The sequence below is a fragment of the Streptomyces sp. NPDC056361 genome, from assembly GCF_042262805.1.
Taxonomy (GTDB): Bacteria; Actinomycetota; Actinomycetes; order Streptomycetales; family Streptomycetaceae; genus Streptomyces.
The window spans coordinates 1-57671 of the sequence record NZ_JBHJQI010000017.1 but is presented as its reverse complement, the minus strand read 5'-3'; the positions used below and the strand labels follow the sequence as shown (position 1 = coordinate 57671).

At 69.2% G+C, this 57671-nt stretch carries 44 protein-coding genes and 2 pseudogenes (1 of these 46 running past the window's edge); 18 read left to right on the top strand and 28 right to left on the bottom strand.

The annotated features are described in order from the left end of the window. Positions 1–833, bottom strand: the 5' portion of a protein-coding gene (locus ACFCY7_RS08275; protein ID WP_376482458.1) for a PucR family transcriptional regulator. The gene continues 274 nt to the left of window position 1, outside the view; only the first 833 of its 1107 coding nucleotides appear in the window; it begins with the start codon at positions 831–833; the stop codon falls past the left edge of the window. Between the two features lie 205 nt (positions 834–1038). Here ACFCY7_RS08275 and ACFCY7_RS08270 point away from each other — a divergent pair, with 205 nt between their 5' ends. After that, the gene (locus ACFCY7_RS08270) at positions 1039–2526 is read left to right on the top strand and encodes a long-chain fatty acid--CoA ligase (protein ID WP_376482456.1); all 1488 of its coding nucleotides are present in this window, start codon (positions 1039–1041) and stop codon (positions 2524–2526) included. 117 nt (positions 2527–2643) lie between these two features. Then, a complete protein-coding gene (locus ACFCY7_RS08265) occupies positions 2644–3255 on the top strand; it encodes a TetR/AcrR family transcriptional regulator (protein WP_376482454.1) in 612 nt (203 codons plus the stop codon). 95 nt (positions 3256–3350) lie between these two features. Here the strand turns inward: ACFCY7_RS08265 and ACFCY7_RS08260 are convergent, their stop codons facing one another. Beyond that, positions 3351–4811: a catalase gene (locus tag ACFCY7_RS08260; RefSeq protein ID WP_376482452.1), complete on the bottom strand. Its 1461-nt coding sequence runs from the start codon at positions 4809–4811 to the stop codon at positions 3351–3353. A gap of 317 nt (positions 4812–5128) precedes the next feature. After that, positions 5129–6061 (bottom strand): LysR family transcriptional regulator, encoded by a 933-nt coding sequence (locus tag ACFCY7_RS08255; protein WP_376482450.1) that lies wholly within the window; start codon positions 6059–6061, stop codon positions 5129–5131. Between the two features lie 542 nt (positions 6062–6603). Here ACFCY7_RS08255 and ACFCY7_RS08250 point away from each other — a divergent pair. From ACFCY7_RS08250 to ACFCY7_RS08230, 5 genes are all read left to right on the top strand, one after another. Next, entirely contained in the window at positions 6604–7515 is a 912-nt protein-coding gene (locus tag ACFCY7_RS08250) for a helix-turn-helix domain-containing protein (protein WP_376482449.1), read from the top strand. Between the two features lie 380 nt (positions 7516–7895). Further along, positions 7896–9251, top strand: a complete 1356-nt coding sequence (locus tag ACFCY7_RS08245) for an MFS transporter (protein ID WP_376482447.1) — start codon at positions 7896–7898, stop codon at positions 9249–9251. Between the two features lie 900 nt (positions 9252–10151). Further along, positions 10152–11288, top strand: coding sequence for a tyrosine-type recombinase/integrase (locus tag ACFCY7_RS08240; RefSeq protein WP_376482445.1), 1137 nt, complete (start codon positions 10152–10154; stop codon positions 11286–11288). A 552-nt stretch (positions 11289–11840) separates the two neighbouring features. Then, a complete protein-coding gene (locus ACFCY7_RS08235; protein ID WP_376482443.1) occupies positions 11841–18128 on the top strand; it encodes a hypothetical protein in 6288 nt (2095 codons plus the stop codon). Then, entirely contained in the window at positions 18100–18810 is a 711-nt protein-coding gene (locus tag ACFCY7_RS08230; RefSeq protein ID WP_376482441.1) for a hypothetical protein, read from the top strand. Before ACFCY7_RS08235 ends, ACFCY7_RS08230 begins: the two co-directional genes overlap by 29 nt. Positions 18811–18870: 60 nt before the next feature. On the opposite strand, the gene ACFCY7_RS08225 is transcribed toward ACFCY7_RS08230, so the two are convergent. The 4 genes and pseudogenes from ACFCY7_RS08225 to ACFCY7_RS08210 all read right to left on the bottom strand — a co-directional run. Beyond that, positions 18871–20001, bottom strand: a complete 1131-nt coding sequence (locus tag ACFCY7_RS08225; RefSeq protein WP_376482439.1) for a hypothetical protein — start codon at positions 19999–20001, stop codon at positions 18871–18873. A gap of 1 nt (position 20002) precedes the next feature. Next, positions 20003–20638 carry a DUF4365 domain-containing protein gene (locus ACFCY7_RS08220; protein WP_376482437.1) on the bottom strand — a complete coding sequence of 212 codons (636 nt, stop codon included), beginning with the start codon at positions 20636–20638 and terminating at the stop codon, positions 20003–20005. A 68-nt stretch (positions 20639–20706) separates the two neighbouring features. Then, the gene (locus ACFCY7_RS08215) at positions 20707–21750 is read right to left on the bottom strand and encodes a serine hydrolase domain-containing protein (RefSeq protein WP_376482435.1); all 1044 of its coding nucleotides are present in this window, start codon (positions 21748–21750) and stop codon (positions 20707–20709) included. Between the two features lie 112 nt (positions 21751–21862). Beyond that, a pseudogene (locus tag ACFCY7_RS08210) lies at positions 21863–22189 on the bottom strand (glycosyltransferase); the annotation flags it as partial. 145 nt (positions 22190–22334) lie between these two features. Between ACFCY7_RS08210 and ACFCY7_RS08205 the strand changes: the two are divergent. Beyond that, on the top strand, positions 22335–23423 hold the full coding sequence (locus ACFCY7_RS08205; protein ID WP_376482433.1) for an NAD/NADP octopine/nopaline dehydrogenase family protein: 1089 nt from the start codon (positions 22335–22337) through the stop codon (positions 23421–23423). 92 nt (positions 23424–23515) lie between these two features. Here ACFCY7_RS08205 and ACFCY7_RS08200 read toward each other — a convergent pair whose 3' ends face one another. The 4 genes from ACFCY7_RS08200 to ACFCY7_RS08185 form a co-directional block, all read right to left on the bottom strand. Next, positions 23516–24427 carry a phosphotransferase enzyme family protein gene (locus ACFCY7_RS08200; RefSeq protein WP_376482431.1) on the bottom strand — a complete coding sequence of 304 codons (912 nt, stop codon included), beginning with the start codon at positions 24425–24427 and terminating at the stop codon, positions 23516–23518. Then, positions 24424–24681 carry a carbamoyltransferase C-terminal domain-containing protein gene (locus ACFCY7_RS08195; RefSeq protein WP_376482507.1) on the bottom strand — a complete coding sequence of 86 codons (258 nt, stop codon included), beginning with the start codon at positions 24679–24681 and terminating at the stop codon, positions 24424–24426. The genes ACFCY7_RS08200 and ACFCY7_RS08195 overlap by 4 nt, the downstream gene beginning before the upstream one ends. Before the next feature lie 130 nt (positions 24682–24811). Next, on the bottom strand, positions 24812–26044 hold the full coding sequence (locus ACFCY7_RS08190) for an MFS transporter (protein ID WP_376482429.1): 1233 nt from the start codon (positions 26042–26044) through the stop codon (positions 24812–24814). Between the two features lie 250 nt (positions 26045–26294). Further along, positions 26295–27095 carry a hypothetical protein gene (locus tag ACFCY7_RS08185; protein WP_376482426.1) on the bottom strand — a complete coding sequence of 267 codons (801 nt, stop codon included), beginning with the start codon at positions 27093–27095 and terminating at the stop codon, positions 26295–26297. Positions 27096–27342: 247 nt separating this feature from the next. Between ACFCY7_RS08185 and ACFCY7_RS08180 the strand changes: the two genes are divergently transcribed. From ACFCY7_RS08180 to ACFCY7_RS08170, 3 genes are all read left to right on the top strand, one after another. Continuing rightward, positions 27343–28575 (top strand): MFS transporter, encoded by a 1233-nt coding sequence (locus tag ACFCY7_RS08180; protein WP_376482424.1) that lies wholly within the window; start codon positions 27343–27345, stop codon positions 28573–28575. Positions 28576–28763: 188 nt separating this feature from the next. After that, positions 28764–30170 carry an MFS transporter gene (locus ACFCY7_RS08175; protein ID WP_376482422.1) on the top strand — a complete coding sequence of 469 codons (1407 nt, stop codon included), beginning with the start codon at positions 28764–28766 and terminating at the stop codon, positions 30168–30170. Then, positions 30170–30580, top strand: a complete 411-nt coding sequence (locus ACFCY7_RS08170) for a PPOX class F420-dependent oxidoreductase (RefSeq protein WP_376482420.1) — start codon at positions 30170–30172, stop codon at positions 30578–30580. The genes ACFCY7_RS08175 and ACFCY7_RS08170 overlap by 1 nt, the downstream gene beginning before the upstream one ends. Here the strand turns inward: ACFCY7_RS08170 and ACFCY7_RS08165 are convergent. The 7 genes from ACFCY7_RS08165 to ACFCY7_RS08135 form a co-directional block, all read right to left on the bottom strand. Further along, positions 30552–31568 carry a Gfo/Idh/MocA family protein gene (locus ACFCY7_RS08165; RefSeq protein WP_376482418.1) on the bottom strand — a complete coding sequence of 339 codons (1017 nt, stop codon included), beginning with the start codon at positions 31566–31568 and terminating at the stop codon, positions 30552–30554. The two genes, ACFCY7_RS08170 and ACFCY7_RS08165, sit on opposite strands and share 29 nt — an antisense overlap. Next, the gene (locus ACFCY7_RS08160; protein WP_376482416.1) at positions 31565–32569 is read right to left on the bottom strand and encodes a hypothetical protein; all 1005 of its coding nucleotides are present in this window, start codon (positions 32567–32569) and stop codon (positions 31565–31567) included. Before ACFCY7_RS08160 ends, ACFCY7_RS08165 begins: the two co-directional genes overlap by 4 nt. Continuing rightward, positions 32566–34254, bottom strand: a complete 1689-nt coding sequence (locus ACFCY7_RS08155; protein WP_376482414.1) for a thiamine pyrophosphate-binding protein — start codon at positions 34252–34254, stop codon at positions 32566–32568. Before ACFCY7_RS08155 ends, ACFCY7_RS08160 begins: the two co-directional genes overlap by 4 nt. After that, on the bottom strand, positions 34251–35144 hold the full coding sequence (locus ACFCY7_RS08150) for a hypothetical protein (protein WP_376482412.1): 894 nt from the start codon (positions 35142–35144) through the stop codon (positions 34251–34253). Before ACFCY7_RS08150 ends, ACFCY7_RS08155 begins: the two co-directional genes overlap by 4 nt. Next, positions 35137–36297 (bottom strand): pyridoxal-phosphate dependent enzyme, encoded by a 1161-nt coding sequence (locus ACFCY7_RS08145; RefSeq protein ID WP_376482410.1) that lies wholly within the window; start codon positions 36295–36297, stop codon positions 35137–35139. The genes ACFCY7_RS08150 and ACFCY7_RS08145 overlap by 8 nt, the downstream gene beginning before the upstream one ends. Continuing rightward, positions 36294–37880: a DUF6917 domain-containing protein gene (locus ACFCY7_RS08140; protein ID WP_376482408.1), complete on the bottom strand. Its 1587-nt coding sequence runs from the start codon at positions 37878–37880 to the stop codon at positions 36294–36296. The genes ACFCY7_RS08145 and ACFCY7_RS08140 overlap by 4 nt, the downstream gene beginning before the upstream one ends. A gap of 263 nt (positions 37881–38143) precedes the next feature. Further along, the gene (locus tag ACFCY7_RS08135) at positions 38144–39178 is read right to left on the bottom strand and encodes a mandelate racemase/muconate lactonizing enzyme family protein (RefSeq protein WP_376482505.1); all 1035 of its coding nucleotides are present in this window, start codon (positions 39176–39178) and stop codon (positions 38144–38146) included. Positions 39179–39379: 201 nt separating this feature from the next. Here ACFCY7_RS08135 and ACFCY7_RS08130 point away from each other — a divergent pair, with 201 nt between their 5' ends. Next, entirely contained in the window at positions 39380–41020 is a 1641-nt protein-coding gene (locus tag ACFCY7_RS08130) for a carbamoyltransferase (RefSeq protein WP_376482406.1), read from the top strand. A 180-nt stretch (positions 41021–41200) separates the two neighbouring features. Here the strand turns inward: ACFCY7_RS08130 and ACFCY7_RS08125 are convergent, their stop codons facing one another. Beyond that, entirely contained in the window at positions 41201–41563 is a 363-nt protein-coding gene (locus ACFCY7_RS08125) for a tyrosine-type recombinase/integrase (RefSeq protein ID WP_376482404.1), read from the bottom strand. A gap of 134 nt (positions 41564–41697) precedes the next feature. On the opposite strand from ACFCY7_RS08125, the gene ACFCY7_RS08120 reads away from it, so the two are divergent. Beyond that, a complete protein-coding gene (locus tag ACFCY7_RS08120) occupies positions 41698–41820 on the top strand; it encodes a hypothetical protein (RefSeq protein ID WP_376482402.1) in 123 nt (40 codons plus the stop codon). A 730-nt stretch (positions 41821–42550) separates the two neighbouring features. Here ACFCY7_RS08120 and ACFCY7_RS08115 read toward each other — a convergent pair. The 8 genes from ACFCY7_RS08115 to ACFCY7_RS08080 form a co-directional block, all read right to left on the bottom strand. Further along, entirely contained in the window at positions 42551–43624 is a 1074-nt protein-coding gene (locus ACFCY7_RS08115) for a glycerate kinase (RefSeq protein WP_376482401.1), read from the bottom strand. Then, positions 43621–44457, bottom strand: coding sequence for a sugar phosphate isomerase/epimerase family protein (locus ACFCY7_RS08110; RefSeq protein ID WP_376482399.1), 837 nt, complete (start codon positions 44455–44457; stop codon positions 43621–43623). The genes ACFCY7_RS08115 and ACFCY7_RS08110 overlap by 4 nt, the downstream gene beginning before the upstream one ends. Before the next feature lie 88 nt (positions 44458–44545). After that, positions 44546–45700 carry a dihydrodipicolinate synthase family protein gene (locus ACFCY7_RS08105; RefSeq protein WP_376482398.1) on the bottom strand — a complete coding sequence of 385 codons (1155 nt, stop codon included), beginning with the start codon at positions 45698–45700 and terminating at the stop codon, positions 44546–44548. Then, entirely contained in the window at positions 45700–46851 is a 1152-nt protein-coding gene (locus ACFCY7_RS08100; protein ID WP_376482396.1) for a Gfo/Idh/MocA family protein, read from the bottom strand. The genes ACFCY7_RS08105 and ACFCY7_RS08100 overlap by 1 nt, the downstream gene beginning before the upstream one ends. 37 nt (positions 46852–46888) lie before the next feature. Next, a complete protein-coding gene (locus tag ACFCY7_RS08095) occupies positions 46889–47869 on the bottom strand; it encodes a hydroxyacid dehydrogenase (protein ID WP_376482503.1) in 981 nt (326 codons plus the stop codon). A gap of 101 nt (positions 47870–47970) precedes the next feature. Then, positions 47971–48822, bottom strand: a complete 852-nt coding sequence (locus ACFCY7_RS08090) for a carbohydrate ABC transporter permease (protein WP_376482394.1) — start codon at positions 48820–48822, stop codon at positions 47971–47973. Then, complete coding sequence (locus ACFCY7_RS08085; protein WP_376482392.1) at positions 48819–49763, bottom strand: carbohydrate ABC transporter permease; 945 nt, start codon at positions 49761–49763, stop codon at positions 48819–48821. Before ACFCY7_RS08085 ends, ACFCY7_RS08090 begins: the two co-directional genes overlap by 4 nt. Continuing rightward, complete coding sequence (locus ACFCY7_RS08080) at positions 49760–51103, bottom strand: ABC transporter substrate-binding protein (protein WP_376482390.1); 1344 nt, start codon at positions 51101–51103, stop codon at positions 49760–49762. The genes ACFCY7_RS08085 and ACFCY7_RS08080 overlap by 4 nt, the downstream gene beginning before the upstream one ends. A 341-nt stretch (positions 51104–51444) precedes the next feature. On the opposite strand from ACFCY7_RS08080, the gene ACFCY7_RS08075 reads away from it, so the two are divergent. Together ACFCY7_RS08075 and ACFCY7_RS08070 are read left to right on the top strand one after the other, a co-directional pair. Beyond that, positions 51445–53352, top strand: coding sequence for a DUF2264 domain-containing protein (locus ACFCY7_RS08075; RefSeq protein ID WP_376482388.1), 1908 nt, complete (start codon positions 51445–51447; stop codon positions 53350–53352). A gap of 8 nt (positions 53353–53360) precedes the next feature. Continuing rightward, a complete protein-coding gene (locus ACFCY7_RS08070; RefSeq protein ID WP_376482386.1) occupies positions 53361–54143 on the top strand; it encodes a sugar phosphate isomerase/epimerase family protein in 783 nt (260 codons plus the stop codon). A 66-nt stretch (positions 54144–54209) separates the two neighbouring features. Here the strand turns inward: ACFCY7_RS08070 and ACFCY7_RS08065 are convergent, their stop codons facing one another. After that, positions 54210–55250 carry a substrate-binding domain-containing protein gene (locus ACFCY7_RS08065; RefSeq protein WP_376482384.1) on the bottom strand — a complete coding sequence of 347 codons (1041 nt, stop codon included), beginning with the start codon at positions 55248–55250 and terminating at the stop codon, positions 54210–54212. Between the two features lie 310 nt (positions 55251–55560). Here ACFCY7_RS08065 and ACFCY7_RS08060 point away from each other — a divergent pair, with 310 nt between their 5' ends. From ACFCY7_RS08060 to ACFCY7_RS08050, 3 genes and pseudogenes are all read left to right on the top strand, one after another. Then, positions 55561–56619 (top strand): substrate-binding domain-containing protein, encoded by a 1059-nt coding sequence (locus ACFCY7_RS08060; protein WP_376482382.1) that lies wholly within the window; start codon positions 55561–55563, stop codon positions 56617–56619. Positions 56620–56809: 190 nt separating this feature from the next. Then, complete coding sequence (locus ACFCY7_RS08055; protein ID WP_376482380.1) at positions 56810–57316, top strand: ATP-binding protein; 507 nt, start codon at positions 56810–56812, stop codon at positions 57314–57316. Between the two features lie 126 nt (positions 57317–57442). Beyond that, a pseudogene (locus tag ACFCY7_RS08050) lies at positions 57443–57671 on the top strand (hypothetical protein); the annotation flags it as partial.

The window sequence follows — 57671 nt, the reverse complement described above, 5'->3', positions numbered from 1 at the left end:
TCGGCCGGGGCCGCGGCGACGACCATGGCCAGCGGATTGTCGTCGAATCGTGCGACACCAGTACGGCCACTTCGCAGCCCCGCCAGAGCCAGACGGGCGAAGCGCAGTGCCTGCGGAGTGTCCTGCAGGGCTTGGAAGCGCGGGCTGAATCCGACGCGGGCATGAGCGCGGCGCAGGACGCGCAAACACGCGGTCTCCGCCGTTGCGGTCGGCAGGGCGATCAAGGCGAGTTGCTGGTCGGGCAGCAAGCGCCAGACGGAAGGCAGCTCTTCCTGACGCAGAGCGGTCTCCGCTCCGGAGAGAGGCTCTTCGCCCGGAGCGCCGGCCTCCGCCACGGCGACCGCGTAGGGACCGTGCTCGGGTAGCCCCAGTTCGCGAGCCGCTTCCCACAAGGTGCGATCCGTGATGATTCCGGAGAACAGGGCCTCGACCAGTGTGGAACGCCTTGCCTGCCCCCTCGAGGTCAGCTCCGCGGCCTTCTCTCGGTAGGCCTCCGCGGTGGCCTCCGCGTACAGGCCGAACGACGCCCAGAACCGAGTCGACTCCGAGAGCAGAACGTCAGCGGAGACCTCGGTGCGTGCCTCCTCGAGGATCTCCGCCCACAAGAGCTCGGCACCGATGCGATACGCATGCAGCGTGTCCGCCAGCGGAACCCCCTGCTGTGCGCGTGCCCGGCCGGTCTCGCGCGCCGAACTCGCATCCGGGGCGCCTCCGTGGCGGAGGCTGGTCAGGATGAGGTCCGCGTTGGCGACGCAGGAACGTCGCAGCGAGTCGAAGGGGATCAGCGACTCGTCCTTGTAGGTGTCGACGTCCGAGCGGATGCGCTGCGCCATCCGCTCACCCAGTTCCGGAAGCCTCGCCTGAAGCGCTGAAGCGACGCCCGAGAGTCTCATTCCAGCAGCTTAACGCGCCTGTTTTGTTCCCGGCGACAATCTGGAGAGCCGGTCTTTGTCGCGTTGCCTATAGGACAGGAGTCCGGACACCTTCAAGATGTCTGTGGTGTAAACATTCGATGATGTCGTGTAACGGAGGCGGGTCATGGCCAATCTGGCGGGGTTCCTCGTGGAGACAGCACGACGGCAGCCCGAGCGCCCCGCGCTGCGTCTGGGCGAGCGGGTCGTCAGCTATGCGGAGCTGGACGAACACAGCGCGCGCTTCGCCGGGCTGTTGAGGGCTGAGGGCGTCCAGCCGGGAGACCGGGTCGCGCTGATGCTGCCCAACGTTCCGGAGTTCGTCGTGCTGTACTACGGCGTTCTGCGTGCCGGAGCGGTCGTCGTTCCGATGAACCCACTCCTGAAGACCCGGGAGACCGAGTATCACCTTGCCGACTCCGGCGCGGTGTGGCTCTTCGAATGGCATCAGGCGCCGGGTGAAGGCGCGAAGGGGGCCGCTGCCGCTGGAGTACGCCACACGGCCGTCGAACCCACCGAGCTCGCGGCCACGCTGGCCGCGCATGAGCCGCTGCCCGAGGTGGCCGGCACGGACGGCGAGGACATGGCCGTCCTGCTGTACACCTCAGGCACCACCGGCCGCCCCAAGGGGGCTGTTCTGACTCACGCGGGGCTGCGCCACAACACCGAGGTCAACAGCATCCAGATCCAGCGGATGACACCCGAGGACGTGGTGGTGGGTTGCCTTCCGCTGTTCCACATCTTCGGGCAGATCTGCACCATGAGCGCGGCCGTCCGCAGCGGCGCCTCGCTCGTGCTCATCCCGCGCTTCGACCCGCAGACCGTCCTAGACGCCATCACCCGCGAGCGGGCCACCGTCTTCGAGGGCGTACCGACGATGTACGCGGCGTTGCTCCAGCACCCGTCGGACACGGACGTGTCGACGCTGCGGATGTGTATCTCGGGCGGCGCTTCGCTGCCGGTAGGAATCCTGCACGGCTTTGAGCAACGCTTCGGCTGCCCTGTCCTCGAGGGATTCGGCATGTCCGAGACCAGCCCGGTGGTCTCCTTCAACCACCCCGACCGGCCGCGCAAGGCCGGATCCATCGGCACCCCCATTCGGGACGTCGAGGTACGTCTGCTCGACGACAAGGGCCAGGACGTGGCCCCCGGAGAGATCGGCGAACTGGCCGTCCGGGGACCCAACGTCATGAAGGGGTACTGGAACCGCCCCGAGGAGACGGCGGCGGCCATCCCCGATGGCTGGCTGCGCAGCGGAGACCTCGCCCAGGTGGACGAGGACGGCTACCTCTACATCGTCGACCGCAAGAAGGACATGATCATCCGGGGCGGCTACAACGTCTACCCGCGCGAGATCGAGGAGGTCCTCCACGAGCACCCGGCCGTCGCCCTCGCCGCGGTCTTGGGAATCCCGCATCCCGAACTGGGCGAGCAGGTCGCGGCCATGGTCGTGCTGCGCCCCGCCGCGCAGGCCACACCCTACGAACTGCGGCAGTACGTCAAGGAGCGCGTCGCGGCCTACAAGTACCCGCGTCACGTGCTGGTCGTGGACAAGCTGCCGCTGGGGCCGAGCGGCAAGATCTTGAAGAGGGAAATCATCCTGCCGACGGTCTGAGGCCGTATCTCAACCTGACAGCGTTGCTCCAGGACGATCGGTCCATCCTGCCTGCCACCACCCCGGAAGGCAGGCGGAAAGCTCGGTGGCACATGGGCATCAGCAGGAAAGGCAGAGATGACGATGCTGGTCCCGGACGGTTCGGCAGCCGGCGCGTCGACACGTCCACTGCGCAAGCATCAGGCAAGAGGTGAGCGCCGGATCGACCAGATCGTGGACGCGGCAGAAGAACTCATCGCAGACCTGGGAGTGGAGGCTGTCGGCATGAACGCCATCGCGCGTCACGCCGGTATCTCTCCTGGAAGCCTGTACCAGTACTTTCCGGGAAAGAGCGCCATCGTGGAGGAGTTGTGCCGACGTCTCGTCGGCCAACTTCAGCACATGGCAGGGCGAGCGTCACACCCCGGCTCTCGGCCTGCCCCGCAGGCGCCCGCGACCGCGCTCGACCACCTCCTCGAAGCGGCCGTGCTCCTCGCAGGGGAGCATCCCGCTCTTCTCCCCTTGCTCACGACAACAGAGCGCAGAGAGCAGAACGTGCTGCTCGAAGCCATCTCGCGAAGCCTGCCCGCGGGCGGGGCGCTGCCCGATGAGGACGTGGCCCGCGACTTGGCCACACGCATCTTCTGTTCAGGTGTCAGCCTGGCCGCGCAGCAGGCTGACCCCGGTGCACTTCTTGTACTCACCCGGCAAGCGGTTCTGAGCAGTCTCCGGGTGACCGCAGACCTGTAGTTCCCGCTTCACCGCCGGCGACGGGTGCGGCCGGCCTGTGAGCCTCGGCCCACGACCGATTTCTCACCCGCAGAGCGCGGACCATCTCCTGAGTCCTATGAGGCCTGCTTGGCGCGGACGCCTTCGGAGATGCGTTTGCCAAGGGGCGCGTCGATGTTCGTCCAGTACGTGAAGGCACGCTCCAGGACCGGCTCGCTCACGCCGTCGAGGAGGTGACCGACGACGTTGTTCACGAGCCGGTCGCGGGCCGCGTCGTCCAAGACCTCGCGCACGAGGGTGCCGGCCTGCCCCCAGTCGTCGTCCTCAGGATGTGAGACGTAGGCCGTCCGGGTGATCTCGCCGTCAGCGGTCCAGCTCGGCGGGCTCCCGTACCGCTCGGTGTCGGCGGCGGGCCCGCCCTTGGAGTTCGGCGCGTACACCGGGTCGGAGGTCTTCCGGTACGCCATCGCCCCGTCCTTCGAGTACGTGTGGACGTCGGCGACGGGCGCGTTGACCGGAAGCTGCTGGTAGTTGGTGCCGATGCGGGCCCGATGGGCGTCCGCGTACGAGAAGAGCCGGGCCAGCAGCATCCGGTCGGGGCTGGGCCCGATGCCGGGGACGAAGTTGTTCGGCTGGAAGGCCGCCTGCTCGATCTCGGCGTGGTTGTCGGTCGGGTTGCGGTCCAGCGTCATCCGGCCCACGGGGATGAGCGGGTAGTCGCCGTGCGGCCAGACCTTGGTGAGGTCGAACGGGTTGAACCGGTACCCGGCCGCGTCCTCGTACGGCATGACCTGCACGTGCAGGGTCCACGACGGGAAGTCCCCGTCCCGGATGTGCTCGAACAGGTCCCGCATGTGGAAGTCCGAGTCGACGCCGGCCATCCGGTCGGCCTCGTCCTGCGTCAGGAACTCGACGCCCTGGTCGGTCTTGAAGTGGTACTTCACCCAGAACCGCTCACCGGACGCGTTGATCCACATGTACGTGTGCGAGGTGTACCCGTTCATATGACGCCAGCTGCGCGGGATGCCGCGGTCGCCCATCAGCCAGGTGACCTGGTGCGCGGACTCGGGCGAGAGGGTCCAGAAGTCCCACTGCATGTCGTGGTCGCGCAGGTTGCTGTCCGCGCGGCGCTTCTGGGACCGGATGAAGTGCTGGAACTTCATCGGGTCCTTCACGAAGAACACCGGCGTGTTGTTGCCGACCATGTCGTAGTTGCCCTCGGACGTGTAGAACTTCACCGCGAAGCCCCGCGGGTCCCGCCACGTGTCCGGGCTCCCGCGCTCCCCGGCCACGGTGGAGAAGCGGGCGACCAGCTCGGTGCGCGTACCCGGCTGGAACAGGGCCGCCTTCGTATAGCGGCTGACGTCGTGCGTGACCTCGAAACGGCCGAAGGCGCCGCTGCCCTTGGCGTGCGGCTGGCGCTCCGGGATCCGCTCCCGGTTGAACTGCGCCATCTGCTCGATCAGGTAGGCGTCCTGGAGGAGGATCGGCCCCCCGGGGCCCACGGTGAGCGAGTGCTCGTCGCTCTCCACCGGGGCCCCGGAGTCGGTCGTCGTCCCAGGTCGGCTCTCGGTCATGGGTCTGCCTTTCGTCGTTGCGCACGCCTACCTTCCGTCCACTCGGCAGAGGCCGCTACCTGAGGCGCGGTGCCCCGTCGTCAACCGGGTGTGCCGTCGGCCGAGTCCGATGGTCCGACGACCCGCGTCACGGCGCCGGGGAACCCCGGGCAGGTCGGCTTGCCGGTGGGCGGGGATCCGGAGATCAACCCTCGATTGTTTGCAGCGCGTACTTCACCCGCCGGCAGCTGCGCCGAATCCGCGAGCCGCATGCCTGAGGGGCGAGGGCCGGCGATCCCGGTGCACGCCCTGATGTCCTCGTCGTGCCGCTGAAACGGTCAGCTGGGCTTGGGGGAGCCCTGGATCATCCGAACGATCCCGGATTCGCGGTCCCGTACTGATTCCGCAGCGCCGACGAATGACGCGATGAGCGGAGTCAGCTGGTTGGACCGGTGGGCCACGGCAACGGTCGAGCCGGGGTAGTCGTCGATGGGGACGAACCTGACACCAGGGTGGGGGGAGTAGCGGCGCGCTGCCGATGGCGTGATGTTGCAGGCCATCCCGGCGGCGACGACCTCCACTTCCTCGCTCTGGGAATGCGTCTCGACGAGGTGATGTACGGACCCGCTGCCGCGGTGGTTCGCCAGGGTCCAGAAGTCGTGCCAGACGGTGTCATCAGTACGACCGATGGCGATCGGCTCATCAAGAAGGTCCTGCACGCAGACGCGTTCGCGTGAGCCCAGCGGATGGGCTGTGCTCACGCCGGCCACGCACGGTTCGGTGAACAGGGGAGTGGTCACAAGGCCTTGCGTAGAGCTCGGCAGCCGGATGAACGCGACGTCCGTGGTCGCACTGGCCAAGCCGGCGGACGGGTCGGCGAAGGCGAACTCGTGCAATTCGACTCGGGCTTCAGGACGGCGTCTGGTGAACTCATTCAGGATGTGCGTGGTCAGTTCGAGAGCGGCGCCGACGATGAAGCCCACCCGCAACGTGGCCTGTTCCCCACGGCCTATGCTTCGGGCTTCGGCCACGCCCTGGTCGAAGCGGGTAAGCACTTCGCGGGCCGTCGTCAGAAATGCTTGGCCTGCGGGGGTGAGCTCCACCTTGCGGGAGGAGCGCTGCAGCAACGCCGTCCCGAGGTGGGCCTCCAACTGGGAGATCTGTTTGCTCAGCGACTGCTGTGCGACGAAGAGCTTCCCAGCGGCGCGGGTGAAGTGCAGTTCCTCGGCGACCGTGACGAAAGAGCGCAGTCGGCGCAAGTTCAGATCCACAACCCCAGGATTGTGGGAACTGCCGGCATTCTGCAATGGCAAGTACATCTCCGGTCTCACGATCGAGGCAGTGCCGACTTCGCTACCAACCGTCCTCGACGGTGCCGCCTACAGTGTGGGAGCCCCCGGTCCGCACCTCAATGGGCCTGTCCTGGCTTTTACTTGACCGAAACACGATGGGTCGTTTTACCCTGAAGGGAAACCTTCAAGGCATTCCGCCCGCAACACCGCCGCGCGCCGTTGGTGCCGTGATGGCCGGCCGTGCCGCATCGGGAGTGCCGGGTGCACGCGCGCGGGGAGGAGTGGGCAGGGAAAGCGTCGGGTCGGGCGTGGGGAACTCCCGGGTCATCAGTACTCCGGCGAGTGCCGTGACGGGATGCATGAGCACCCCGTGTTCCGGCAAGCCTGAGGGTCAACTGCACCGCGCACAGTAGGTGCAGAGGCGAGCACTGTCAACATTGGCGGCGGCGGTGATGCGGCAGTGACGGCGGAACCGTGTAGCGCCATCGCCATGCCGAGCGATCGATCTGCCCGTCTCGACGATGCCTGGGCCAGAGCGGTCTGATCAACGCTACTGTTTGGCCATGCCAAACAGTAGCGTCTCCGGAGTAAACGCCGGCGCGAGAGTACGAGCGCTGAGGGCCGTGCGGGGGCATTCCCTGCGAGCCTTTGCCGACATGCTCGGAGTGAGTCCGGCCACCCTCAGTCACATCGAGACGGGGAAGGTCAGACTGAGCGTCGACCGACTGGAGCGCATCGCCGAACTGCTCGGAACCACTGTGGAGGGGGTGCTGACCGACAGGACGGACGCGATGGATGCGCCGGCGCCGCGGCGCCGGCGCGGCGATATGTCGCTGCCCCCAGCGGGCTGGCGCGACTATCCGCCTCTGGAGCTCGATCCGGTACTGACGGCGGCCCTCGCCGAGTTCGTGAGGGCCGGATACCACGGCACATCCGTGCGTGACATCGCACGTGCCGCGGGTCTGTCGGTGTCCGGGCTCTACCACTACCACTCCAGCAAACAGGACATGCTGCAATCAATCCTTCATCTGACGATGTCGGATCTGCTGGAACGTTCCAGCGCCGCGCGGGACGAAGGCAGCGACCCGGTCGAGCGGTTCACCCTTCTCGTGGAGCACCTCGTGCTGTGGCACACCTATCGGCGAACACTCGGATTCGTCGGTGCCAGCGAGATGCGCAGCCTCGAGCCCCGCAACCGGCACGAGATTGCCGCGATGCGCATCGCACAGCAGCGGATGGTCGAGCGGGAAGTGGAAGCGGCGGTCCACCTCGGCCGTTTCACCACGCTCCACCCACATGAGGCCACCCGAGCGGTCGTCACGATGTGCGTGGCCATCCCCAGCTGGTACCAAGTCGACGGACCTCTGTCACCTGAGCAGATCGCCGCCCAGTACATCGAGTTCGCACTCGATGTCATGCGTCCCCAGGTCTGACCGCCCGCGCAAGGTACGAACGAGGCCCCCGGCCTGCTCTCAGCCGGCCGGGCCGTGCCCGGGGGTGGCCACCGAACAATCCGGCCGGAGCGGGTGTTCGAGAATCCTAAACAGTGGCCGATCGGTTCTGTTTGGTCCTCACCCATGCGTTGACAGGTGAAATGCCGCTCATCATCGTGTTGCAACAGAGCGAGCGCTCGGATGGGTCACGAGATCACCACCGCCAGCGGAAGGCGAGAAGACCGGCGAAGGCAGCGTGACCACGTACCGGGCGGTGTGGGGCCATTCCCTGCACGGGACGCCGACCAGATGCTCACGCCACGGCAGACAGCGTCGAAATCGACGTGCCCGGACGCCACTTCCCTGCTGAGAGGATCCCTATGGAAAGAACGGTTGCGGCCGACGTCACGGCCGGCGCGGCGAGAAACCCGCACCCCATGCGCCGGGTCGCCACAGCATCACTCGTCGGAACCACCATCGAGTTCTACGACTTCTTCATCTACGGAACCGCCGCTTCGCTCGTCTTCGGTCCCCTGTTCTTCCCGTCCCTGGGGGCGTCTGCAGCTACAGTCGCCGCGTTCGCGACGTTTGGCGTCGCCTTTTTCTTCCGGCCCCTGGGCGCCATCGTCTTCGGCCACTACGGCGACCGGCTGGGACGCAAAACAACCCTGGTCACCACCCTGCTCATGATGGGCCTGTCGACCTTCGCGATCGGTCTGCTGCCGACCACGGACACCCTCGGCTCCGCAGCACCGGTCATCCTGGTGGCACTGCGCGCCGTGCAAGGCCTGGCTTTGGGCGGCGAATGGGCCGGGGCCGCCCTGCTCACCTCGGAGTACAGCACCCCCGAGACGAGGGGGAAGCACAGCATGTTCCCCCAACTGGGCCCCAGCATCGGGCTGGCACTGTCCAGCGCCACCTTCCTCGCATCGGATCTGCTGCTGACCCCGGCGGACTTCGCCGCCTGGGGCTGGCGCATTCCCTTCCTGCTCAGCGTCGTACTCATCGGCGCGGGTCTGTGGGTGCGACTGAACATCGACGAGACACCCGCCTTCAAGACTTCCACGGCACACCAGAAGCACACCGGCTTCCCCTTCGCCGAGGCCCTTCGCGAACAGTGGCGAGAAGTCCTCCTCACCGGCGGCATGCTCACCATGACGTTCGGCTGCTTCTACATCAGCGTCGTCTACTTGACGACCTACGCAGGCTCGACGCCCGGAGTGGGCGTCCTCGGCCTTTCCCGGGGAACCATCCTGCTGGTCAACATCCTCACCGCGATCGTGTTCGGCCTGACCACGATCATCTCGGCCGTCCTCTCCGACCGCCTGGGTCGACGCCGAGTCCTCATCTCAGGAACCCTGTTCGGCATCGCCGCAGGCCCGCTGGCCTTCCAGATCATGCAACCGGGCAGCGCCGCATCCTTCTTCGCCGGCGTGAGCGTGTTGATGATCGCACTGGGCATCCCCTACGGCCCCGCCGCCGCCTACCTGCCCGAACTGTTCAAGACCCGCTACCGCTACACCGGCGCAGGCATGGGATACAACCTCGCCGGGATCCTCGGCGGCGGCGTGCCACTCCTCCTCGCGCCGCCACTGGCCGAGCGCTACGGCGGCATGGGAGTCGCCTGGTACCTATCGGCACTCGGCGTCATCAGCACCTTGTGCCTGCTGCGCCTGAGAGAGACACGCGGCGCGGAGATCGAGATCGAGGAAGCCGCAGCGCCCGAACCCACTTGATCTGACGACAGGCGCGGCCGCCCGGTGCTGGCTGCACGTCTGCTCCGGCTGGCGTCCGACAACGCCCAACCCGTGACCGGCTGCTTCGCAGATGCGACACAGCCCGCCATCACGGCTCCTCAGGTAGCTTCCCTGCAGTCTTGGATGACCTCGGTGGGTTGATGGACGTCCGACCTGCCGTGGCGCTGCGCCGGTGTAGACGAGGTAATTGGCCTGGAGGATCGGCCGATAGATGAGAACGGCAGGGCCGGTTGGTCGAGTTCGGCCCCGTCGGCACCGTTGAGTGAAAATGCCGGGCGACCCGTCGGGTGGTGGCTCGGTGCCCTCGATGGCAGTGAGGAAGTCCTTTGGCCTCCGGGGTGGTCGAGCGTCGGCCCGCTGATGGCCAAAGGGGCCGTGGCCCATGAACCAGAACGATGTCGGTGCCCTCCAGGTCGGCGCGTGGACGCAGGTCGTTCGTGTGTGCAGAGGGGGCTCCCGCACGTTTGACGGCCCATCAGGCAAGTCAGCATCCGCTCAGCATGAGGCGCTGGGCGTTCCCGAGCGATTACCTGTACAGGCGTCGGTGGCGGCGCAAAAGCCCAGGCAGGAGGCCGTCTCGCCCGAGCGGAGCGATGTTCCTCACAAACATCGTTCGGCGCGTGCCGGTGTACAGTCGAGACCGCCCTTGACCTGCAAGAAGCGGGCAGGGAGCCGTCTTAGAGGAGTCCAAAGTGCTGCGTACTCTGTTCAAGTCCAAGATCTGACTATTTGGCGTTGCCGCAGGTCAGGGGCATCATGTGCCCCCCTCGGGTCAGCAAACGGTCAGCATGCGTCCGCATGGTGTCCGCGCTTGCTGACCTTCGACCTACAGTGCGGCGCCTGAGCATGATTCTTGGGCTGGATCGGATGGTTCGCGACATGGCCCGACAGCTCGCCCGCGGCATGGGGTCCTTCTTCAAGGACTGCGGCTGCGCCAAGCCCACCCGCTGCCCTCACCCGTACTCGATCCGTTTCCGCGACGCGCTCGGCAAGCAGCGCGAGGAGTCCGGATACGACACGCAGGACGACGCGATCGAACGCCTCACCCAGCTGTACGCGGAGAAGAAGACCACGGCACCGTCGGTGGCGGCGGCCCGCCGCGAACTGGGCCAGCTGACGGTCGAGGAGTACGCCAAGCAGTGGCGGCCCCGGCAGCGCCGGATGACCGACTACTCCACCGGCGAGCACGTCGACAGCTCGATCAACGTGCACATCGTCCCGCGCCTGGGATCGCGGAAGCTGAACTCGGTCACGCCCATGGTGGTCGAACGGTTCCTGGACGCGATGGAGAGCGACGGGGTCGGCCGGGGGAACCAGGTGAACATCTTCCGGGTCCTGAAGACGATCCTGCGGGACGCGTACGGCAAGGGGGCCATGGCGGACGATCCGGTGAAGGGGGTTCAGGAACCGGAGTACGTGCGTGAGCAGGTCGCCATCCCGTCTCTCGTCTACGTGAAGCAGGCTCTGAAGGTCGCCGACGAGGACCTGGCGCTGGAGATCGTCATGATGGCGGGATGCGGCCTGCGGAACGGCGAGGCGCGGGCGGTGAACGTCCACAACGTCGTGGCTCCGGACGTGTACCGGGTGCGGGAACAGATCCACTCCAACACGCTGAAGCCGGCGAAGCTGAAGCATCGCAAGGCGGCGGAGTTCCGCGAGGTGCCTCTGCCCCGGTCGGTCCGGGAGGCGATCGAGCGGTACGTGGAGAAGCACGGCACCACGCAGGGCGGCTACCTGCTGCGCGGTCCTGGCGGCTACTTCACCGAGGGCATGGAGCGGCGTCGGGTGAGGAAGCTCTTCGCGGACCTCCCGCCGGAGGAGGGCGTGGGAATGTACGGCTTCCGGCACTACTTCGCCTCGAACGCCCTCGGCAGCGGGATCCCCATCACCGACGTGGCGGAGTGGATGGGGCACAAGTCCATCGAGGAGACGTACCGCACCTACCGGCACCTGATGCCGGGCAGTATCACCAAGGCCGCCCGGATCTTGGACGCCGGCCTCTGGCAAGCAGCCTGAATGGCGGTTAGAGCGACACGCGACCTGTCGAGGTGGCGAGGAGATCTTCTTGAAGTCATCGTCCAGGTGGCCCTGACCTGCAGAAATGTGAGCGATCAGGTACCTGGCCTGCGTTGATCCTTCTTTCGCGTTCTTTCAGGCTCGTACCCGCTTGGGTAGTCGATTCTTCCCACGCTCTCCCCAGAGCTGCTCGTACTCCCCAGAGATGACCCGAGCTGCGGCCACAGGCGAGGGGGGAGCCAGTCCAACTCGGGCGCGGCCGTGTGCACGCTGAGTGGCTGCCGTAGGCAGGGCAGGAGCCTGTCTATAGGTTCGTCGTCTGCCGGCATCGTCCGTGCCGAGGGTGATCAGCACGGTCTGGAAGACGGGGGTCGGGGTATCTGGCCCTGGCTTATTCCGCCCGCCGGAGCCGAAGGCAGGGTGCGCCAGTGGATGCGTTGCCCGACTCCGAGAGGGGTGGGTAATGTATGTGCGCTTACACCGTCTTGGTCTGCTGTGATATGAGGAGTCCCTTGCCCCCTTCCATCGCTGTGAAGACTGTCTGGAGTGGGTATGCCTGACACGGATCTTCTGCGTGCCAGCCGGGACGGTGATCAGTTCCATTACCACTGGGCGGCTCGCCAGGCGCTGAAACTGCTGCTTCCCGACGCCGATCTGACCGCGATCGCTGTCGAGGGTGTGTCGCCCGACGACACCCAGGGCGAAGCTGGCGAGGACGTAGTCGACATCGCCGAGTACTACGGTGCGACCGGCCTTCACGAGGCCAACCGTGTGGTGTACCGGCAGCTGAAGCACTCGACCGTACAGGCCACGGAGGAGTGGACTGTGTCGGGTCTCTCGAAGACGGTCAAGGGGTTCGCGGAGAAGTTCAGGCAGATTCGTCAGGAGTCCCCGGGGCTCGAAGAGAAGGTGACCTTCGAGTTCCTTTCCAACCGACCGGTCCGCGAGTCCGTGCTTCGAGCGATCGAGGTCCTGGCAGCCGGTGGAGAGCCCGGTGAGTATGCGCACGAAGTCAAGTACCTCAGGCAGTATGCGGACTTCTCCGACGATGTAGCCGGTGAAGCCGCGTTCTTCAGTCGCCTGGAGGTGGATGCCACGGCCCCGGGCCTGTTGCGGCTCGAAGGGCTGTTCCGGCTGGACTTGACCGGTCTTCTTCCCGGTGCCCCGGATGTGCAGCCCCTGCTGCTGAAGGAGATGATCACCAGACGCGCGACCTCGCTCGAGGCGAACCACGTCGTTGAACGCTCCACGGTACTTGCCGCTCTCGGAGTCCCACCTGAGCATGTGCTGCCCGCGCCCAAGCTCATCGACCAACCCGGGCATGTCATCGTGACGGACCAGACTCGCGCGATCGTCGACGATATCGTCGGGCTCATCGGGCGGCCCGTCGTCGTTCACGCGGCCGGTGGCGTGGGCAAGTCGGTGCTCACGACACAGATCGAACCGAATCTGCCTTCCGGCTCGGTCACACTCGTCTACGACTGCTTCGGAAACGGTGGGTACCGGCGTTCCAGTTCACCGCGCCATCAACATCGCCAAGGTTTAGTGCAGTTGGCGAACGAGCTTGCTGCGCATGCCCTTTGCGATCCGCTGATCCCGGTCGGCACAGCTCAGCCGGCCGACTACGCGAGGGCGTTCATGGCCAGGGTCCGGGGCGCTGCGGAGGCTGTCACGGCCTCCGCTCCCGGGGCGCTCCTGGTTCTTGTCGTGGACGCGGCTGACAACGCGGCGCTCATCGCGAACGACGGTGGGGAGCGGACCTTCGTCACGGACGTGCTGCGCGAGACACTGCCGGACAACGTGCGGCTCGTGATGTTGTGCCGCAGCGAACGCATCGATCTGTTGAAACCGCCGCCCAACGTACACAGAATCGAGCTCGAGGGCTTCGGCGTGGCCGAGTCCAAGCAGCATCTTGAGTCGGTGTTCGGGCCGGTCTCGGAGGCACAGGCGGCCGAGTTCCATCGGCGTACCGGCGGCAACCCTCGGATCCAGGCCCTCGTTCTGGGCATGGCCGCGGACATCGAATCCTGTCTGGTCTCTCTCGGGGAGGCGAGGCACCCCGACGGCTCCCTCTTCGACGAACTCCTCCAGGACATGGTGGACCGGTGCAAAGACGCCCACCACCTGAGCGCGGAGATCGACCGTCTGTGCGAGGCCCTGGCTGCGCTCCGGCCGAGGTTGCCCGTCAAGGTTCTGACCGAGCTGTGCGGAGTACCGGCCGCCCTCGTGCACAGCTTCGCGGCCGATCTCGGACGCCCGCTCCTCGTCGACGGTGACACGCTGCAGTTCCGTGACGAACCGACCGAGACCTGGTTCCGGACGAAGTACCGTCCCACCGGCAACTCCCTGATCGATTTCATCGACCGACTGACCCCGCTCGCCGCCAACGAACCGTACGTGGCTGCCAGTTTGCCTCAACTGCTCTGGGAGGCCGGCCAGGTCGACACCCTCGTCGAACTCGCGATGACCGACGGCGCCCTACCCGAGGGCGATGACCTGGAACAACGGGAGATCGCCCAGCAACGGGCCCAGTTCGCTCTCAAAGCCACACTGCGCGTGGGAAAGGAGTGGGAGGCAACCCGGCTGGCCGTCAAGGCCGGCAGCCTGGCCGCCGGCCACTCCCGCCGCCTTCAACTGCTGCGGGCCAACACTGATCTGGCGGGGCAGTTCCTGGATGCCGTCACGATCGAGGACATCGTCGCGAACCGCAGCCTCGTTGGCGACTGGCCCGGCTCCAATCTTCACTGCGAGGGCGCCCTTCTCTCGTTCGCCGCAGGCCAGACCGACTTCGCCCGCAGTCGGCTGCGCAGCGCCTCGGAATGGCTCAGGGCATGGGTGCAGCAGTCGGACGACGACGATGCGAACCGGCACCGAGTCACCGCGACGGATATTGCCGAGGTCGCCTTCGGGCTTCTCAACACCGACGGTGTAGAAGCATGTGTCAGCCATCTTGCTCGGTGGAGCCCCAACTGGGTGGCCTTCGAGGCCGGACTGATCATCGCCACCCGGCTTGCCGACTCGGGCCGCACCGAGGATCTGGAGGCTCTCGGCCTTGCGGCCGTGTCCTTGAAATACCTTCAGCTCGCGGTCGCTTCTGCCGCCTGGCAGGCCAACTTCGTCTGCCAGGCGCCCCTTGCGCGGCGCTTGGTGAGAATGCTGAAGCGCCAGCGCCGATCCGTCTCCGCTCGTCGGCACCAGGGATACACCGCAGAGAACAAGGAGCTTCCAGCGGTCGGTTGGATCGTCGCGATGGGCCTGCGCCACGGACTTCTCTCGGACGGGGAAGCCGAGCGGATCCTGCGGCTGAATCTCCCCGGCGACCTGGGTAGGGGAGCCGGAAGCCGCTGGGGGCGCGGCACCGACACGATCACGCTGCTGTGCGGCTTCGCGTTGCTGTCGAAGATCCGGAGACAGCCCTTCGACGCGGACGAGTTCGCCGGCGAAGACGTCCGGGAAGCGCGAAAGAAGCCGCACACGTACTCAAGTACCGAAAACGACCACAAGCAGAATGTAGTGCCCCTCGGCGCCTGGGCGAGCCTGTGGATCGACTGCCTCGTCGGAACCGTCAGCGACACGGAAAGTCTTTTCCCGGAACTCGTACCCCCTACCCCGCCCCACCGGACCCTTGAGGAGGTGCCCCACTTCCTGCACAGAGGCATTGCCGGGCTCGGCGTCCGGATCCTAGCCTTCGGCTCGTCCGAGGGAACGCGCCAGCAATTGCTCGACTGGTACCGAGGCGCGCAGCGGCACCTTCCTGATGGGGTCCTCATCGACGCTGTCCGTGCAGCTGCTCCTGTCGATGAGTTGCAGCACATCGCCGTCGAACTCGCTGAATCCGTGGCCGCTTCGCTCGACGCGGCTAAGGAGAGTGCCGAGTACAAGGCGGAGCAGATGGTGAAACTTACTCGCGCCGTCCAGCGATTCGACAGAAGCGAAGCTCACGCTTACTTCACCCAGGCGATCGATCTGACCGACCGCGTGGGCGACGACGTACACGCGTTGTGGCGGGCCTTCCTCTCCGTCGCCCGCCGAGCATCCGACGGCAATCACGACGACGACCGTCGTGCCTATCGCGTCGCCCAACTCACCGAAAGCCTGGAACCCTACCTTGGGGACGCAACGAATCACTCCGAGGTACTGGCCGCCATGGGCCGCTTGAGCGCCACGACCGCGACGACCGTCGCCTCCCGCTGGCGCGACCGCCGCTTCTGTTCCGTGGGCTCATTCATCCAGGCACTGCTCGACGCAGAGGCCGGCCCGCTCGCTCCGTCGGCCGTCACCGCCGCAGCGCTGGTGCCGTTCGACGAGCACCGCGTCGATGAACTCCGTCTCGTCGAACGAGCACTGCGCGAGACTCCGCGCGACGGTGAGCGTATCGCTGGAACGTTGGGACAATTCCTACGGCCACGACGCTTCAGCAGCGCATCCTTCGAACGCCTCGACCGGACCGCCGCCGAACTGGACGTCGACATCTCCGGAACACTGCTCGCCCCTGGCAAACGCCACATCGCCTTCTCCGCATCGGGCGGTTACAGCTCGGGCCGATGGACCCCGGACAATGAGCAGGACGCAGCGCGAGCGGCTCGTGCACGGCAGGCCGAGGACGCCCTGGCCGAGTGCGACTTCTCCACCGCCGAAGGCTGGGAGCAGGCCCGCCACCTCGTTCGCACGTCCGACCACCTGCTGTATATGGAGCAGGTCATAGCCCAAGCAGTCAGGGTGCCCCTGCGTGAACTCGACGACATGCTCGCCGCGTTCCAGTCCCATCCCAACCTCGACGCTTTCGACTACGCGCAGATGGTCAAGAAGCTGGCCGCTCTGCCGCTGCTGCCACGAGCGGCGCGCCAGCAATTGAGGCATCTCGCGGACACGGCCGCGACCCGGTTCAGTCGGGAGCTGACCACCAAGGTCTACGACCCCATCGGCCTGTCCGAACTCGCTCGTCTGGCCGACGAGCGCGATGCGGATCTGCTCTCGACGGCTCTTCGAGAACTCGGTTCGCAGTCGGCCGTGCTTCCCCCCGAGGAGTGCTATCACCTGGCAGCCCGACTTGCCCCACGCCTTACCGGTCAGCAGGCGCAGGTTGTCCTCGACGACTTCGGCACCATGCTGGCTGACCTCTGCCCCGAGGATTCGGGCGACGGTGGGTTCGCCGACCTTCCCACTGGACCGACCGGAGTCGTGGAGTGCTTCGCAGGCTATCTGTGGGCAGTCCTGGGTGACCCCGAGCAGGACGTCAGGTGGCGGGCCGCACACTGTGTCAGGCTCCTCGCCGAACTCAACTGCCAAGAAGAACTTGACGCCCTTCTACGATTCGCGCTCGGCACGATCGATGTGACTCCGTTCCATGACGCCCGTCTGCCTTTCTACGATCGGCACGCCCGTCAATGGCTGCTCTTCGCCCTCGCGCGGGCCGCTCAGAACCCCGCGACGCATCGGACACTTGCAGAGTTCGAGCCCTTGCTGCGGAGAGTGCTCTTCGACGACGGACCGCACGTTGTGATGCAGGAGAGCGCGAAAACGATCTGTCTGGCCCTCGCCTCGTCCCGCCCTGAGATCCTGAGCGCAGAGGAATTCGCCACCGTACGCGAGATCAACATCCCGACGGAAATCCTCACTGAGTCGTGGGAGGAGCGAGAGGCAAGAAATCGAAGCCGTATGGAGGACGAAGCCCACGAATCCGAACCGAGCGACTTTCGCTTCTTCTGGGATTTCAAGGATGACTGGTGCAAGCCCCTCGGCGAAGCCTTTGGGGTCTCCGAGGAGACCGTCATAGGTCTCGCTGGGCGCACGATCACGGACACCTGGCGGCTCCCCTACCGCGGCACCCACGAGGACGACCCGCGCCACACCCTCAGGCTGTACAAGGACGGGAACACCTTCGCCTACCGTACGACCCGGCCGGACGCCGACGACCTGGACTTCTACCTCACGACTCACGCCCTGTGGACCGTGGCCGGGGAGTTGCTCAAGGTTCATCCCGTGTACCGGGAGAGCGAGGCGGACATGGACCTGTTCACCGACTGGCTTCGTGATTTCCGCGTCACTCGAGACGACGGCAGGTGGCTTGCCGACCGACGGGACCCCTCACCGCAGAGCGTTTTGAGAGGAAAGAACGAATCCCCGGACGCCGACTGGGTCTGGCGGCTGAACAGCAGGCACTTCAGTGAGCGTCTCTTGGCGGGTGACGGATGGGTCACAGTCTGGGAAAGCTCCGATGACGCGGGATATGAAGCTGAGCAGAGCGTCCTGATCCGTAGTGCCCTCGTCACTCCCGAGAGGGCCAGGGCACTGGTACTTGCCCTGCAGACAGCCCCTTCGTACATGGGCTACCGCATTCCCGATGCCAATGACAGCGACTACCAGTTCGACGTCCAAGGTTTCCGGCTCACCGGTTGGATCGTCGATCCTGACGGGCGTGAGGGGATGGACAGTAAGGATCCGCTGGCCGCAGGGATCAAGTACCCGCCCTATATGCCTTCTGATGAAGTCATCGATCTTCTAGGGCTGGAAGCGGACGCAGATATGCGCGAATGGACTCGGGCTGATGATATCGCTCTTCGTAGCACCTGCTGGGACGATACTTCTACGACCGGTTCGGACCGCGTGACGGGTACTCAGGGACGGCGGCTGGAAATTCAGCGGGACGCCCTTCAGGAACTGCTGGCTCTGGCCGGACACAGCATGATCGTCGAAGTGATGATCGACCGCACACACAAAGACCACAAGCAGAGCTACACGACGAGGTCCCGCCAAAACGATGACGAATCCCTCCCCCCACGCGAACGGTCCTACAAGATTTACCTCTTCGATGACTCCGGAAGATGCGGCGAGCTTTGAGCGGACCCTCGAACTTGGAAAGGAGATCGCCGGCAGTCTCTCTGAGAGTGATGTCCTGGGCCGCTGGATGGCCCACCGCATCGGTGACTTGATCGTGCAGGCGGAGAACGCCACGGGAGCAGAGGCGGACGGCGTACGCCGCGAAGCGACGACCGTCATCCTCGCGCTCTGGGACCACCGGACGGCATTCCCGTCCCCGACTCCACCGCTGCGCGCGTTCGAGCCAGTGTTCAGGGCATTGGAACGACTGAGCGAGCCCCAAGACCGCTGGAGCTTTTACCGGATGTTCCCGTCTGGGAGTGAACCCAGTGAGGACGACATGGCCGGAGCACCACTGCTTCGGGTGGCGCTGAGCCTTGAGGAGACCGTCCGTGGGGTGGTAGGTGAGATTGTCGCGCTTGCTGCCCAAGAGGCCGACGACAAGGAGGCCAAGTGGTTGAAGCTCTCGGAGCATCTCGAACCGGACGAACAACGAGCGGCGCGGGACGCCTTCCTTCGGCTGGCGCACACCCTCAAGGCGTACACCGATGGTGAAGATGGCGATCCCGCCGCACGCACAGGGCTCCCGAAGCTGATCGCTGCTCTGCAACGTGCCGAGTCACAGCTCGCAGAAGCTCGGCGGGTCCTCGAAGACGCTCTGCCCGCGATGCCGTCGGAGCGTGAACCCGACGGGTCGGTGTGAGGGTAGGGGCCTTTTTGTTGCGCCAAGTATCCAAAGAGGCGCCGCGAGGCGTGAAAGCCGCTACTGCCCCAAGGACGGATCCGGTCCGAAGTCGGCGACCTGCATGGTGGCGGATCCACCGGGCGGGCTGTTGAGCACCCCGCGGACGCGCACGGGGATGCCGGAGTCGTGGCAGCGGACTGCTTCGTGGTAGCCGGCGTCGGGGAGGTCCATCCAGACTGTGCGACTGCGTCGCTGGATGAGCGCTTGGACGCCCACCCTGCCCGTCTCGTCGTCCGGATGCCGGTTCAGATGGGTGACCAGACCGAAGATCACGTTCTCGCGGCTGTAGACGCTCGTCTTGAGCTGATCGGACACCCGCTCCACGATCGCGATGGCGTCGTGGTTGAACTCGACCTCCCGTGGTGTGCCGGGTGGAGCTGAGGCCACACGGGACCAGTTGAAGGTGACGTCCAGCGTATCGACCGCGTCGCTGTTCACGACCTTCGACAGGGCTTGGCAGAGCTCGTACGAGACGCCCTCCCCGATGGAATCCGTGATCTCGCTGGGAGTGGGTACGCGCTCGGCACCGGCCATCTCCTCTAGTACACCCAGGGCACGGGACATGGTCGCGGTGACCCGTCGGTCGAAGAGCGTCTCCTCGACCTCGATGTCGATCTGTTCCTGTCCCCGCTCGTACACGTCCAACGGCGACCGCGCCTGGCTGATGATGGGCACGATGTACGAACCCTTGCGGGTCTGTCCGAGTCGGACGTCCCGGGCCTGATCCCGGGCGCGAGTCGGGAAATTGCGAAAGTGTCCCTGGCGGCGGATGGTGGCTGCGGCCGAGGCCACGCGGAGGCGCTTGGCAGACTGGAAAAGCTCGAATCCGGCATCCAGCGGAATCGATCCGTCGCGAATCGTGGGGTGGGAGGCCCTGAGGTCTGTGACGTCGTGGAACACGGACGCGATGGCGTCCCGTACGGTCCGCGTGTCTTCGGTGCTGATGCGCGCCAGGTCTTCGACGAGCATGCGTGCACGTTTCCCGAAGTCCGGGGCTCCCGGCTTCATGGGGACGAGTACGACTTCCTCGGTCGGCCCTGGCAGGCGCCAGAGCTCGGCCACGTCGCCGCCGGACACGGTGGACCAGCCGGTGACCTTGAGGTAGCTCCGGATTTCGTCGGGTCCGAAGGGAAGTGTGTCGGTCGCCATGTCAGTGCACCCCCGTGCTGCCGGACAGGAGAATGCTCCGTGCCATCTCGAACATGCCGCGCATGGACTTCACCGAGAGCTGCTGCTCCTCCGGGAGGCTGATCGCGGTCGTGGCACGGCTGGCAACCGAGTCACGGCCGTGCAAGCAGGCCCAATACCCGTGGCAGGCCAGCACGATGGAGTCAGAGTGCTGGGTAACCCAGAGTTCGAGGTTGGATGGCACCACCAGGAGAACCAAGTGGCCCGGTGCCGAACGCTCCCTACTGCGAAGCTTGTTGTAGGTCTCGACATCCAGGTCAAAGCTGTACCCGCCTCGGATGGTCCGCGGACTCTGGGTGCACTTCAGCTGAAAGTCGACCATCAGGCCGCCGTCCCGGAGCGTGACGTCTACACCGTCCTTGTCGACGTTCCAGTCGCCCACGGTGTAGCCGCCTTGGGAAGCGAGAGCGTGTACGTACGCGCGACTGATCTGTTCCTTCTGCCAGCTTGTCGCCTCGCCTGCCACGCGCCCTCCCCCTTGTCGCTTGATCGGGAGAATAAGTGCGGGCGAAGCATGGGGGAACAGGGCCTCGACGCGCAGGTCGACAGCAGGCGTCGACAGCGCTTCATTTGAGCCACGTGTCTCCAGCGGCGGCACGAGCCCTCGTCCATGAAGCCGCTTGCGGTCAGTGACATGGGCGGTCTGCTCTGGGCTACAGGGAGAGATCAGGCGAATGCCTCCTGACAGAAGGCGTTGCGGACGTCGGTCAGCGGTTGGCGGTCACGGGTGTAGTAGAGCTTGTTAGTCAGCAGGACCGCCCACCGGTCCTGGCTGGGGGAGATCCACATGCCGGTACCCGTGAAGCCGTAGTGGACCCAGACGTCCTGGTCAGCGGTCGTGCCGGGAGCCGGGTGCCAGAACAGGCCGCGTTTCGGCTGGAGGTCGCCAGTCTGCACGATCAGGGAGTGGGCGGTCCACTCCGCTCCGAAGCCGGCCCGGGTGGGGGCCATGGTGAGGTCGAGCATGTAGCGCAGGAAGATGGCCAGGTCGTCGAGGACGGTGAAGGTGCCGGCGATGCCGCACACTCCGCAGAGGAGCCGAGCGGAGAAGTCGTGGGCGGTTCCCTTGAGGTGGGTGCCGGTGTCCTGGTCGAGTTCGGTGGGGGCGCAACGGGCGGCGAGGTTGGTGGGCAGCGGGCCGAAGCGGGTGGTGTTCATGCCCAGGGGGCGCCATGTCCTTGCCTCGGAGAGCTGGTCGAGGGGCAGGCCGGAGAGGTGTTCGGCGAGGTAGCCGAGGATGAGGGCTGCCCGGTCGGTGTACTCGACGGCTTCGCCGGGCGGTCGGTTGAGGACTTCGTGCAGGACTCCACGGCGGATGCCTGCCGGGTCGGTGCCGTAGAGGCTCTTCAGCTGGGCCCGGAGGGGGAGTCCGGCGGTGTGGGTCAGGAGCTGGTGGGCGGTCACGGCCCCGAGGGGGCGGCCGGTGACCTCGTCCCAGAAGGTGCCGAGCGGGGCGTCGAGGTCGAGGACGCCGTCCTCCCACAGGGCTCCGATGGAGGACCAGACAGCGAGGATCTTGGTGAGGCTGGCGGCGTCGAAGACGGTGTCCGGCCTCATCCTCACGTCCGGTTCGTCGGGGTCCAGGACGCCGGTGGCACCCGTTGCCCGGACCCCGCCGGAGTCGCTGACGGCCCACACCGCGCCGGGGTAGACCTTGTCTCGGACGCCTTCGTTCAGCAGGTTCTCGATGCGGTCGGCGCGGTACGGCATGGTCTCCTTCTTCGTGTGGGCATCCCAGCCGCCAGCGTAGTGACGTGGGCCGGTCGTGCCGGGCAACGGCGTGCCGCTGGTCGCGGGGGTGTTGCCTGGCCCCGGCTGGTTCTCAGGTGAGCTGGCGGCCGAGGTCTGCCAGTTCTCGGGCGGTCTTCGACAGGGGGTACCGGGCGGCGTTGGCGTATCCGGCCTGCCGGATGGCGGGGAGGAGACCGGGTTCGGTCCGCAGGCGGTCGAGATCCCGGGTGAGCGCGGAGGGGTCGGTGAAGTCGGTGGCCATGCCGGAGCGGGCGAGGGCTTCGCTGAGGCCGGGGACGGGCTGGTAGAGGACGGGGAGGCCGCAGGCTTGGGCTTCCAGGGCGACCAGGCCCATGGCCTCCAGGGTCGTGGAGGGCATGACGAGCACGTCGTGCTCGGCGAACGCCTTCCAAGTTTGAAAGCCACACCCGCTCCCTTGGGGGCCAACCACACGAAGGGCTCGCCCGGTTCCGTAGAACAATGTGGGGAAGTTTGAGGGGAGATCGGCTGAGGCGCAGAGGCGGAGGCCGAGAGGGTCTGGGAGCACGGGAGGGATGAGTGCTGTGGGTGAGCCGTTGCGGGTCGCCGTGCTCGGTGCCGGTGCGGCCGGCCTGGCGTTGGCCGGGCGCATCGCGCTGGCCGGGAATCATGTCACTGTGGCCAACCGGTCGATCGGGCGTCTTCGTGAGCTGCGACGCCGAGGCGCGATCACAATCGAGCAACCCGACGGCAGTCGGGCCGAGGCCGGGGCGGACGTCGCCGATGTACCCGTCGACGCGGTACGGGCGGCACAGGTGGTCGTGCTGGCGGTGAACAGCGACGCGCAGCCCGAGGTCGTCGTCTCGCTTGCGCCGGTGCTGCGTGCGGACCACGTCCTGTTCCTGATTCCGGGCCACAGCGGGGGAGCGTGGGCCGTGACCGCCGCACTCGCCGGATCCGGAGACCCTTCCCATGCCCTGATGGTGGAGTGCCCACTGCCCTTTGTCTGCTTGTCCACCGGTGAGGCATCGGTGCGGATTCTGCAGGACAAGGCGGATCTCGCCTTGGCCGCGTGGCCGCGCGCGGGTGAGGGGTCGGCTGTGGACATCGCCGTGCGCATGGGCTTCGCGCCGACCGGGGTCATCGACGTGCTCACCGCCGGTCTGAGCAACATGTCGGCTGTGTTCCATCCGGCGCTGATGCTGGGCAACTGCGCTCGGATCGAGACGGGTGAACGTTTCCCGATCTTCGCCTCGGGCGCCACGCCGTCCGTCGGTGCGCTGTTCGCCGCGGTCGACGCCGAGCGGCGCGCGGTCGCGGCGGTCTACGGCGTCTCGGTGCCATCCGCCGCCGACTGGCTGAGGAACTGCTACGGCTCGACCGGCACGACCTTGGACGAGTTGATCGCCGCTACGCCGGGCTACCGCGACTTTCCCTCTCCCGGCTCGGTCGACCATCGTTTCCTGCGCGAACACGTCACGGCGGGGCTGGTGCCGCTGGCCGAACTGGCCCGGGCCGCGGGGATGCGGACACCCGTGTCCGACGCCTTGATCGTCCTCGCGTCCGTCGTCCTCGGTACCGATCTGCGGGTCACCGGACGGAACCTGGAGGCGCTCCTCCCGCCGGACGTGCCGACGAGCGCCGCCTGTTCGTACTTCAGGGAGGCCCGGTGAGCCGTGCCCCCGGCACGCTCTCCGTCACGGCGGACGGCGCTGCTGGAGTGCGGCCCGTGCGACATCCGGTACCGGGGTTCTCATCGCTCACGTCACATGACGGTACGGAATGACACCCATGGTCCTGTCCTGAGGCCGTCGCGCAGCGTACCGATGCGGCGCTGCCATTCGGCGCGCAGACGGGGGCGAGTGCGCAGCAGCGGTAGCACCACGGTGAGGACGTTGAGGGCATGGACGTTCATCAGGGTGGGTGCGCCAACCCATGAACGAGGGTCGAAGCCATAGGCGTCGACGAGGCGTTGGTAGCCCGACCACGGACGCCCGTAGCGCAGAGAGCCGGCGAGTTCGGGGGCCAGGTCCCATTCGGGCGGTCCGACACACATGAAGTCCAGGTCGCACAGGACGGCGTGTCCCTCGGGTGCGCGCAGCATGTTGCCGATGTGGGCGTCCCCGTGGATGACCGTGCGGGGCAGCACGAAGGGAAGCCGTGGCAGCTCGTCCGCGACGCGGTCGGCGAGGTCGTGGAGGAACGCGAGGTCTGCAGGAGGGATGTCGTCCGGTGCCCGGCCGAGTCGGGCGCGGGCCACGCTCAGCGGGTCCCAGTCGCGGAGCGGGCAGGGTGGGGGGCCCAGCGTGTGAATGCGGTGGAGAGGGTCGGCGAGTTCCGCTGCCGTCGGCTCGTGTCCGGGGTGTTGCGGCAGGTAGTGCCAGAAGGTCGCCGGCATCCCGGTCGACGTGATGACGGGCTGGTCGACCGGGAGTGCGGCGAGCCGCACGGTGGGCAGGCCCGCATCCTCCAGCCAACGCGCCAGGACGACGATGCGAGTGGCGTCCTCGATGTCCAGTTGTGGGCCTGCGATACGCACGACAAGGGGCGTCGAGTTGAGGCGGAAGACCGCGTTCACGGTGAGGTGAAGCAGTTCGGCGCCCTCCGCACTCACACCCGCGATCCGACAGGCGTCGTCGAGCGCGTGCTGGAATCCACCGGCGGTGAAGGAAGTCATGTCCATGGGTAACCTGTCGACGGCTCGGGGCGGCGAAGGAAGAACGGTCCGATGACGAGGGGGCCCATCAGTGCCGCGGCGCAGCGGGCGACGGCGTCGCGCGGGCGATTTTCGATGGGCATCTCGGCCACGTTGAAGCTGGTGTTGACGACGACCAGGGCGCCTGTATCCCGCCCGAATCCATCAGCATGCGGGCGGGAACGGGTTCGTCCAGTATCTCCGGGGCCAGGGGATTCGACACCCCCATCCGCCAGACGAAACAGGCCAAATCCGGCGACGGAGTGGTACGCCCGGACCGGGCCGATCGCGGCCCGGTCCCGCGTCCGACATGGCTCGGTCCCGCGTCGGCCCCGGACTGTCAGCGGCCTCGGTCCCGCGCGGAGCTCAGACCGGTACGGCGTCCGGCGGTCGTACTGCCAGGTGGCCTGCGCGGGTGAGCGCCGCGACCCAGGCGGCGCATGCCAGTCCGAGGGTGGTCAGCGCCCCCCAGACCAGGTATTCCTCGTGGCGTGTGGCGTCCCACAGGGCGCCCGCGGCGAAGTTTCCGCCGGTGATGCCCACACCCGCGACGGTGCTGTAGAGCCCGTAGTGAGTGGCGACGAAACGGCCCCGGGCCAGCGCCACCACCATGTCCATCTCGAACGGATGGATCACGGCCGATCCCACAGCCAGCAGCACGGCAGCCGTGGCCAGGCACCCGCTCCTGACCACGGCGGTCTCCTGGGGAAAGAGTGCGAGCGGGACGAACGCCAGACCCATGAGCGACAGTCCTCGCACCAGGATCTCCTGGGCACTCCACCGGCGTTTCACCCACTCGGTCAGGCGCAGCTGCGCCACGACGGCCACGGCCGCCGACATGACGAACAGACCGGCGGTCACGAGTGGGCCGTCGGAACCGAGTGTCTCGGAGGCGACGAGCGGAAGGAGCATGTAGGTCTGGAAGGTCAGAACGGAGGATCCGGCCATGGCCAAGGCGAACAGTGCGAAGGGTCGGTTGGCGGCCACCGCCCGCCACTGCGCCGCGACCCCGCACGGCGCCGGACCGCACCGTGCGGGCAGGGCCCGCCACTGGAGAACGGAGAGGGCGCCGAACATGCCGGCCGCCACCACGCACACCAGACGGAAGTCGAAGGCCAGCAGGGCGAATCCGGCGATCGGTCCCAGCAGCATCCCGCCCTGGAAGTAGACGTTGAAGACGGCGAAGGCGTCGACGCGCCGCTCCCCGGCCTCCGCCGCGAGGTAGGCGCGGACGGCAGGGTTGAAGAGGGCGCTGGCGAAGCCCGTTGCAAGAGAGGCTGAGATGAGTGCGGGGAGGCTTTCCGCCCAGCCCAGCATCCCGAAGCCCACCGTGCGGAGGAGACAGCCCGTCAGGATGGGCGTCTTGTAGCCCACCCGGTCGACGATCGTGCCTCCCAGCAGGTACATGCCCTGCTGGGAGAAGTGACGAAGGCCGAGCACCAGCCCCACGGCCCACGTGGCGAGCCCCAAGTCACCCGCCAGGTGGGAGGCGAGATACGGCATCAGCATGCTGAAGCCGAAGTTGATCGCGAACTGGTTCACCATGAGCAGCCGCACGATCGGCGGGAACGACCGCGTCTGCCTCCAGAGGCGTTTCATCGGCGTCCCCGGCTCGCCCCGGGCCGGAACCCATCCATGCGTAGCACGGCACGTCGACTACACCAGGTGACCGAATGGGCATTCATGGATGCCGAGAGTAGTCACAGTGGTGACGTCGGAGACGCGCTCATGTGCGGTGCGGGCACATGCTGGCATGAAGTCGCCACTGACCCGGCGAAGAGGACCGGGAGGGCGACTGCCGCCGCCCTCTCCGTCGCTTCCGATCGCAGTGCCTGCAACCGCACCGCGCTCAGGCGGCCCGGCGGTTGCCCTGGTCGTCGCAGGGCAGCTCGGAGGCCGGGTGGTTCGTCGTGAAGTCGCGGACGGCCTGGCGCTCGGCCTCGGCGATCGCGGTCGGTTCGACGTTGACGATGCCGCCGAAGGGGCGGTCGACGTCCCGGATGATGCACAGCGTCGTCGTCAGCAGTGCGGTGATGACGACGAGCGTAATGATCTGTCCACGGTTGTTCCTGCGGGGCAGACAGATGCCGAGGGCCGTCACGGTGATGATCAGTGTGGCGAGCAGGAACCAGAAGATGGCGCCGGGGATGCTGGGGGTGGCCTGGGTCAGACGCTCCTCCCGCTCGTCGGAGCGCTTGTTGTCGGCGGCGATGAGCATGCCGAAGACCGGCTTGCCCTCCAACGAGCGGAAGGTCGTCCGGAAGTCCGTCGACCACACGCTCGGTGCGGGGGAACCCTTGCCGTCGGACATGGCCGGCCATTCCTGAGTGCGTACGGCACGGGCGTAGCAGACCGCGTCGGCCTGGATCCTGGCCCGTTGGGCCTCGGGTGCGTACTCCGCGGTCTCCACCAGTTGGTCCACCGCCCGGGCCTCGCCGCGCGAGGCGACCTCGGCCTTGCCGTACGAGCCGTTGGCCGTGACCAGGACGAAGGCCAGCAGCAGGACGGTCAGGGTGAGGAGGGGGCCGACCAGGTCCTTGACGGCCATGCCTGTGTCGTCGTCCTCGCTGAGCAGCAGGGGCCGCAGCCAGCGGTTGGCGGCGAGGCCGGCGAGCAGAGCGAGGGCGGCGACGACGATGACGAGGATCACGGGCGGATGCCTCCGAGGGCGGCTTGGGGGACCCGGTGCGGGTGGGTGTCGCCACCTTGTTCCGTCGCATGCGGTGACGGGAACAGCGGAAACGTTCGGTCGCCCCCGTACGAGCGACGTCCTTACGCCGGCGGGACCACCCGCCCTCAGCGGCGCAGCAGTGCCGACTCGTCGGCGCACCGCGACTCGCTCACTCTCCGCATTCATGGATGCTCTACTCGTAGCGGAATGTGGTTAGCTTCGAGGCGTGAGACGCCTGTGGCGGCAGACCCGGTCGTTTCCTCCGGCGGTACGGCTGCTCATGCTGAACCAGTTCGCCGGAAACATCGGCTTCAGCATGCTCATGCCGTATCTCGCCACTCATCTGGCGGACGGCCTCGGGCTCGCCGCCTGGGCAGTCGGGCTCGTGCTGGGGGTCCGTCATTTCTCCCAGCAGGGCATGTTCCTCGTCGGCGGCACGATCGCCGACCGCCTCGGCTACCGGGCACCTGTCGTGGCGGGCTGTCTCCTGCGGGCCGCCGGCTTCGGCATGCTCGGCTGGGTGAACAGCCTCCCGGCGCTGATCGTGGCCTGCGTGGCGATCGGATTCGCCGCGGCGCTGTTCAACCCCGCCGTCCGCGCCTGGCTGGCCGCCGCCGCGGGTGAGCGGCGGGTGGACGCCTTCGCCGTGTTCAACGTCTACTACCAGTCCGGCCTGCTCCTGGGGCCACTCGTCGGACTCAGCCTGCTGGCCGTCGACTTCCGGCTGGTGTGCGCGGTGGCGGCGGCCCTCTTCGCGGCGCTCACCGTGCTCCAGTGGCGTGCCCTGTCCGCGGGGGGCGGACCGGTGGCGGGTGCTGCCGGAAGCGGCGTCCCGGCACAGTGGCGCACGGTCGTGGCCAATCGTCCGTTCCTGCTCTTCTCCGGGGCGATGGCCGGATCGTACGTGCTGGCCTCCCAGGTCTACCTGGCTCTGCCACTCGCCGCGGCCGACGCTCTGGGCAGGAACGGGACCGCCGTCACGTGCGGGCTGTTCGTCGTTTCGGCGGCGGTGACCGTCACGGGGCAGCTCCGGCTCACCGGCTGGGCCAAGGAGCGGTGGGACTCCGGCGCGGCACTGGTGCGGGGGCTGGTCGTGATGGGGACTGCTTTCGCGCCGCTCGCGCTGGTCGGCCCCGGATGGAAGAGGGGTGAACTGGTCTGCCTCGTCGTGGCGGTGGTGCTGCTCGCCGCCGGGGCAGCGGTCGTCTATCCGTTCGAGATGGATACGGTGATGGCGCTGTCCGATGGCCGTCTCGTCGCCACCCACTACGGCTTCTACAGCACCGTCTCCGGTATCGGCGTCACCCTCGGCAATCTCGCCACCGGCGCCCTGTGGGACCTCACCCGGCAGCGTGCTGCCCTGATGTCCCTGACCTGGGGCTCCCTGACCGTTCTCGGCCTGGCGTGCGCGGCGGCGGTGGCGGCTCTCGCGCGCGGAGGTCACCTGAACGGACGGTAGGCGGAGGCCGCAGAAGGCCGGCCCGGCGACCGGTCGGCGCCCCGCCGATGGCGTGGCGGAGTCCGCCTCCTCGCCATATGGCTCATTTCGCGGGGGTGCCGTCCGGGGGCGTGCCTTCCATACTGCGGGAAGATCCCGGCACGAACAGGGACAGCCCCCATGGCACGGTCTGCGTGAAAGGAATCCCCTTGCGCGAGACGGACGGCATTCGAGGCACCAAGGCCGACTCGACCGGATCACGGGTGCGATGGCAGGTGGTCGTTCTGCTGTTCGTGGCCGTCGTCATCAACTACGTGGACAGATCGAGCCTGTCCGTGGCGCTCCCGGTCGTGGCGAAGGAGTTCGACTTCGACGCCGGCGTGTCCGGGCTCGTCCTCGGCGCCTTCTTCTGGACGTACGCGGTGTTCCAGATCCCCTGCGGGCGGCTGGTCGACAGGTTCGGAGCGCGCCGGGTGCTGGCCGTCGCCGCGGTGGCGTGGTCCCTGGTCACCATGGCGACGGGCCTCTCCTCCGGCTGGGTCTGGCTGCTGGGTTTCCGGATGCTGCTCGGCGTCACCCAGGCCGCGATGTTCCCGGCCGGGACCAGTTGTGTGGCGCTCTGGTTCCCGCGCGACGAGCGGGCGACGGCGAGCGGGCTGTACGACAGCGGCGCTCGTGTGGGCACGCTGGTGACCCTCCCGGTGTTCGCCGCGCTGATGGTGGTGGTGGGTTGGCGGGGGGCCTTCGCCGTCGTCGGGGCCGTGGGCCTGGTCTGGGCGCTGGTGTGGTGGTGGATGTTCCGCGACCGACCGACCGAGCACCCCGGCGTCTCGGTGGCGGAGCTGCGCCACATACGCCGGACGGAACCGGATCCGCCGTCGGCTGACACCGTCGAGGCCCGGGGACCCGACTGGCGCGTGCTGCTGCGCAGCCGAGCCGTCTGGGGCACGATCGTCGCCGTCGTCGCCCAGTCGTACGTGATCTACTTCTTCATCACCTGGTTCCCGTCGTATCTGGTCGACGCCCGCGGGTTCACCCTGCTCGAACTGGGCTTCTTCGGGATGATCCCGGGGCTCGCGGCCATCGGGGGGAACTGGCTCGGCGGGTGGGCGTCGGACGCTCTCGTCAAGCGGGGCAGGACGCTCACGTTCGCGCGGAAGTCCTGTGCGGCGGGCGGCCTGCTCGTGTCCGCGTCGATGGGAGCCGCGGCCGTCGTGCCCGGCGCCGGTGCCGCACTCGCCCTGCTCTCGTTGTCCTTCGCCGGGGTGTCGTTCGCGACGTCCGTGCTGCTGACCATCCCGGCGGACCTCTCGCCCCCGGGAACGCCGCTGGCGGGGACCTTGCAGAGCCTTCAGAACACGTTCTCGGGCTTTGCGGGCATCGCCTCGCCCCTCATCGTCGGTGTGCTGAAGGACGTCACCGGATCGTTCGTCCCCGGGCTGCTGTCCGCCGCTCTGGTCGCGGTCCTGGGCAGCCTCGCGCTGCTCGTCGTCGTGGATCGGATCGACGCCGACGTGCTCGTGGCCGACGGACGCCGTCTGGTGCCCGGGCGCGGGACGGGGCAGGCTGAGAGCGGAGTCCCGTACGGCGGTGACGGCGGACAGGAGGTGCGGTGATGGGGGACGAGATGATCCCGCGGGTGGCGCGCGGGTGGATCGACGACAGGGCCTTCGCGGTCCTGGGCATTCCCCGGGCGGACGGCCCTCCCCACCTGTCGGTGGTGTGGTGCATGACGGACGGGGACGAGGTACTGGTCAGTACCCTGCGCGAGCGGCTCAAGTACCAGATGCTGGAGCGGGATCCCCGCGCGTCGCTGCTGGTGTACCCGCGCGAGAATCCCAACTCGTACGTCTCCGTGGAGGGCACGGTCGCCTTCCAGGAGGAGGGCGCCGCCGACTTCATCCAGGCACTGGCCATGAGGTACAAGGGGCGCCCCTACCCGGAAGAGCCGGACGCCGGGCGGGTGACGGTGCGTCTGCGGCCCGAGCGCGTCTACGTCAGGGAGCGTCCCACCGCCATCCAGTGAGGGGAAGCTCCCGGCCGGACCGCGCGGCCTCGGCGGCGGTCACGGCCACGTACGCGGCCGTGTGGGCCTCCCGGAGCGTCGCCGCCCGCGGCGGCTTGCCGTGGGCGCAGCATTCGGTGAAGTGCTCGTGCAGGGCGACGAATCCGGCGTCGTCGTCTTCGAGGGTCTCGGTGTGCGGAGGACGGCTGCCGTCTGCCGAGGCCGTCTCGACGCGGAAGTGGCGGGCGTGGAAGAGTCCCCGCTCGAAGGCGGCGGAGCCGGCGGAGCCGACGATGTCGAGGCTGCCGAAGGGGACGTGCGGGTCGCTGATCCAGGAGCCCTCGACGGTCCCCACGGCGCCGCCGGGGAAGCGGAGGAGCACCGTGGCGGCGTCGGCCGCACCGCCACGGCCGGTGTGCGTCATGGCCGCCACGGAGCGGGGCTGCTCGCCCACCATCCAGATGATCTGGTCGATGCCGTGGACCAGGGATTCCACGATGATGCCGCCGCTGCGTGCCTCGTTCCAGAGCCAGTCGCCTTCCCGGTCCCGCAGGCTGTACATGCGGTGGTAGGCGTGGGCTACGGTGCCGAGTTCACCGGCCGCGATGCGGTCGCGGAGCCGCTGGAGCGGCGGTACGAACCGGAAGTGGTACGGCACCATCACCGTGAGGCCCCGGGTCTCGGCCAGTTCGGCGAGGCGCGGGATGCCGTCGGGGCGCAGGCCGACCGGCTTCTCGATCACCAGGTGCTTGTCCGCGCGCAGGACCGCCTCGGCGATCTCCAGGTGGGTGTCGGGAGGGGTGCACACCACCAGGGCGTCGACCGCCGGGTCGGTCAGGACGTCGTCGAGGTGGTCGGTGACGTCGGCGGTTCCGAAGTCGGCGGGCACCCGCCGGGGCGTGCCGGGCTCCACGACGACCCGGACCAGCTCCGCCCGTTCGACCCGGTTCAACACCCGGGCGTGCCGTCCGGCCGACCAGCCGCTTCCCACGATCGCGTAGCGGATCATGCGTTTCCTCCTGAGGCTGTGGGGTCCTTCATGTCATGGACTGCCGTGGCGGCGCGGTCGGCCAGCTGTTCGGCCGTCAGTCCCGTCGCCCGCAGTAGGTCGGTGTAGTCGCCGGAGCCGGGCGGGGCGGTGAGATCGCACCGTACGAGGTGGGGACGGGTGCCGCCCACGGTGTCGGCCGTGAGGGCTTCGTCCAGGGCTGCCGCGAGCCCGCCGGGGCGGTTCTGGTCCTCGACCGCGAGCACGACGGGGAACCCGCGCAGGGCGGCTGCGAGCTCCGGCGGGACGGGAGACAGCCGGCCCACCTGCAGGGCCGCCGCCGGGATGCCGTGATGCCGGGTCAGCAGCCGGGCAGCTTGCTGGACCTGCTCGCTCAGGGCGCCGTGGGCACAGAGCAGGACGCGTCCGTCCGGAGGCGGCGGGGTCAGCCAGCGGGTGGGCGTCCAGGAACGGGCGCCCGTGGCGGGCTGCCCGTCCAGGTGGACGGGGCGGCGGACGAGCCGTACCCAGCGGGGCCCCGGATGGGTGGCGCAGTAGGTTGCCAGGGCCCGCGCGTCCGACGCGTCCGAGGGGGCGACGACCTCGATGCCGGGCACGGCCCGCAGGAGGGCGGCGTCCTCGGTGGCGTGGTGCTGGGCGCCGTCCCGGCCCGCGCTGAGCCCGGTCATGCCGGCCAGGAAGGTGACGTCGGCCTCGTGGAGGGCGACGAGGGAGCGGATCGGCTCCAGGGCCCGCAGGGAGAGGAACGCGGCGAATCCGGCGACGACGACCTTGAGTCCGCCGCGCCACAGACCGAACGCGGCGGCGACCGCGGTGGCCTCGGCCACCCCGACGTCCACCACCCGGCCGGGGTGAAGCCGGGCGAAGTCGCCGAGCCGGAAGGAAAGGGTGGCGTCACAGGTGACGATCACGAACGGGTCGGGCCCGCGCAGGAGTTCGGCGCACAGGGTGTGGGTGAACGCCTCCAGCTGGGACTCCTCAGGGGTGGTCAGGGTGCTCACCTCCGGCCCGTGTGGCGCTCGGTGTACATCTGGAAGTCCGGTGAGGCGGTGTCGGCGGAGAGAACGACGTTGACGAGGGTCGGCCGGTCGGCCTCCAGTCCGGCTTTCAGAGCCTGCTCGAAGGAGGCGTCGTCCCGCACGGTGTGTGCGTGCCAGCCGAAGCCGTGCGCCACCGCGGTCCAGTCGGTGGCGGCGAACCGGTCGAGCAGGTCGGGTCGGCGCAGTCCGACCGTCGAGACCCGGTCGAGCAGTCCGAAGGCGTTGTCGTTGAGGAGGACGAAGACGAGGCGGGCTCCGACGCGGACCGCGGTCTCCATCTCCTGGCAGGCGAGGGCGAAGCCGCCGTCGCCGCCGACGCCGACGACCGTGCGTTCCGGCTGGGCGACCGCTGCCCCGATGGCGGCCGGGAGGGCGTAGCCGATGCTGCCGCTGCCGCGCGGGGCGATGACGGAGCGGCCCGCGCTACGGGTGCGGAAATGGGCGCCCGCCCAGCTGCAGGCGCGGGAGGCGTCGGCGATCAGGGCGGTGTCGGCCGGACAGGCCCGCTCCACGGCCTGGATGAGGGCGCCGGGGGCGGGAGGCGCGGTGTCGTGCGGCGGATCGAGGAGGGCGCCCGTGGTGCCCGTCCAGGCGAGGGCGCCGGGCCAGCCGGCCGCGCGCAGGGCACTCGCCAGGTCCGTCAGGGCCGCGGCGGCGTCGGCGTGCAGCACGCACCGCGGGGAGAGGATGCGGCCGAGTTCCTCCTCGTCGATGTCCACTTGGACGCAGACGGAGTCCGGCGCGGGCAGCCGTCCGTAGCCGGTGGACTTGTCGCCCGCCTTGCTGCCGACCCAGAGCACCAGGTCGGCGCGGGAGGCGAGGTCGTTGGCCGCCGTCGAGCCCTTGGCGCCGATGACACCGAGGCTGTGGGGGTGGGTCTCGGCGAGGGCGCCCTTGCCGTTGAAGGTCGTGGCCACCGGGATTCCGAAGGCTTCGGTGAGGGCGGCCAGTTGGTCGTAGGCATGGGACAGGTGGACTCCGCCGCCGGCGACGAGGAGGGGCCGCCGCGCCGAGGCGAGCAGGTCGACGACCTCGGCCACCGCTCCCTGGTCGGGGCGGAGGCGGGACAGGGCGGGCCGAGCGGCGGACGCCGGTGCGGCGGTCTCCGATGCCGGCGTCTGTGAAGGGGCGGGCCCGGGGGCGCCCGGACCCGCCAGGAGGTCGGAGGGGACATCGAGGTGGACGGGGCCAGGCCGGCCTGCCGTCGCCAGACGGACCGCCCGGGCGGCCAGGGCGGGCAGGCGTGCGGCGTCCGGTACGGCGAGGGTGGCCTTGACGCACGGCCGGAACATCTCCTGGTGGCGGCAGGCAGCCGTCGTCCACTGGTCCTCCTGGCCGAGCGGCACGCCACTGGTCAGGGCGATCAGCGGTATCGAGCTGTTGTACGCCTCGTGCAGCGCGGGCAGGAGCAGCGGCGAGCCGATGCCGCCGGGCGCGTCGACGACGGCCGTCTTCCCGGTGAACCGTGCGCAGGCGTCGGCCATGTATCCGGCGGCGGTCTCGCTGCGGGCCATCACGTGGCGTACCCCGGCGCGGCGCATGGCGGCGTACAGAGGCAGGGTCGACTCGCCGGGCAGGCCGAAGAACGACTCGACTCCCGCGTCCCGCAGGGCTTCGACGAGGGTGTCGGCTCCGGTACGTGTCACGTTGTCCTCCCGGGGACGGTTCGGCCGGCGTGCGGACGGTCGGGTGATGCGGAAAGGGCGGTCTCGACTGCCCGCAGCTCCGAGCCGAGCGCGCGTTCCGCCCTGTCGAGCGTGTCGTCGTCAGGGATCCAGCTCATGGGGACGGGCTTCTCCTCCAGGGCGGGGACGCCACTGCCGCGGACGGTGGAGGCCCACAGAACGGCGGGGCCGGCGGTACCGGTCAGCAGGCGGCCCATCTCGGTGTCCAGGGCGGCGAGGTCGTGCCCGTCGACCGCGGCGAAGGCGGGGGCGGTCGACTCCAGCATCCGCCGGGCGACGTCTCCTCGCGGGGTGGTGCCGCCCGACTGGTAGCCGTTGGCGTCCACGACGAGGAGCAGGTTGCGCAGTCCGGCGCGCACGGCCCACTGGTAGCCCTCCAGGGCGACGCCGGTCTGGAGCTCGCCGTCTCCCGTGACGACGGCGACGCGACCGCCGCCACCCCTCAGGGCGAGCCCGTGGGCCAGGCCGGCCGCCGCGGGGACGCCCAGGCCGAGGGAGCCGGTGGTCATCCCGACGCCGGACAGGAACCGCAGGTTGGGATGGCCCTGGTAGGGACTGCCGAGGGCCGCGTACGTCCCGTCCCCCTCCCAGCCGGCGACGGCCGCGTACAGGGCGGGGGCCGCGTGCCCCTTGGACAGGACGAGACGGTCGTGATCCGGCGTCTCCGCTCCGCCGGGCCCCGCGAGGTCGAGGTGTTCGGCCAGTACGGCGAGGAGGTCGGCGACCGACAGGCAGGAACCCAGGAATCCCCAGCGGGCGCTCCGTACCGCGCGCACCGAGGCGAGCCGCAGGCGCAGGGCGCGGGCCCGGACGCGGGCCGGCCGCTCCGTGCCGTGGCGTGCGTCAGCCATCGGCCTGCCCGTCCCGCTCGCCGCCGGTCAGGTTGACGAGGACGGGTTCGTCGCGGCCGATCTCGCCGCGTGCGGCCAGCTGGGCGACTCCCGCGAGGGCGGCCGCGGCCGCGAAGCACACGTGGATGCCCTCGTCCTCGGCGAGCCACCGGCGCGCCCGGACCATCTCGTCGTCGTCGACCCCCGCGAAGCCCCCGCCGGTCCCGGTGGTGATGGCCCGCATGAAGGGGTAGGTGTTGCTCGGGTCGCCGCGCAGGATGGCCTTGGCGAGTCCCTGCGGCCGACGCAGGATGTGATGCGGCTGGATGCGGTCGCTGCCCTCCCGGTCGGCCTGCCACATGGGCGCGCAGCTGAGCTGCTGGACACAGACGAAGCGCGGCAGCGCCGGCAGGCGGCCCATGGCGAGGTACTCCTGCGCCCCCTTGTGCGCCCCGTACACGCCCATGCCGCTGCTGACCGCCTGGAACACCACTGCAGGAGGGCTCGGCATCTGGTCGTACGCCTCCAGGTAGGCCAGTTTCAGTCCCTCCCGGCGGGCGGAGTTGAAGAACCCGCCCTCGAAGAGGAGCTCCTGGTCGGCCGCGAAGGCCCGGCCGGCCGAAGCGGCACCCACGAAGTCGTCGTCGACGACGTGCAGTTCGACCCCTGGGTGGTGGGTGTACTGGTGGCGGTCCACGAAGTCGCGCCCGGTGAAGAGGTGGACCTTCATGGCGTCGGTGAAGCGCAGCCCCCAGGCGAAGGACGTGGAGCTGTTGCCGGTGGAACTGGCCACGAACTCGCTGACGCCCTGTTCCTGGAGCACCGCCAGCACGCACGCGGCCATCCGGTCCTTGGTGGTCCGGGTGGCGTTGCGGGTCTCGTCCTTGAGGTAGAGGTGGTCGAGCCCGAGCCGGGAGCCCAGGGTGCGGGCGTGGACGCACGGGGTGTTGCCGTCGCCGATGTGGAGCGCGGACTCGGCCCGGTGCAGCGGAAGGAGGTCGAAGTACCGTGCGGACGGGACCCCTTCGTCCTCACGCACCCTGGCCGCAGTCAGGTCGTAAACGGGGTCCAGGAGCCCGCCGCAGGAACAGCGGGGGTCGACGGCGGCGTACGGGCGGGAGGCGCCGCAGCGGACGCACACGGCCCGGAAGTCCTTGTGGGTCGTCGGGGTCATCGGGGCTCTCCCACGGTGGCGCCGGCCGCCGTGGTGGCGGTGCGGGTGTCGGCAGGGGCGATCACATGGAGACCTCCGCCGGGAGTCAGTCCCCGCTGCCGGCCGGTCCGGCGGTCCCCGGACAGCAGGATCACGTTCATGTGGTTGGGCAGGTGGGTGTCGTCGAAGCCCAGGACGTGCCCGAGGAGCGTCCCGTCCTCCTCGTGGACCGCGTCGCCGACCGCGAGCAGTCCGCCCGTGAACTCGGCGAAGCCCAGGTAGGACACCTCGTCGACGCGGTCACTGCCGGCGGGGGGCGGCGCGGGCGTGGTCATGAGCTCGTGGACGGAGCCGGCCGTGACGACGCGGGTCTGCCAGCGCTCCGGCTTCATGCCACGGCTGAGCCGGCGGTGCTCCATCACGGCGACCCACCGGCCGGTCAGGGGGGATCGCGGCCAGTTCCGGGCGTCCGGCCGGTCGGGGACCGGCTCGGTGAGAAGCCGTCGCCCGAGCTCACCGGCGACGGTGCGGGCCGCGACGGCGTCGTAGCCGTCCACGGCGACCCACGGGCGGGTACCGGTCTCCTTGATGAGGGCCGTGCCGACAGGAGCCTCCGGGGTGGCGCCGATGCCGTGCCATGCCGGGAAGCGGGCGGCGGACACCCTGGCCGCCTCGCGCAGTGCCGACTCGCGGCTGGTTCCGCGCGGTCCCACGAGGAGGGCGAGGGGCGCCTCTTGCAGCACCCGGCAGCCCAGGGCCTCCGCGAGCTCGTCCGGGGTGAACACCGCAGTGCCCCGCGGGTCCCCGGCGGTGACCGCGGGTGCGGCCAGCTCCGGATGGTCGGCCAGGCACACGTGCCTGGCCAGGGAAGGGATCCGGCGCAGCAGGCTCACCGGCAGCTCGCACGGGGACGGCAGGCCGCGTAATCGTAAGCCGTCCGGTACGTGCGGGTCGTGGGTGACTTGGACGGACGACCAGGACAGCAGGGCGTGGCCGTGCTCGTGGAGCAGCGGGACGAGCGCGGTGGCCGTCCCCCCGCCGGTGTCGAGCAGGAGCGCCGCCCCGGTGGCCGAACCGACGGCCGCGCCCGCGAGGACCGGGCCGTCCTGTGCGGCGACCGCGGTGAGCAGCGCGGCGGTCAGAGCGGCCGGTTCCGTCAGGGAGCGCGGGTCGTCGCGCTGCCCCGCATACAGGACGGACCTGGCCGCCGTGTCCGTGACGAAGCGGTCCCGTCGGCCGGGCATCCGCACGAGACGGAACCCCTCGGCGGCGCTGAGCGTCGCGGCGCGTCCGCTGCGCCCGCCGTGCAGGGGCAACGGCTCGGCCGGTCGGCCGCTGGGAGCGGTGAGCCGGTCAAGCCGACGCGGGTCGAGCGGTATGGCCAGGCACACTGCGTCCGGCGGCGGCTGTCCGGTCGTGTCGGAGTCCGGCGGCACATGGGCCGGGCGCAGGGCCGCGGTGGCGTAGCCGATGACGGCCGGGTCGCTGCTCAGCAGCCGGACCCGGCGCGGACCGACGGCGAAGTCGGCTGCGTGGCCGAGTTCGGAGCCCAGGTCGGCGGCGAGGCCGGTGAGCGGAAGGGCATGGTATTCGGCAGCGATCACGGGATCCCCCTCTTCTCGCTGGATGACATTGCCGGAGTGACGGAGACGTGTGCGGGTCCGCGACGAAGGGCCCGTCGCGACGTACGGGTGTCGTGGGCGGAGGCCCGATCGGGGTGTGCGGGGGCACCGGGGCCCAGGGAGACAGCCGAAGCACGGGGTCGGTCGGATCACGGGGGGTCGGTCGGATCACGGGGCCGGTCGAGCCGCGGCGCTGGTCGAGCCACGGGGCCGGTCGAGCCACGGCGCTGGTTGAACCACGGTGGTCAGTCGAACCAGTGGTCCGGGACGGTCACGCCGAGGCCCGGCTCTTCGGGCAGGCTCAGCCGCCCGGCCCGCACGGTGAAGCCGCCCTGCGGGCCGTGCTCGGGATCGAGAACGACGAGGGAGAAGTAGTAGTCGCAGCCGTCGACGAGGGAGGGCAGCGTGAGCATCTGGTGCAGTGCGGCTGTCGTCCCCAGCCGGGACTCCTCGAACGCCCCTGCGTACCCGTAGACGCCGTGCAGCGCCGCCGCGGCGGAGATCCGTCCGACCGCGCCGTAGCCCCCGAGTTTGCCGAGTTTGAGGCTGATCAGGTCGTACGAGCCGTCCGCCAACAGACGGCGCGCGTCGGCCGGGGTGCGGCAGCCTTCGTCGGCGCAGAGGGGCACGGAGAAGGACCGGCGCAGCCGGCTGAGCGGCTGGTGGTGCTCGGGGGAGAAGGGCTGTTCCACGAAGTCGATCGGCACGTCGGCGACGGCCCTCATCAGGCGGGGCACGTCCAGCGGGTCGCCGGTGCAGTTGAAGTCCAGCCGGATCACGATGTCGTCGTACCGGCCGGCGAGGGACTCGATCCTGGCCGCGTCGGTGCGCCAGTCCCGTACCCCCGTCTTCATCTTGAAGATGCGGTACCCCTCCTCGTACCTGGCCCGGACGAGCTCGGCCTCTTGGACGGGGTCCTGGGCCGACACGGAGTACGACAGTCCGAGGTCGGGGCGCCGAAGTCCGCCGAGCAGCGTGTAGACGGGAATGCCCAGGGCGCGGGCGGCGAGATCGTGAAGTGCCGTCTCGACGGCGCTTTTCACTGCCGGATTTCCGACTATGGCCGCATCGATGGCGGTGCGACATCCTTGAAGATCCAGTACGTCACGGCCCTCGATAGCGGGTCTTAAAAGCCTCTCGGCCACGTGGCATATTCCCTCTGGAGTCTCCGACGAGAAGAGGTTCCAGGTGGCCGCCTCACCGTACCCGGAGACACCCTCGTCACTTCTGACCCGCACGAACACATTGGTCACGGAGTCGATCAGGGAGCCGGCACCCATTTCCTGCTTCTCCCGAGTGGGAAGCGTGCGCACGGCGGTGGAGATGTCCCTGATGCGCATGAAATACCCCTTGAAGTTATGTCTTGTTTGTATGTGTTCATGCACTTACGCCGTGTACTGGCGATCATTTACAGTACGAGCGGCAAGCGGCCCCGCATAAGGCGTGATTCAGGGGCGCACAGGAGGCACGGAGGGGAGCACGTGAAAATTCTCGGGATCAATGCCATCTTCCATGACCCGGCTGCGGCACTGGTCGTCGACGGTGAGATCGTCATCGCCCAGGAGGAGGAACGTCTTTCGCGGAAAAAGGCTCGAAAGACACCGGTGCCGTTTAACCGGTGGGAACTTCCGGAATTGGCCGTTGCGAGTTGTCTGGCCGAATCCGGACTCCAGATGAGCGATCTCGACGCCGTGGTCTACTCCTACGAGCCGTCCCTCGTCCCCGACCAGGAAACGGACGAACCGCGGGGGTTCTGGGAGCAGGTCCACAAGACGTACGCGCAGATGGCCCCGGAGTTCCTCCACCGGATGTTCCCGGACCTCGATCCGGCCAAGGTCACCTTCGTCCCCCACCACTTCGCGCACGCCGCCTCCGCCTATCTGGCCGCGCCGTACGAAAGTTGCGCCGTCCTCGTCCTCGACGGCCGCGGCGAGCTCGCCACGCACCTCGCGGGCCGCGCCGAGCACGGCACCCTCACCGTCCTGGCGAGCCAGCATCTGCCGCACTCGCTCGGACTGCTGTACGAGGACGTCACCGAGCACCTCGGCTTCCGCCGCTGCGCGGACGAGTACAAGGTCATGGCGCTCGCGGCCTATGGCGAGCCCGCCTACCTGCGGCGCTTCCGCGAACGCGTGCGGGCGAACAAGGACGGCACCTTCGTCGTCGAGCCGCTCGACCTGCACGAGCTGATGCCGCGTCGGCTCCGCGGCGAGGAGATGGAATCCCACCACGCGGACCTGGCCGCCACCGTCCAGCGTCGCCTTGAAGAGGTCCTCATCGACCTCGCCCGGTGGCTCCGGCGGGAGTCCGGAGAGCGGGATCTCGCCATGGCCGGCGGCGTCGCCCTCAACTGCGTGGCCAACTCGCGCATCGCGAGGGAAGGGTCGTTCGAACGGGTCTGGGTGCAGCCGGCGGCAGGCGACGCCGGTACGGCGCTCGGAGGCGCGCTCTACACCGCGCAGGCGGCGGGCGACCCCGTCAAGCACATGACCACGGCCGCCCTGGGGCGCGGCTGGAGCGACGAGGAGACGGAGGCATGGCTCCAGTCCAACCGGATCGTCTACTCCCGCCCGCCGGACGTGGCGACCGTCGTGGCCCGCGCGCTCGCGGACAACAAGGTCGTCGGCTGGTTCCAGGGCCGCAGCGAGTTCGGCCCCCGCGCGCTGGGGCACCGCAGCCTGCTGGCCAACCCCCGCTACCGCGGGAACCTCGAACGCCTCAACGACATTAAGGGCAGGGAGCAGTTCCGCCCCGTGGCGCCCATGGTCCTGCTCGAACGCGCCGCGGAGATCTTCGACGGACCGCTGCCGAGCCCGTACATGCTCTTCACCCATCAGATCAAGCCCGGCTGGGCCGAGCGCATCCCGGCGGCCCTGCACGTCGACGGAAGCGCCCGCATCCAGACCATCGGCGAAGACGACGAACCCCTCGTGGCCCGCATGCTGAAGGAGTTCGAACGGGAGACGGGCGTCCCCGTCGTCATCAACACCAGCTTCAACGTGGCCGAGATGCCCATCGCGGACCACCCCCGCGACGCCGTCGCCTGCTTCGCGACCACCCCCATGGACCTACTGGCCCTCGGCCCGTTCGTCCTCCAGCGCCGCGAGCTGTCGGCGGACTGAGCAGGGGCAGGGGCTCGGACGCGTACCCGGCCGGCGCTTTCCGTCGGGCACTGGACGAGGCCCTGTCACCGAGGACGAGGGGCACGAGTCGGATTACCGTTCCCGCTCTTCTGCCGAGGTCGTCCTCCGGCGCCGACCTCGGTTCTCGCCCGCCGAGGGCCGGTCCCATGGCGACGGCGGTTACAGCACAGCCTGGGCGGCGGCCAAGTTCTCGACGATGCCGACCGCCGTCCACGCCGAGCCATTCCTCGATCGCTCTCGGCGAGCCGGGGTCTCGACGTGGGCCCGCGGCGGAGCTCTTCGTCCAGTGGCCAGTGTCAGGCTTCCAACGGGATGCTCCCGGTCAGTCCCGGATGCCGAGCTCGGCATCCGGGCGGCAGATCTGGCAGGAGGGGGGATGACCAGACGGTTGTTGTCGACGGAGGAGAGCGTGCAGCGCACGTAGAGGACGCCCTGGTCGAGGTGGATGTCGTTCCAGTGCAGGCCGAGGACTTCGCCCCTGCGCATTCCAGTACCGATGAGGACCTCGAAGAGGTCGGCCATCTTGGGGTCGGCTTGGTGGCAGTGGGTGAAGCGGGCGGCCTCCTCCGCTCTCCAGATCCGCCGTTCCGGCGACGGCGGCCGGCGCAGGACCGGGAGCAGATTCTTCGTCGGAGGGCGGTACAGCAGCGGAACCCATGCTGACCAGCCAAAACAGCGACATCTGCGCCTCCGGCACCTACCAGACCACCCTCACGGTCACCGAGGCCAAGGGAGCCACGGGCTCCGCCTCCGCCACGGTCACCTGCACCAAGCTCTAGTGGTACATGACCTGCGCCATCGGCTGACCCACCCCGCACGACCCCCGGGAGGATCCGTCCCCTCCCGGCTGGCCCGGTACGGCCCACGGCCGTACCGGGCTCTCTTGGGGCTACGCGAGGTCCTCCCGGTCTCCGGCCAGCCCTTCAGGCCGGCCTGGAGACGGGTGCGTGCGCCGAGGGCGGCCATGAAGCGGTTCATGTGGCGTTCGATGGGGCGCTGGTTGCGACCGGTCTTGCGGGCGATCACCTGGTTCGTGCAGCCGACGGCCCACAACGGGTCCGGCGAGACGCCCAGTGCCTCCGCCAGTTCGGCCGGCGTCCGGCTCGGACCGGATAGCAGGAGCCGGCACAGGCGCTCCCCCTCCTCGTCGACACCCACTGCCTTCAGCGTTCCCACCACGTCTCCAGGTCTGCCGGTTTGCCGACACCGACGGTATTCCGGTGGTTCGTTTCCCGCCAGGAGCCCGTAGATTGCGCGGTGTTCCCCCACCACCCCGCTCTCCTGGAGGAGAGATGAGATGAGCTGTGATGTGCGCCGGCCTCACGCCGGTGGTCGCGCACTTGCCGGTGCCCACCTGCACCCTCACCTGACCCAGGGGGTCACCTGAACGCCTAGCCGGCCGCCCTCCAGCGGTCGGCCAGGCTCGCCGTGTCCTCACCACGGACGCGGCACCAACAGACTCCGGCCCCTGGAGGACCAGCGAGGGGGACTACCAGGGGCCGGACCGGGTCAGCACGAGTCGCGGGCCAGCACGGCACCGGCCTCGTACAGCCAGTGCCCGGCGCGCGCCTGGGCGTCGGCGGCGCTCCCGGCCAGCCCGACGAGGGTCAAGGCCTGCTCGTCGGTGGAGTCGCCCGCCACGACCCGCACCGGTGCGCCGGCTCGTTCCGCCCGGCTGATCACTTCGCCGACCGTCTTGCCGAGGAGGCTGGTCGAGTCGAATCGGCCTTCGCCGGTGACCACGAGGTCGGCGCCGGTGCAGTGGGTGTCCAGGTGGAGGAGGTCCGCGAGTGCGGCTGCCCCGGGCACGATGTGAGCTCCCCAGGCGGCGGCAAGCCCGTACGCGGTACCACCGGCCGCGCCGGTGCCCGGCAGGCTGGGGTCACCACCGAGGAGTTCGGCGAAGCGGCCCAGGCCGCGTTCCAGCAACTCGATCTCGGCTTGTCCGGCACCTTTCTGCGGACCGTACACCGCCGCGGCGCCGCTCACGCCGAGGAGCGGGTTGGTGACATCGGTCAGGAGTCGCACGCCTCCGGCGGGCGCGGGGCGCAGCTGGTCCCGGAGGCGTACGGCTGAGCTGAGCGCGCCGCCGCCGTCGGGCAGGGGAGCACCGGAGCCGTCCAGGACGTGGAGGCCGAGCGCGGAGAGCAGTCCGGTGCCGCCGTCGGTGGAGGCGGAGCCGCCGAGTGCGACCGTCAGAGCGGTCGCGCCGGCGTCGAGGGCGGCGGCGATGACCTCGCCCGTGCCGCGGGTGGTCGCGGTGAGCGGTGCCAGTCGGCCGTTCATGAGCGGGAGACCGCTGGCGATGGCGAGTTCGACCAGGGCGGTGCCGTCCGGGAGCAGGGCGAAACGGCCGGTGACCGGTGTTCCGTCCGGGCCCGTGCATCGCGGTACGTCGTGAACGGTGGCGCCCGGACGTGCGGCGATGACCGCGTCGAGTGTGCCTTCGCCTCCGTCGGCCATCGGCAGAGTCAGCAGTTCGTCGTTCGTACGTACCGATTGCCAACCGGCGGCCAGTGCCTCGGCCGCGGCGGTCGCGGTGATGCTGCCCTTGAAGGAGTCGGGTGCGATGACGACTCTCACGCGTCGGCCACGTAAGCGAGGTGACGTTCGGCCAGGGTCCGCAGGGTCAGGTCGCCGGGGGTGTCCCAGATCCGCTCGTTGAAGATCTCGACCTCGATCCAGCCGGTGTAGCCCGCGGCGTTCACCTGGCGGGTGAGGGTGCGGAAGTCGATGTGGCCGTCGCCGACGTGTCCCCGGCCGAGCAGGGCGTCCGCGGGCAGCGGGAGGGTCCAGTCGCAGACCTGGTAGGAGGCGATCCGCCCCGACTGCCCGGCGCGGGTGATCTGCTCGTCGAGCTGGGGGTCCCACCAGACGTGGTAGCTGTCGACGACGACGCCGACCTGTGTCGCCGGATGGGGTTCGGCGAGGTCGAGGGCCTGTCCCAGGGTGGAGACGACGGCCCGGTCGGCGCAGAACATGGGGTGCAGCGGCTCGAGTGCCAGCCGCACACCGAAGTCGCCGGCGTGCGGCGCGAGCTCGGCGATCATGTCCGCGACGGCGGCACGCGCTCCGGCGAGGTCGCGGCTTCCTTCCGGCAGCCCGCCGACGACCATCACCAGGGTGTCCGTGCCGAGTTCGGCTGCTTCCTCGATCGCCTGGAAGTTGTCGACGAGGGCGGCGCGTCGCTCGTCGGGTCCGGTGGCGGTGAGGAAGCCGCCCCGGCAGAGGCTGCTGACGGCCAGCCCGGCGTCCCGGCAGAGCGTGGCGGCGCGGGCGAGTCCGGTCTCGGCGACCTTGTCACGCCACAGGCCGATCGCCGGGATCCCGGCGTCCACGCAGCCGCGGACGGCCTCGGGCAGGCTCCACCGCTTGGTGGTGATCTGGTTGAGGGAGAGGCGGTCGAGTCCGGTCACGGCCGGGCTCCTTTCGGGTACGGGGAAGAGACGTGTGGCCGCCCGTCCAGCGAGTACGGGCGGCCACGGGGGAGAACGTCCGGCCGGGTCAGCCGACGGGGGCGGCCACGGCGATCAGGCGCCGCATGCGATCGGCCGCGAGATCGGGGGACGGCAGGATCCCGGCGGCGTCGGCGAGCCGGAACAGCTCGACGAGGTGGGGGAGGGAACGACCGCTGTGCGCGCCGCCGATCATGGTGAAGTGGTCCTGGTGGCCGGCCATCCAGGCGAGGAACACGACGCCGGTCTTGTACTGGTACGTCGGTGCGGCGAACAGGTGCCGGGCCAGCGGGAGCGTGGGCGTGAGCAGTGCGTCGTACCGTTCGAGGTCGCCCTGGTCCAAGGCGCGCAGCGCCGCTGCGGCGACCGGTGCGATGGGGTCGAACACGCCCAGGAGAGCGTCGCTGTGGCCGTGCTCGTCGCCACGGATCAGGGCCGGGTAGTTGAAGTCGTCTCCGGTGTAGAGCCGTACGCCGTCGGGGAGGGAGCGGCGCAGGGCGATCTCCCGGTCGGCGTCCAGGAGCGAGACCTTGATGCCGTCGATCCGGCCCGCGTGCTCCTTGATGAGTGCCAGGACGGTGGCGGTGGCCGTGTCGAGGTCACCGGAGCCCCAGTAGCCCGCCAGCGCCGGGTCGAACATCTCGCCCAGCCAGTGCAGGATCACCGGGCGCCCGGACTGGCCGATCAGGTGGCCGTATACCCGGAGGTAATCGTCGGCGCTGCGGGCGGTGGCGGCCAGTGCCCTGCTGGCCATCAGGATCGGCTGGGCGCCGGCCTCCTCCACGACGGCGAGCTGCTCCTCGTACGCGGCGGTGATCGCGGCGAGCGAGTGGGCGGGTCCGGGGGTGAGCTGGTCGGTGCCGACGCCGCAGGCGAGCAGTCCGCCGGCGGCGCGGGCCTCGGCTCCGGAGCGTCTGATCAGTTCGCGGGTGGCTGTCCAGTCCAGGCCCATGCCGCGCTGGGCGGTGTCCATGGCGTCGGCGACGCCGAGGCCGAGGGACCACAGGTGGCGGCGGAAGGCGAGGGTGGTGTCCCAGTCGACGGCGGCGGGGGCACCGGGCGCGTTGTCACCGAGCGGGTCGGCGGCGACGTGGGCGGCGGCGTAGGCGACGCGGGACACGGAGGGGGCCGGGGTGGGAGGTAGCCCGATGGGTTCGGACATGCGGTGGCGTCCGATGCCGGGCAGGTCGATGGTGACGGGCATCAGATCTCCAGGGCGGGTATGTCGAGGCGACGGCCCTCTCGGGCGGAGCGCAGGCCGAGCTCGGCCAGTTGGACGCCCTTGGCGCCCTCCAGGAGGTCCCAGTGGTACGGCTCGTCCAGGGCGACGTGGCGGAGGAACAGCTCCCACTGGATCTTGAATCCGTTGTCGAACTCGCCGTTGTCCGGCACCTGCTGCCACTGGTCGCGGAAGGACTCGGTGACGGGCAGATCGGGGTTCCAGACCGGCTTGGGGGTCGCTGAGCGGTGCTGGAAGCGGCAGTTGCGCAGGCCCGCCACGGCGGAACCCTCGGTGCCGTCGACTTGGAACTCGACCAGCTCGTCGCGGTCGACGCGGACGGCCCAGGAGGAGTTGATCTGGGCGGTGATGCCGCCCTCCAGCTCGAAGATGCCGTAGGCGGCGTCGTCGGCGGTGGCCTCGTAGGGGCGGCCCTGCTCGTCGACGCGGCGGGGGATGTGGGTGGCGGTGTGCGCGTAGACGGAGCGGACGGGCGCGATGACGTTGTCCAGCACGTAGCGCCAGTGCGGGAACATGTCGAGGATCATGCCGCCGCCGTCCTGGGCGCGGTAGTTCCAGGAGGGTCGCTGGGCGTCCTGCCAGTCGCCTTCGAAGACCCAGTAGCCGAACTCGCCGCGCACGGAGAGGATCCGGCCGAAGAAGCCACCGTCCACCAGGCGCTTGAGCTTGAGCAGGCCGGGGAGGAAGAGCTTGTCCTGTACGGCGCCGTTGCGTACTCCGGCGGTGCGGGCGAGGGCGGCCAGTTCCAGGGCGGAGTCGAGGGACTCCGCGGTGGGCTTCTCGGTGTAGACGTGCTTTCCGGCGGCGATGGCCTTGCGCAGGGCGGCCTCGCGCGCGGTGGTGACCTGGGCGTCGAAGTAGATCTCCGCGAGCGGGTGCGCGAGCGCCTCGTCCAGGGACGTGGTCCAGTGTGTGAGGCCGTGACGGTCGGCGAGGTCCTTCAGCTTGTGTGCGCTGCGGCCGACCAGGATCGGTTCGGGCCAGAGGATCTCTCCGTCGCCGAGCGGGATGCCGCCCTGCTGGCGGATGGCGAGGATCGAGCGGACGAGGTGCTGGCGGTAGCCCATCCGGCCGGTGACGCCGTTCATGACGACGCCGATCACCCTGCGGGACATGGGATTCTCCGATTCGTGAGGGGTGGTGCGGTGTGGTTCAGGCGGTGCGGTGGACGTCGTCCGCGAGGACGGGGTGGGCGAAGGGCCGGCCGTCGGCCCACAGGGCGAGTTCGTCTGCGGCGGCGGCGGCCATCCGGTGGAGTTCACGCCCGAGCGAGCCGGCGACGTGCGGCGTGAGCACGACGTTCGGCAGGTCGTAGAGCGGGGAGTCGGCGGGGAGCACCTCGGGGACCGTGACGTCGATGACAGCGTTGAGCCGCCCGGAGACGAGTTCGCCGATCAGGGCGTCCTGGTCGATGAGGGAACCGCGGGAGGTGTTGATCAGAGTGCTGCCGTCCCGCATCAGGGCGAGTCGGCGGCCGTCGATCAGGTGTCGGGTGTCCGGCAGCTCGGGAGCGTGCACGCTCACCACGTCGGCGGCGGTGCACAGTTCGTCGAGACCGACGGCCCGGGCACCCAGACGGGCTGCCTCGGCCGGGGTGACGTACGGGTCGTGCAGCAGCAGGTCGAGGTCGTGCGGGCGCAGCAGCTCCAGGACGCGGCGGCCGATGCGGGAGGCGCCGATGATGCCCACGGTGCGCCGGTAGTTGCCCGCGTCGGCGTAGGCGCGCTGCCAGTCGTACGGGGCCCGGCGGTCGCGGTAGTCCTCGCGGATGCGCAGTAGCTGCTTGTTCGCGAGGAGAGCGACGGCGACGGTGTACTCGGCGACCGGAAGGGCGTTGGCCCAGGCCGCGGAGGCGACCTCGATGCCCCGCTTCCAGCAGGCGTCGGTGATGTGGTGCTTGACCGATCCCGCGGCGTGGATGACGGCCCGCAGCTTGGGTGCGGCGGCCAGCACGCTTTCGTCGATCGGCGGACAGCCCCAGCCGGAGAGGACCACTTCCGCGTCGGCCAGCGCGGCCACGGCCTCGGGGGTGGTGAAGTCGTCGAGGACCAGGTCCGGGTCGAGATCGGCCAGTGCGGTGAGCCGGGCCATGGTGTGCTCGTCGATCAGTCGTCCTGCGAGCTCCGGGTGCATGGCGAGGACGGCGCGGGGACGGCGCGCCGCCCTGCCGTCGGTGGGCGGCAGCGGGTCGGGCATGGAGTTCGTCTCCTGGGTGACGGCGCGGGGATCGGGGCTCATTTGACGCTCCCCGCGGTGAGACCGGCCTTCCAGTGCCGTTGGAGGAGGATGAAGGCAAGGACGAGCGGGACGACGGCGAGTAGCGCGCCGGTGACGACCAGCGGGTAGTACTCGGGAAAGGCCTTGGTCTGGACGTTCCATGTGAACAGTCCCAGGCTGACCGGGAACAGCTTGTTGTCGGAGAGCATCACCAAGGGCAGGAAGAAGTTGTTCCAGATCGCGGTGAACTGGAACAGCAGCACAGTGACGAATCCCGGCATGACCATGCGCAGGCCGATCGACCAGAAGATGCGCAGCTCTCCCGCTCCGTCCATGCGTGCGGCCTCCAGCACTTCGCCGGGGATGTAGCCGGCACAGAAGACGCGGGAGAGGTAGACCCCGAAGGGGAAGACCAGGGAGGGGAGGAGCACGGCCCAGTAGGTGTTGACGATGCCCACCTTGGAGGCGAGCAGGTACATCGGCAGGGCGAGCGCGGTGGTCGGCACCATGACACCGACCAGGACCAGGCCGAACACCTTCTCCTTACCGGGGAAGGAGTAGACGTGGAACACGTACCCGGCGGCGACGCAGATCAGAGCGCACAGGAGCGCGCCAAGACCGGCGTAGAGCAGGGAGTTGGCGAACCAGCGGAAGTAGATGCCGCCACCGGTGGAGGCCAGGTCGCCCAGGTTCTTGCCGAGGTTGATGTTCTCCAGGGTCAGGGCGTTCCCGCCGAGCAGGTCGGCGGTGTTCTTGGCCGCGGCGGTGAGCAGCCAGCCGAGCGGCAGCAGGGTGTAGGCGGTGGCCAGGACGAGCGCGCCGTTGACGGCGGTCTTGGACAGGCTCCAGTGACGGCGGGGGCTGCTCATGCGGCGGCCTCCTTCCGGCGTTCGGACCGGGACCGGGTGATCCGGGTGACGACGAAGGACAGCACTGCGGCGGCGATGGCGAGGAGCACCGAGGCCGCGGCGGCGAGGCCGTAGTCGCCGCGTTCGAAGGCGGCGGTGTAGGCGTACATGTTGGGGGTCCAGGTGGAGGTGACCCCGGGGGCGGTGCCGTGAAGGATCATCGGTTCGGTGAAGAGCTGGAGCGAGCCGATGACGGTGAACAGTCCGACCAGGGCGAGCGAAGCGCGGATGAGTGGGATCTTGATGCTCAGCGCGGTGCGCAGCGGGCCGGCGCCGTCGACGACGGCTGCTTCCAGTACCTCGCGCGGGATGGCCTGGAGGGCCGCGTAGAAGATGACCACGTTGTAGCCGGTCCACTGCCACAGCGCCATGTTGACCACGGCGGGAAGCGGGTGGCCGAGCGGGTCGGGCTGGGTGCCGAGGGCTTCCAGCGCGTCGAGGATCGGGCTGATGCCGGGGGTGTACAGGTACATCCAGATCAGTGCGGCGATGATGCCGGGCACGGCGTGGGGGATGAACAGGGCGAGCTGGAAGAACCGCTTGGCACGGGCCAGTGCGGAGTCCAGGATCAGGGCCAGTGCGAGGGCGAGGCCGACCATCACGGGGATGTACAGCAGGCAGTACTGCGCGATGGTCAGGAACCCGTCGCGGAATGCCTCGTCCTCAAGGGCCCGGGTGTAGTTGCCCAGGCCGGTGAAGACGGTCTCGGTGCCGCCGAAGCCGAGCCCGCCGCGCTGCTCGGTGAACAGGCTGAGGTAGACGGCGTAGCCGATCGGCACGAGGGTGCAGGCCGTGAACAGGAGCAGGAACGGGGCGAGCAGGACGGCAGGCGCCCCGTACCGCCCGCGCCGCCGGGGGGCGACGGCGCGGGCGGCTTTGGTGCGGGTGTGGCGGGTCGTCACTGCGCGACCTTCAGCCCGCGGTTCTTGAACTCGTCCAGCGTGTCCTGCTGGGCGGTCGTCAGGGCTTCGCCGATGGTGCCGGTCTTGCCTGCGACCTTGCCGAAGGAGTCCTTGAGCGAGCCGTTGGTGACGCCCATGGCCGGGCCCCAGGTCCAGCCGGGCTTGATGGACTTGGCGGCGTCCGTGTACACGCTGTAGATGTCCTGGCCGCCGTAGAAGTCGGTGTTGAACGCTTCCTTGGCGACCGGGATGAGCGCGGTGGCGGCGGGGTACGAGGACGAGGTGCCGGTGGCGATGCGGGCCTTGATGCCTTCGGGGGTGGTGGTGGCCCAGGTGGCGAACTCGACGGCTGCCTTGGCCTTCTTGCTGTCCTTGGAGACGGCGAAGGTGGTGCCGCCGAGCATCCCGCTCGCGGGTGCTCCGTCCCAGGTGGGCATGGGCGCGACAGCCCAGTTGCCATCCATCCCGGGGCTCGTGCCGAGGTTGGCCTTGAGGACACCGGCGCCCCACGAGGCGCCCAGGTAGCCGGCGGTCTCGCCCTTCTGGAGGGACGCGGTCCACTGCTGGCTGAAGGAGGGGTGGACCTGGACGAGGTCGTCGTTGATCAGCTTCTGCCAGTAGTCGGAGACCTTGTTGGTCTCCGGGCCGGTGAGGTTCACCTTCCAGGCGTCGTTCTCGGCGGCGAACCAGCGGGCGCCGTTCTGCCAGGCCATCGCCTCGAAGGTGGTGGGGTCGTCCGGGAAGAACGTGGCGATACGGGTCTTGGGCTGGGCGGCCTTGAGCTTCTCGGCGGCCGTGCGGAACTCGTCCCAGGTCTTGGGCACCGTGATGCCGGCCTTCTGGAAGAGGTCCTTGCGGTAGTAGAACGCCTGGGGCGCGACGTCCAGGGGCAGGGCCCAGGTCTTGCCGCCGAGCGAGGTCAGCTCGTTGGCCTGCGGCAGGTACTTCGCCTTGAGGCCGTCGTCGACGAGTCCGCTGATGTCCTGGACGGCGCCCTGGCTGACGAAGTCGGGCAGCTGCGGGTACTCGACGTTGAAGATGTCCGGGGCGTTGCCGGCCTTGACCGCGTTGGAGATCTTGGCGTAGCCGCCATTGTTGCCGGAGGGGATCTCCTCGAACTTGATCTGGATGTCCGGGTGGTCCGCGTTGAAAGCGGCGACGACCTCTTGGGTGCCCTTGGCCCAGCCCCAGAACGTGAGAGTGACCGGCTTGCCATCGTCGGCGGAGGCGTTGTCGCTGTCGCCGCCGCAGGCGGCGAGCAAGGTCCCGCACAGGGCGGCGACGGTGACGGCGGCACTGGCGCGGAGAGCTCTGCGGCGGGAGAACACGAGTGAGCGCATGGCACGGCTCCTAAGGGAGGGCACGGGGGTTGGGAGGGGTCGGCCCTGTTTCGGGATCGTGAACGGGGGGCGACTGGCAGCCATCCTGAGCAGACAGCTGATCAGAGTCAAGACTTCTGGATCAAATGATCGATATGATCGAATGGCTGCTAGTCGTGCTCCTCTCTCGAGTGTGGCTCTGAACTGGCACTATTGCCACACTTGCCGCAGCGTTTCCGGGACATTACGATCTGATCAAGCAGTTCATTTGATCTGATCGGCTTGACGAATGATCAGTCGGTTTCTAGATTCCGCCCAGGGCCGCCACCCGCCCACGGACCCACCGACAAAGGACACACCCCATGCCACTGCCCCCGGAGGACCGACACCTCAGCCCGTGCACCGGCTGGACCAGGACGCACTGGGAGGCGGCAGCCGACGACCTGCTCACCGCCGTCCGCCCCTACGCGAGCCCCGCCCGCGCGCTCATCGATCTGCCCGGCACCCGGCCGAGCTGGTCGGGCCGCCGATCCGACGGACTGGAGGGCTACGCCCGGACCTTTCTCCCCGCCGCCCTGCGCATCGCCGGTGCGGGCGGCGCGGACCCTCACGGCCTGCTGGAGCTGTACGCGGACGGGCTCGACGCGGGCACCCGCACCCCCACGTCGGAGCGTGACCTGGCCGACGGCGACCTCGAGTCATGGCCGCTGATCACCGACCGCGGTCAGGCCATGGTCGAGGCCGCCTCCATCGCCTTCGCGCTGCGCCTCACACGACCCTGGCTCTGGGACCGTCTCGACAACGCAGTCCGTGAACGGGTCGGCCGGTGGCTCGCCGGCGCCCTGCACCACGCCCCCAACGACAACAACTGGTGGCTCTTCCCGCTCTCCGTCGGCGGATTCCTCGCCGAGGTCGGCATCGAGGAGAAGGACGCCCGAGCCGCCGTCCGCCGCGGCCTGGAGAAGATCGACCAGTGGTACCTCGGCCACGGCTGGTACACCGACGGACGCCCCCGCGCCTTCGACCACTACAACGGCTGGGCCTTGCACCTCTACCCGGTCCTGCACGCACACCTCGCCCAAGACCAGGCCATGCTCGACGAGTACGGCAGCCGGCTCGCCACCCACCTCGCCGGCTACGCGCACACCTTCGGAGCCGACGGCGCCCCCATCCACCAGGGCCGCTCCCTCACGTACCGCTTTGCCGCCGCCGCACCCCTGTGGGCCGGTGCCCTCACCGGACACACCCCGCTCGCGCCAGGCACCACGCGACGCCTCGCCTCCGGCGCGCTGCGCTACTTCCTCGACCGCGGTGCCGTCGACGAGCACGGTCTGCTCACTCTCGGCTGGCACGGCCCCGAGCCCCGGCTCATCCAGCCTTACTCCGGCCCTGCCTCCCCATACTGGGCAGGCAGTGCCTTCCTCGGCCTGCTGCTCCCCCCCGACCACCCGGTCTGGACAGCACCGGAGGAGCCCGCCCCCGCGGAGATCCGCGACACCGTGCTCGCCCTGCCGCAGCCGGGCTGGCTTGTGCAGTCGACCGCCGCCGACGGATTGGTACGCCTCCACAACCACGGCAGCGACGACCAGCCGACCGACCACGTGCAGCCCGACAACCCGTACTACGCGCGCCTGGCCCACTCCACCGTCACTGGCCCCACCCACGAGGGCGCCGCGGACAACCACCTGGCGCTTCTGGTGGACGGCGAATCCACCGAACGCGGCAGGATCGACCCGCTCGGCGCCGGTCCCGGCTGGGCCGCATCGACCTGGCGGCCCCGCGCCGACGGCCAAGAACTGCCGGGCGTCACCGTGACCTCGCTCACGCTGGCCCACGGCCCCGACGAGATCCGCGCCCACCTGGTCACCGGCGCCGCGCCGGGCACCGGCGTCCGCCACGGCGGCTGGGCCGTCGCCGGCGCCCGTGTCGAGTCCGGGCCCGCCGCCGTGGCCCGCGCCGACGGACGACTCACCAGCGAACTCCGAAACCTGCACGGCTTCACCGCTGCCGACACGGTGCCCGTCCCCGGCGGCACCGTCTACGGCGCCGAAGCGGCCCTGCCCGTCCTCACCGGCACACTCCCCGCCGGACCGGCCCTGCTGGCCTGCGCGGCCAGGCTCACCGGCACCGCCGGACTGCCCCCGCTCAGCGCACTGGATCTCACCGCCCTGCCCGGCGATCCCTGTCGCCTGGGGGTCCGCTGGACCGACGGCACCGTCTGGGAGATCCACATCGGTACCGGCACCGTCTCCGTCACCCGCTGGAACTGAGTACCGACATGCCCCTAGCCCTCGCCACCCTCGGCCTTCCCGGCACCCCCCTCGACCAGCTGGTCGGCCTCGCCGCCGACCACGGCTGGCACGGACTGGAACTCCGCTGCGCCTCCGACCAGCCCATCCGCCTCCAGCTCGATCCTGGCCAGCGCCAGCACGCGGCCCGCACGTTCGCCCGCGCCGGCATCGTGCCGCTCACCCTGGCCTCGTACATCGGCGTCGCGGCACCGGGACCGGACGGGCCCGTCGTGGAGGACCTGCTCGCACACCTTCGGCTCGCCGCCGATCTCGGCTGCCGCCACCTGCGGGTCTTCCCGCACGGCGGTCCCGGCGCCATCGGTGCGGCCGACGCCAGGGCCGTCTACCGACTGCGCGAGGTGGCCGGTCAGGCGACGCTGCTCGGCGTGCGGGTGCTCGTCGAGACCCACGACTCGCACCGGTCGGCCACCGCCCTGGCCGGGATGCTCGACCAGGTCGGCCGCCCGGCGGTCGGAGCCGTCTGGGACCTTCTGCACACCTGGCTGGCGGACGAGACACCGACCGGGGCGTGCCGTTCCCTCGCTCCGCACCTGGGCTATGTGCAGGTCAAGGACGTCGCCTCGGCCACCGATCTCACCCCGCTCGCTCTCGGCGACGGCGTCCTGCCGATTGCCGAATGCCTCCGGCTCCTGCCCCGCCAGAGCTGGGTCGCCTGGGAGTATGAGGCCCCCTGGCACCCCCGGGCCGCCCCGCTGACACCGCGGCTACGCGCGGGCGCCGACTACCTGACCCGCCTCCGCTCCGCGTGACGCCGGACCTCGGTCACGACTGCCCGCCCGGCCATGCGTGACCGGGCGGGCGGTGTGTCGAGGCCATCAGCCGCCGCAGGAGGTTCGCACGCGCAGCGAGGGCAGCAGGGAAATGCGGTGGGCCGGCAGCTCCGCGGCGGCGGCGAGCCGTCGCAGCAGCAGGTCGAACGCGGCCTCGCCGACCGCCCGCTTCGGCGGGGCGACGGCCGTCAGCGGCGGAGCGGCCAAGGCCGCGAACACGTCGTCGTAGGCGATCAGAGCCACGTCGCCGGGAACCGTGAGTCCGAGTGAACGCAAGAGGGGCGGCAGCTGTATGGCGTCCTGGTCGTTGTGGACGAGCACCGCCCGGGTGCCCTCCGCGGCGGCGTCGGCGATCTGCCGGGCGAGCCGCCCGGGGCTGGACGGCGCCCCTTCGTTGCCGAGTGCGTCGAGCACGGGCAGCGGTTCCATGCCCAGCAGTCGCATGCCCTCCGCATAGCCGGCGCGTACCTCCTCGGCTGTCCACGAATCGCTGCGGGCGGCCAGCAGGACGCTGTGGTGGCCGAGCCCGGCGAAGTGCCGCAGCGCGCGCAGCACGCCGTCGCGATGGTCCGAGCCGACGGCGTCCAGCCGCGCGCCGGGACCGTCCGGAGTGGGGGAGCGGCGCTCTACCAGAACGGCGGGCACCGGCAGCGCGTCGAGCCAAGCGCAGTCCTCCGCCGCCAGGCCCGGCAGCAGACCGGGGGCCAACAAGAGGCCCTCGGCGCCCGACTCCAGTAGCCGCTCCACCTGAACCTGGTCGTCGCCCATCCCGTATGGTGCGATGCCGAGCACCAGCCGAGCCCCCGCGGCGGTGGCGGCCGATCGCACACCGGCGATGACGTCGTCGAAGTAGGAGCCCACGGACGGCACCAGCAGCCCGACGGTTCGACCGTCCGCCGAACCGCCCAGGCCCGGGACGCGATCAGAACCCGGGCGATCCAGCGAGACGAAACCGTGCGACCGGGTCAGCCGCCCCGCGTCGGCCAGCGCCGACACGTCCCGACGGACCGTGACCGCGGGGATGCCCAGTCTGTCGGCGAGGTCCGTCAGACGAACCTGACCACCGATTTCACCGATGGCCGTCACGATGAGCCTGCGGCGCTCTTCCCCCGAAATACCCATTCTGATCCTCCACCGGTCCGTCCCCGCAGTTACCTGCCTATCAAACGATCGAATAGTATCATTCGATCGATTCTCGATCAACTGATTCGCGGGCTCGATGTGGCATGCAGGCCTCTGCCCGCTCAAGACAGAGGCTCGAGAGAGCATCTGCCGCATCCCTACTGACCGCGGTGGATGTCCATCGGTCGATAGATCAGATGCAGGTCGAATGGTAGATTTCTGACCACCCGGGGAGTTGCCTCTGCTCCGGCGGACTACGGGGCAGGAGAGTGTCATGTCGATCTCGGCCGACGAGCGCCGTGCCAAGATCCTCGCGGAAGTGCAGAAGCTCGGCTCGGTCCGCGTCGTGGAGCTCGCGGAGAGGCTCGGCCTCCCCGCCGTCACCGTGCGACGCGATGTCGCGGCCCTCGCCGAATCCGGCATGGTCCGCAGGTCCCACGGTTCGGTGTCCGTGACGACCGGACGAGACGACCAAGCGGCGGACGGACCGGCCCTGGGGCTGCTCGTCCCCTCGGTCGGACAGTACTTCGACGAGGTCATCGCGGGCGCACGGGACGCCGCCGGCCGCGCGGGCACCCACCTCGTCCTCGGTATCTCCTCATACGAGGCCAGTGTCGACCAGGCCCAGGTCGAGCAACTTCTCAAGTCGGGCGTCGAAGGGCTGCTCCTCGCCCCCAACTGGCTGCCCTCCGACAGGCCGGGCGAACAGGAGTGGGTCAAGGAGCTCCCAGTTCCCGCAGTCCTGGTCGAGCGCCGGCCCGCCCTGGGCAGTCCGGCCGCGGAACTCGACTCGGCCTCTTCCGACCACCACCACGGTGTCCTCGTGGCTCTGCGCCACCTCTCCGCCCTCGGGTGGGAGCGCATCACGCTGGTCGCCCGCCGCGACACCTGGACGGCGCACCAGGTCCGCGACGGTTACATCGAAGGCTGCGAACTGCTGGGCCTGTCGGCGGAGCCTGTCATCGACAGCATCTCCCCGAAGACGGACGCGAAGACGGTCGCGGATCGGCTCGCCGAGGCATGCGCACGAGGCGTCCGGGCGGCCCTCGTCCACAACGACCAGGACGCCATCCAGCTGCTTCCGCTGCTGCGCGCAAGAGGCCTGCGGGTGCCCGAGGACCTGTCCGTCGTCAGCTACGACGACGTGTTCGCCGCCCTGGGCGCCCCGCCGCTTACCGCGGTCGCCCCGCCGAAGAAGGCCGTGGGGGCCGAGGCGGTCGGGCTGCTCCTGCGGAGGATGGCGAGCAGCGCCGCCGCTTCCGTACCGGTCCAGCACGTGCAGCTGCTGCCTGAGCTGACGGTCCGCGAGTCGTGTGGCGCGGCGGCGGGCTGAACACCCGGTAAGGAAGCCGATCACCCCTCAGCTGTATCATTCTCCAGAATTCAGATCATTTGATCTGAATTCTTGTTTTCGATCAAATGATCGCCTTATGGTGGAAGCACAACGCGCCCTCGGTGGCATACCGGGCTCCGGTCTCCTCGACGACTCGTGCGCGGCCCTTCGGCTCCCTGAAGGAGTCATCATGATCACCCTCCGTCCCCCAGTGGCCTCGACTCCGGTAGAAATCCCGGAGGGCGCCCACCGTCGACCGCGCCGCGTCAGTGCCGCCGTCGTTCCCTCGCAGCCTGCGTCGGTCTCGCATCTCAGGCGCATCGCCCGCCGTGAGGCAAGGCGCTGGCTCCTGTCGGCGGACACGGAGGAAGCGCTGCAGCTTGTCGTCAGCGAGCTGGCGGGCAATGTGGTCCTGCACAGCGGAAGCCCGTACATCGCCCTGCTCCTGAGCGTCGAGGCCGGCGTGCTGTTCGTCAAGGTCAGGGACGGTGGCCGGTGGGGCGAGAACTCCTCCTGCGCCACCCGCGAGGACGACGACTGCTTCGGGCGGGGGCTCGTCCTGGTCGACGCCGTCGCCGCCAGGCTCACGGTCGTCCGTACCGCGACTGGTAGTGAGGTGGTCGCCGAAATCGACCTGCCGACCGCGGCCGTGCCCGGGCGGCGAGCGGCCGAACAGGGCCTCGCCGCATCAATCTAGATTGATCGTTCGATCGAATTGCTGCAATTTAGATCAATATGCATTGACGTGATCAGGTGGTCGTCTTAGTGTGCGGGCGGGCTTCGGGCCCCTCCCCCTTCCCTCCCCTACCTCGGGAGTTCCCTGATGTTCGTGTCCCCCGTCTTCAGACGTGCCGCGACCGTGGCGGCGGCTGCGACCGCGCTGGTCGTGCCGGTGCTTCCCTCGGCCGGAGCCGCCACCGTCGGCGCTGCCGAGGTGGCGTCCGGTCGGGCCTGGTACCTGGACTGCTCGGCCGCCTCGGACGGTGACGGCAGCCAGTCCGCCCCCTGGAAGACCCTCGCCGCAGCCAACGCGCACGTCTTCCAGCCCGGTG

What these genes read in the sequence shown, in the direction of transcription:
- ACFCY7_RS08245 (WP_376482447.1), top strand. Translation starts at nt 7,896, where the DNA reads ATGGAAAGAACGGTTGCGGCCGACGTCACGGCCGGCGCGGCGAGAAAC.
- ACFCY7_RS08165 (WP_376482418.1), bottom strand. Translation starts at nt 31,568, where the DNA reads ATGATCCGCTACGCGATCGTGGGAAGCGGCTGGTCGGCCGGACGGCAC.
- ACFCY7_RS08225 (WP_376482439.1), bottom strand. Translation starts at nt 20,001, where the DNA reads ATGGCGACCGACACACTTCCCTTCGGACCCGACGAAATCCGGAGCTAC.
- ACFCY7_RS08080 (WP_376482390.1), bottom strand. Translation starts at nt 51,103, where the DNA reads ATGCGCTCACTCGTGTTCTCCCGCCGCAGAGCTCTCCGCGCCAGTGCC.
- ACFCY7_RS08090 (WP_376482394.1), bottom strand. Translation starts at nt 48,822, where the DNA reads ATGAGCAGCCCCCGCCGTCACTGGAGCCTGTCCAAGACCGCCGTCAAC.
- ACFCY7_RS08105 (WP_376482398.1), bottom strand. Translation starts at nt 45,700, where the DNA reads ATGCCCGTCACCATCGACCTGCCCGGCATCGGACGCCACCGCATGTCC.
- ACFCY7_RS08125 (WP_376482404.1), bottom strand. Translation starts at nt 41,563, where the DNA reads ATGGCCGACCTCTTCGAGGTCCTCATCGGTACTGGAATGCGCAGGGGC.
- ACFCY7_RS08055 (WP_376482380.1), top strand. Translation starts at nt 56,810, where the DNA reads ATGATCACCCTCCGTCCCCCAGTGGCCTCGACTCCGGTAGAAATCCCG.
- ACFCY7_RS08135 (WP_376482505.1), bottom strand. Translation starts at nt 39,178, where the DNA reads ATGGGTGCCGGCTCCCTGATCGACTCCGTGACCAATGTGTTCGTGCGG.
- ACFCY7_RS08075 (WP_376482388.1), top strand. Translation starts at nt 51,445, where the DNA reads ATGCCACTGCCCCCGGAGGACCGACACCTCAGCCCGTGCACCGGCTGG.
- ACFCY7_RS08240 (WP_376482445.1), top strand. Translation starts at nt 10,152, where the DNA reads ATGGCCCGACAGCTCGCCCGCGGCATGGGGTCCTTCTTCAAGGACTGC.
- ACFCY7_RS08200 (WP_376482431.1), bottom strand. Translation starts at nt 24,427, where the DNA reads ATGACTTCCTTCACCGCCGGTGGATTCCAGCACGCGCTCGACGACGCC.
- ACFCY7_RS08150 (WP_376482412.1), bottom strand. Translation starts at nt 35,144, where the DNA reads ATGGCTGACGCACGCCACGGCACGGAGCGGCCGGCCCGCGTCCGGGCC.
- ACFCY7_RS08060 (WP_376482382.1), top strand. Translation starts at nt 55,561, where the DNA reads ATGTCGATCTCGGCCGACGAGCGCCGTGCCAAGATCCTCGCGGAAGTG.
- ACFCY7_RS08250 (WP_376482449.1), top strand. Translation starts at nt 6,604, where the DNA reads ATGCCTGGGCCAGAGCGGTCTGATCAACGCTACTGTTTGGCCATGCCA.
- ACFCY7_RS08170 (WP_376482420.1), top strand. Translation starts at nt 30,170, where the DNA reads ATGGGGGACGAGATGATCCCGCGGGTGGCGCGCGGGTGGATCGACGAC.
- ACFCY7_RS08100 (WP_376482396.1), bottom strand. Translation starts at nt 46,851, where the DNA reads ATGTCCCGCAGGGTGATCGGCGTCGTCATGAACGGCGTCACCGGCCGG.
- ACFCY7_RS08095 (WP_376482503.1), bottom strand. Translation starts at nt 47,869, where the DNA reads ATGCACCCGGAGCTCGCAGGACGACTGATCGACGAGCACACCATGGCC.
- ACFCY7_RS08230 (WP_376482441.1), top strand. Translation starts at nt 18,100, where the DNA reads ATGACTCCGGAAGATGCGGCGAGCTTTGAGCGGACCCTCGAACTTGGA.
- ACFCY7_RS08265 (WP_376482454.1), top strand. Translation starts at nt 2,644, where the DNA reads ATGACGATGCTGGTCCCGGACGGTTCGGCAGCCGGCGCGTCGACACGT.
- ACFCY7_RS08260 (WP_376482452.1), bottom strand. Translation starts at nt 4,811, where the DNA reads ATGACCGAGAGCCGACCTGGGACGACGACCGACTCCGGGGCCCCGGTG.
- ACFCY7_RS08215 (WP_376482435.1), bottom strand. Translation starts at nt 21,750, where the DNA reads ATGCCGTACCGCGCCGACCGCATCGAGAACCTGCTGAACGAAGGCGTC.
- ACFCY7_RS08120 (WP_376482402.1), top strand. Translation starts at nt 41,698, where the DNA reads ATGCTGACCAGCCAAAACAGCGACATCTGCGCCTCCGGCACCTACCAG.
- ACFCY7_RS08270 (WP_376482456.1), top strand. Translation starts at nt 1,039, where the DNA reads ATGGCCAATCTGGCGGGGTTCCTCGTGGAGACAGCACGACGGCAGCCC.
- ACFCY7_RS08070 (WP_376482386.1), top strand. Translation starts at nt 53,361, where the DNA reads ATGCCCCTAGCCCTCGCCACCCTCGGCCTTCCCGGCACCCCCCTCGAC.
- ACFCY7_RS08235 (WP_376482443.1), top strand. Translation starts at nt 11,841, where the DNA reads ATGCCTGACACGGATCTTCTGCGTGCCAGCCGGGACGGTGATCAGTTC.
- ACFCY7_RS08190 (WP_376482429.1), bottom strand. Translation starts at nt 26,044, where the DNA reads ATGAAACGCCTCTGGAGGCAGACGCGGTCGTTCCCGCCGATCGTGCGG.
- ACFCY7_RS08145 (WP_376482410.1), bottom strand. Translation starts at nt 36,297, where the DNA reads ATGACCCCGACGACCCACAAGGACTTCCGGGCCGTGTGCGTCCGCTGC.